This window comes from Sphingobium limneticum, assembly GCF_008710155.1.
Taxonomy (GTDB): domain Bacteria; phylum Pseudomonadota; class Alphaproteobacteria; order Sphingomonadales; family Sphingomonadaceae; genus Sphingobium; species Sphingobium limneticum.
In genome coordinates, this window is the sequence record NZ_VYPZ01000026.1 from 1 (window position 1) to 54,832 (window position 54,832).

The following is a 54,832-nucleotide window of genomic DNA, read 5'->3' on the forward strand; positions in this document are numbered from 1 at the left end:
CCGCTGCTCCACCACCATACGAACCGCCCGCTCGCGGACTTCAGGTGAAAATTTGTTGGTTGTCTTGCTCATAACGGATGCTCCTTCTCACAAGTTGGAGCCTCCTGGAAACCCGGGGCGCTTCAGCGCGCAGTGTTGCTGAGGAGGTGTTGGGCGGCCACCAACCTGATGTGTGGGTCTCCGATCGCTACGCTGGACAGCAGGAACTGGGCAAGGAGCATCAGGTCTGCCTCGCGCATGTCCTGCGCGATGTTCAGTATGCCATCGACTGCGGGGATACCGCCTTCGCCCCCAAAGTCCGCGACCACCTGCGCTGGGCGATCCGCATCGGCAAGCGACGAAGCAGCCTGAAGGACACAACGCTGGCCACCTACGCTGCGAAGGCCGACAATCTGCTGACCCGCCTGGTACAGATGCCTGTCGCGCACCCTGCGGGACGTGTTCTGCTCAAACAAATCAAGGCTTGGCGAAGCAAGTTCTTCATCTTTCTCACCAACCGCAACGTCCCTGCGACCAACAACATATCAGAGCGCGAGATCCGCCCCTCGGTCGTGTTCCGCAAGGTCACCAACGGCTTCCGCTCCGACTGGGGCGCCCAGATCCACGCTGGATATCGATCCGTCACCGGAACCGCTCGTCTCAGCGGAAAATCGGCACTCGTAGCCATCCGCGAACTCGTCGACGGCAGATTCGTGGTCGCCTGATCAGCCCACCAATTGCCGACCCCGTGAGCAATTACCATCGTTCATCCACACAGCACCTGGGGATCGAGTTTGCTGCGCCATCTGCAGGCAAAAGCATATTGCACTGACGAAAACACTGTACGCTCGGTCTGGTAAATCAAGGTCATGTCCTGTCTATCACGGGCGAAAGACAGCATCTCCGTATCTCGTCCTCATATGGCGAGCTACCGAATTCAAATAGCGATACTGCCGCGACGCCGTCGGGCTGTGATAGGCGCCAATCGCCTTCCAGTAATTACCGGTCGAGCGCAGGGCAGACAGGAATATCCACCTTGCAGCCTCCGCATTGAAGCAGGGATCAAAACGCAGCCAATGTCGAACCTGAACAGGTGAGCGCCCAACAAGCGCAGCGATGCGAGGTGTCCACCAACTGTTGATCTGCAGGGGACCGAGATCGTGAGAGCCGTTGCTGTTACGAACCTCAGCGCCGACCCAGCCCGCTTCCTGATCGCGCAGTCCCCAAAGCGTTTTTTCCAGCTAGGGCTGACCAAGCGAGGCTTGAAGAATGCAGGCGGCGATCCGCAATTCCTCCTCATCTGAGGACTTCGAAAATGCGGGGGTGGTGTACAATGCCATACTGATGACAGCAGTGTATAACAGCCTGGGGATGCCGTGTGACTTCATCCGACCCTCCGGATAGCGGTTCCAGGCGTAGTGATCGGATTGGTCGGATCACTGTAAAGCCCAAACACCGGAACTGGGCCATCTTTCTGAAATGCAGAGAGCGCTCTCTCCGAATTGATCTCGGCGGCGGCATTACGACTGACAGAAGTCCGACTGTGCGGCTTGGTCCATCCAATGCGGCTCAGGAAGACCCTACACCCTCTGGCTTGGCGCGACGTACTGAATTCAAATTGATACTCAGGCTGGACGGCACCTGCGAAGCGCTTTCCCTGGATCAGTTGAACGGTAAACTTGCAGCGAAGCATGGGCAGTGACCTTATCGTTCGGGGCCATGGGATGGTTCGGGTCGAGGCGCAGGAGATTGGTTTTCCCGGTCGATGCCGGTTTTCGGCGCACTCCCTTCGGCGTGCGCATGGTCGAGAATGCCTGCGAGAAACTTATCGAGCACCTGCGCGATGCTCCGGGCACCGTCCGCAAGATGCTCAGCCGCGCCACGGGGTGAGCGGTCCCGATAGTGGAGTTGTCGCTCGATCGCCCGATCGCGCCGCTCCGTTCGGTCTCGCTCTTGCTCGGCCCTCAGACTTGCCACATGGCCTTCCCGGCGTTTCGAAAAGGCATCTACGCGATCAGTCTTCAACCGGCCCAACCCTTCCGAAGAAGACGTCTTTTCTCCTGACTGGCGATCGAGTTTGGCAATCAGTTCCTTGACGTTGTTGGTCCAGAGCCTGGCACCGAATGCCGCGCGGGTAATGGCGGTGTAGAAGTTCTGGGCGTTGACCAACGGCGATTCTGCGGGCGCCAGCACGAAAACGCGCGGATAGGTTTTGGACTGTGCGGAATAGACCGTCTCTGCGTAACCATGATCCCAGGTCCGGTGTTCCGACAGATTAACCTGCTGCACGCGCCCATCTCGATCCCAGCGGATCGTCGCTAGCGCGCCATCAAGTTTTTCTGCGGTGCCGCGCTCCGCATTGCGTAGCCCGAGTTCGCGACTGACGAGCCGCCACTGGATACGGTCACCCTCCGCAATATCCCGCTCTTCAGGATTGAACACATTGATGTGGCGGGCCTTCGTCGTCTGCGGATCCCAGCGTATGACGCGCCCCTGATCGTCGACGAGACGCACAACCTGGCGCCCATTGGCCTCCCGGCCTAGTCCAGCGACCCGATAGTCGGCGTGCCGTGCGATACCGAGGTCTGCAATGTCCCGCTCGAAACGCACCACCTGTCCTGCACCGTAGAAGCGGGCCATATGCTTCTGGATATCGGTTGAGCCCGCCGGGGCCAGGATGGAAAACCGGCTGCCCTCGGCGGCCAGCCCATTCTCGTTTTTCAGCGCTTCGCGAATCTTGCTGTTAACGATCAGCCGGGTCGCATTGTCGAGGACCAGGATGTTGGTTCCGGCCCGCGATGCCGGTTTAAGCCGTATCCAGGCGTTGACGACCTGTTCCGCCATCTTTTCATTGTCGTCGACGGTGCTGACGCTATCGAGCTTTGCCAATGCCTCGGCAAAGTTCCCCGTCCGCGCGGCTGTGACGGCAGCCTTGATTGATTTCGTTTCCTGCCGCACGGCGTGCGTCAACTCGACCGTTGGCAAGCCCAGTCTTCGCATCAACCAGAAGGGTTTGCCCTGCTCGATCGCCCCGGTCTGTTTCTCGTCTCCGAGAAAAAGCAGCCGTGCCCCGGTCGTCCTGCTGATCTCCAGCATCCGCTGGGCCTGGCGGTTGCCGAGCTGCCCTGCTTCATCGAGAACCAGCACATGGCGGTCCGTGATCCCCTGCCCGCCGCGCGCGATGAAGCTGGCGACAGTATGGGACGTGATGTTCGCCTTGCTTCCCAGTTCCGCTGCGGCCGATGATGTGGGTGCCAATGCAATCAATGCCGTTCCCGGTTCGGCTGCCTCGGCCAGAACTCTCACCAGCGTCGATTTTCCAGAACCGGCGACACCGTGAATCGCCGTGACCCGATCCCGCGTCAGCGCCGTCTCGACAAGTGCGCGCTGCTGCTGCGTGTTGAGCGACGTCCCGTCGAGCACGGCCAGCAAGCGATCGCTCGAGGCGATGGGACGCGCGTCATCAAGGCCGAGCGCAATATGCTGGGTCAATGCCAGCTCCAGACGCCAGGACTTCCGGCTGGTGCGGCCACGGGTCAACATCTTGTCACCGGTCTGCGCATGGGTCGGCAGCAATTTGCGCAGGACCTCATGTGCTGCGATCCGGGGACGAATATCATCAAGCCGGACTTCACCGACATGGGCAGCAAGACCCCTGCGCAATATGTCGCCTAAATTGTTGACCGCCTCGGATGTCTCCAGTTGCCGCAAGCCGAAAAGAGCCGCACGCGACGCATCGCGTTCCGTGGGCGCCGGATGCTCCCCTTCTCGACCCCGCGCCAGCGCAGCAATCTCCTGCAGCATTTCGAGACGCTTGCCTGTCCGCTGATGCCATTGCGCGCTGAGTTCTTCCTGGCCGATCTTCACCTTCGCTTGCGCGTAGCATAGAAGGAAGCACGCTGGGCTTTCTGTCCCACCAGACCATGCTCGCGCGCATGATCCTCGATCGCCTCGGCGCGCTGCGAAAATTGGTCGATCAGGTCCTTCGGCACGCCTCGTATCTCGAACAATCCGGAACGCGGATCAGCATCGATTTCATAGCCCGCTTCGCGCAAGCCGAAAGCCAGCGCATTGCGATATATCTGACCGGCCACACGCTGTTCGCCATACATGACCCGGCTTTCGAGGCTTGCCATGGGATCGCCATTCTCGCGGTTCGTCATGTTGAGCACGACGAGATGCGTATGCAGATGCGGATCAAGTTCCCGGCTGCCATGCTCGGTAAAGCGAGCAACCAGGATCCGACCCGTTGTTTCATGAACGATCTTCCCTTTATCACGGCGGCGCAACTGCGCCTGCTCCTCCAGATAGGAAATGGCTGCGGTCACCGCGCCCTCATGGGCGGCAAGCACGCGTTCGTCACCGGCAACCAGCCCCATGACCGACACGGGCTTGGGCGCGTTGACCGCAAAATCCCAGCCTGGGTGATGCTGAATTTCGCCATCCGCACGATGCCGCCCGAGTTGTTGATCCCCGACTTTTCCAGCAAGAAGGTCGCGCAACAGCTTCGGATCAACAGCCCCGAAGAGGCCGAGATCGGCTGCAAGCTTCCCACCCCATTCAGACGGTTCATTACCGCCCTTGGTGTAATAATCCCCGACCGTATAGTAGCGGGCAATATTGGCTGGTTTGCCATGGAGGCGTTGTGGCTGGATCATGCTGGCCTCGCGCGCTCACGCGGCCCGTCGTCGCGGCCATGCTGGACAAGATCAGACCGGATTTCTCCCTGCTTGCCGGCAAGGATGGTCCAAAGGGTGCGGGCGGGCGCGGGAAGCTCGGCATTCTCGTCAATGAGCAATATATCTTCCACACGCTGCGGATCGAGGTTTGTTGCTGGAGGCGTAAACAGATCCGACTGCGGTGGCGGCGTCGGGGCGGATCCTGAAGATACCGAAGGCTTCGCTGGCTTGATCTCGCCATGTGTCGCTGGCGGAGATGACTGCGTGGCTTCCCGCTCCATCGCTTCGCGAACACGCGCTTCGGCATGGGCAATGCGAACGAGCATCCCGGCCTTGTCGATCTGAATGGGGGGCGTCGTGCGTTCGAGGAAAGCTGGTCCCAAGGAGGGTACGTCGTTGAAGCGGCTATCGAACCGCACCACAGGCAAATTGCGGCCGAAGCGCAGGAAGCCCATCAGGTTGGGCAGGTTGGTGACTTCGGTCGACATGACCAGTGGCCGCGTCACCTGCATCCGCGACAGATTGACCCCATCGCGCATGTCGTTGACCCCATAGGACATGCCCTCATTGGCCTCGACCTGTTCGACCTGACCGAGGTTGATCGAGACATGCTCGGCCGTATCCGTGTCGTTCGCGCGTAGCGCCACCCAGGTTGAGCAATAGCCAGTGATCGCAGCCGCATCGTCCTTGCCGTAAGTGGCCTTGAGCTGGGGATAGGACTGGAACCCCAATATGCCGCACCCGCCATATTTGCGGGCACGGGCAAGGAAATCCGAGAGCGACGGCAGCTTATGCAGCGTCGGCAGTTCGTCGATCACGCAATAAAGCCGTCGGTCGCGATCGGGCGTCAGGCTCATGATGGCGCTAATTGCGATGTCGAGCCAGACGGTGATGAGCGGGCGTAGCGAGGGAAGCTGGTCGGCCTTCACGGTGATGAAGAGCCAGCTCCCGTCTGCGCCTTTCTCAACCCAGTCGCGGATCGAGAAGCCGTCCTCGGTATCATCGAGATAACCAAAACTGCGCATGACCGATGCAAGTTCGGCCTGGATGCCGGCGGATGTCCTTTCGCCTTCGGTGCTGATGAAGGCGGCGGCATCAGTGCCAGTCACGAAGGCGGCAAGGTCTTTCAGTTTAGAACGCAGCAGACGGTCGAGGAGGACCGAGACATAGGTATGTTTCTGGCGCGCCAGCTTGCGCATGACCGCAACCAGCGTCCCCCGCGCCGCCTTCGCCCAGAAGGGATCGCCATGCTTGTCGGGAATGGTCGATTCCGCGATCTGATCATAATGATAATCGCGTGGCACATCGACCCAGGGCGACCAGCGCGCCGCGCGCTGGTCGAGCGGGTTGAGCAACATGTCAGTGCCCTGCCGATAGAATTTCTCGACGAAGGTACCGGCGGTATCATAGACAATGGCGCGCCGACCCGATTTGCGGATGCCGTCGAGCATGCCGACGATGAGGTTTGTCTTTCCCGTGCCAGGCGCACCGCACAGCAGGATATGCTCAGGCTCATAGGCCTCAGGCACCGGCACATTGCCGATCACCAGAGGTCCCTTGGTCTGTCGCCATAGCGCGCGTTTTACCTGGCGGATCGTGCCGAACCTCGCCCCTCGCAGATATTCATTGGAGCCAAGGCCCCTACCCGTCCGGGTGAAGTAGAACCAGGCCCAGGCGAGCATGACAAGGGTGAACAGGCCAGAGAGCAGTGCGCCATGCAGCAGATAGCCTTCAAATACATGCAAGGTCTTTTTCGCGAGGGTCGAGGCAACCAGCCAGTCCGCCGAGGTCCAGTAGGCCTGGCCGTCAGGGGTGCGAAACTGCACCGGATCATTGGTCCCGGCGGCCGCATGCACCTTGATCGTGGCCTCAGCCAACTTAACCAGAATGAACCGCTCATATTCGGTCGACTTCTCGAACGCATACCAGAGCGTGCCGATGATCCAGATAATGAAACCCGCCAATATGGTCTGGTAGAAGACCTGGGTCGTCATGCGGACATTGTGGACGATCGCCTGTCCGCCGCGCGTCCATGAGCCCAACGTGTCGTTGCGAAAGATGCTCATGGGATATCCTCCCCCCCAAGCAGGCCGCGTTCGGCAAGGATCATTCGGGCCTGCACCATGCCCTGCTCGAGCGCACTGGGAGATTGCTCGCCGACGGACGTCGCAACGATCGACAGGATTTGGATCGAGGTGGCGAGAATCTCATCCTGGGAAGAGAAAACGTAGCGTTTGCGCTCGTCGACCGCCTGCTCAAGCAGCTGACGAATGAACGCCGATAACGACAGGTTCGCACCGAGCGCACGGCGCATCAAGGCGGCATGCAGCGATTCATCGAGGCGGAAATTAAGCTTGGGCAAGCGAACAGTCTCCTTATCCGGAGACCTTCGAAAATATCATGAAGCGATCGCATATTACCGGAATGGCAATATTGGCGCAAGCCGCCCTATGACCAGATTGATCCAGAGATTTAGCGCTGGGAGTAGGTACCGACAGAAAAAGAGGCTGAGCGGACTCGATCAGTTGCTTCTGATAATGATGGACGGCGGCGGCGTTCCGCCCGTCTCCTCGCGGTGTCGACGGATTTCGCCGATCCCCAGTCTGATCTTCCTGGCTACAACGTCCGACATGCGCCGCACCTCACTGGGCGTATCGAGACCAGGGACGCCTTCCAGAAACTCGGTCAGCAAAATGGTGAGCATCTGACCGACTTCTGCTGTCCCGATATAGAGAGTGCCCCCCTTGCCCGCTTCCGGGGCGTGTTGCCTTTGCGCCGACACTTCGCAGATGGCCTTGACCACCGCTTGGCGGAGATCGCTGATATACTCCTCATTCAATTCCGTCATGGCGCGATCCTTTCTTGCCGCGACAAAAAGACCATGAATTTGGCCAGGATTCAACGGGTGGTGACCTGCAGGCTCCACCGCCATCGCATGCCGCGACCAGGAATGACATACGACGCGTATCACGAAATTCCTGAAGGCGTTTCAGTATGATAGGCTTGCCCAAGTAAACCCGGTGTTTTGCGTACGACAGCGCGCCGGTTCAGTGTGAGACACGTAATACAGACTTATCCTAATGTTTTTAGGGCATAATGTTCCCGCAGCACCCGTGCGTAGGGTCCATTACAAAACGGCCTTGCGCCGTGCGTCCCGCCTTACGCAGCGCGCTCGCGCTGCGCTGCCTCGTGCCGGTAGGCGCGGGGCAACCTTTCTGCTGATTTTCGGGGGCCGATATCGGGGTGGTTTGAGGGTAGAGCTCATGAGCTTTTTCTCCCAGAATTTAAAAAAGGAGGCCGGATATAAGGCCCGGTCCCGAGAGCGTGATTACCGTCATCAGGAGATTTAACGCCGGGCTTCGCATGCCAGCATCGCTGCCTCGCCGGCGCGCCGTACACCCCGCCAGTTCCCCAGGAAGCGGCAAGCCGCTCTTGCTTTGGCCCGTCGATATGGCACAGTTGCGTGTGACGGGCAGCCCATCGGGGAAGGACGATGGAAATGCCAAAGATGACCGAAAGGGATCGGCTTGCCGATCTCGAAACACGTCAGCGCAAGCTGACGGAAGATCTGGAAACCGCCCGCCGCGCTCTGCGCGGCAAATATGCGGCCATGGTAAACGACGTGCCGATAGAGAAGCTGACGGAGCGTGAGTTCCGCGAACTTCTGACCCAGGCTATCCGGGTTGGCGGCAGCGCAGCGCTGACGGCCCTGAAAAAGTTGCCGCCAGTGAGCTGACCCGCCGCGAAGCGGCAATCTGATGATAATCGGCATGGGTGGAGCATAAGGAACCCATTCCTGTCGGTATCAGAGCGAAGGACGACATCGGATATCGGCGAGATTTCCCCTGCTCTGACCTTACTGGATCTTGAAGGCAGAGGACGCATTCCCCGCTTTGGCCCTCACCTCATTTGATCGTTACGCTGAACGTTTTCGCGACTACCAGCCTTCCCAAACCGCACCCGAAGGGTGTCCCTGCGACGAGCACGGCGAAGCCGCGCGCAGGAGGCCGGGACCGCGCTGGCGGTTCCGTATCGCCTCCGCGACGGGCCCGCTTGCGGGTCCCTGAGCGGGGGCGAGTGCTGCGCTTGAAAAAAGAAATGAGGATCGGCCCGGTAAACCGGACCGATCCTCTCGGGGCGTCATTGCGCCTCCCATTCCTGATCGCTGAGCCTCAGAAACCGCGCCGGGATACGCTTCTCCCTGACCAGTCGCGCAAGGTGCGATTGCAATCCTGATCCTTCGCACACCAGCGCTTCGACGGGACGTAATCCGACCATCTGCTCGTTGCGTACGAACCCCGCCCGTTTGCCAAGCTTTGCGCTGAGCCGGAATGTTATGAGCGTGACTTTGCGCGACGCTGCCCACGCTGCGGCCATGGCGTCGCACCCCTTGTCTTGCGCGGTCGTCGCCAGCACCATCATCGGATTTCGGGATTTGGCTTCATCGAGCTTGCCCCAGATGAGACGGTCGTCAAACCAGCATTCCGCTCCTCCTGAGAAGATCACAATCGGTCCTTGCGGGTTGTGCGCGTCGGTCCGGCGTTGACGACGGGCGGCGAGGAAATCGGTGGCGGCAATAACCGACGCAGTGCGCTTGCTCGATACCAGCGATCCCTTCGGCGCGGACCATGGCCGTCCGGTTTCGGTGTGGAAGACGTCAGCCGCATGGTCGCGCATGCACCGCAGCGCCTCGGTAGCTTCGTCGAGATATTCAAGTTCGTCGCGTGCCTGCTCGAGTTCGACGCTGTGGATTTCGCTGCCATCGGCGCGACGCAGCAGGTCCTGAATCTGCCGTGTCGCCTTGTCGGCCTGGCCCTCCCACTGGTCGGCGACGTGATGGAAGCTGTTGACGATACCCCACGCCAGGCGCTGCGCGGCCGGCTCCAAGCGCGTGTCCCGTAATGCGTCGAAAAGTGTCGTGACGATCAGTTCGACGGCGAACTGGGCTTCCCTCGGATCGGGCATGTCGGTCGCCATCTCTTCTCCACCACGCCCGATGCGGACACCATCGAGATCGGAGGCGAAGGCCGCGTGGAAGTCGTCGGTGGTAGCCACTGTCTCCTGCGTGATGAATGTAGCAATGTCGGAAGGCATGCGGTCGGCGTGGTTGATCTTCGTCATGAGAACCTCCTTTTGAAGCGAAAGAGGTTCCCCCCTGGGCACGGGCTCCGAGCGTCGGGGTCAAGGATCGCGGAACGCGACCGGCGCAGCCGGCGATGGGGGTCACGATTTTTTGGGGCGGTCACCATGGTCGAGTGAGAAGCGCGGCGCCTGACCCGCCCCAAAAAATGGTGGGGCCCCGTCGTCCTTGAGGCCGACGCGGTCCCGTGCCACCCTTGGAATTCTTGAGAGAGAGAAGAGGCGTTGCGAATCTGGGGCTCGATGCCCCTGATTCGCAAATGGGTGCCTCCTGGCGATGGCCTCGCAGGGAAGTGCCGGCAACGCTTGCCCTGATCGCCGAGGTAGCATCTGTTCCATGAAAAAGGGGACAGCGCGCGTAGCGCTATCCCCGAACGAAATGCGAGCGATGTAATGTCAGGCGGCACGGCGAAGTTGGCTGCGCCGGGGCGGAGTGACATTTTCGACCGGAACCTGATCGGCCTTGCGGAAGGCATGGATCGGAACGCTGGCCTTCCGCAGAGCCTGATAAAGATTGGCCTGAATACCCGATCCCTCACCCAGCAAGGCTTCGACGGGTTTCAGGTCCACAAGCTTGCGATTGCGGGCGAAGGGCGCACCGCGCCCCGACCCCGTCAGCGAATATGTCACAAGTTGCACCTCCCGATTGCCAGCCCAAGAGGCCACGATCGCGTCGAATCCCTTGCGCTGCGCGGTCGTCACCAGCGTCATATGCGGGATGCGTTCGAGGATGGTGTCGAGCCGATCCCAGAGCAATTGCCAGTCATGCCATTCCGCATGGCCTGAGGCGATAACGATCGGTCCACGGGGACGGTACCGCTCCCGTTCGGCCAGTTCCCGGGCACGCAGGAAATCCTGTATCGATACTTGCGTGGCGGTAGCCGCCTTCGAGACACGCGATCCGCGCGCCGGCGACCAGGGGCGACCCGATAGCACGCGGAAAGTTTCGGCGGCATAATCGCGCATGCACTCGATCGCCTCGCGTTGTTCGGTCAGCGACTGGCACAGGAGCTGTTTCTCCTCCAGTTCGCTGTTGAAAACCTCCGAAGGCTCGATCCGCCGGATCAAATCGCGCAGCTCATTGGCCAGCATGTCTTCCTGTCGTTCAAGCTTGCCAGCTACGAAGTGGAAGCTGTTGACCATGCCCCAGGCGATCTCGGGCGCGAGCGCGTCGAGGCGGGTATCGGTCAAGAGATCGAAGATGGTGGCGATCACACCCGCGCAATCGGCCTGCGCGTGGAGCGGTTCGGGCATATCATGCTCGCCCGGCTCGTCGCCCGGCGTGATGATCGAAAGCGGGATGGGATCGCCAAAAGCGCGTTTGAATTCCGGTGTCGCCGTCATCTGTGCAAACAGCGTCGGCAGGTCTGCGAAGTGGCTGATACGCCGCGAATGGTCATGGGTCATGGTACTTCTCCTCATCATGGAAAAGGAAAAAGGGGCGCGAACGCGCAAAGGCGTCCCGCCCCATTATGTCGATCAGTGCATGTTCGCCCGTACGCTGGGCAAAGCGGTTGAGCGCGTCAGGACGGCATCGACGATTTGCGCCGCATGGGGCGCAAAGGGCGTGCCTTCGAGCATGTCATAGATAGCAGCGATGATCTCGCCGCATGTAACGCCGCCAGGTATTTCCGGCGAGCGGACCGCAAGCGTGTTTTGGGATGTCAGCAGATCCCGGATAGCGGGACTGGCCATGATCGCGACGCAGAGCGCCGAGAGATCGGACAGCGGCGCGATGTCATGAAAAGAAGGAAGCGGCATGGACTGTCTCCTCATGCGAAGAAAAGAAAAGGGCCGGGGAAGCCTGACGCCTCCCCGGCCCGGAACGGGTTCCGATCAACGGGAGATCAGAACGGGTCCTCCTCGCCAAACGGCGCGCCCGCACCGGCCAGCTCGCCGTCAGCCCCTGCGGTGCTGTCACCGAAGCCGCCTTCGTCGCGCGAACCGCGATCGTCATAATTGGTGCGGCTGGTCCCCATGCTGCCCCCGAAGTCGGAGCGCATGGTGTCGCGCCGCCATGCGACCATGTAGCCGCCATGATCGGCCGGGAAGAGCGCGATCGGCAGCGGTTCAGGCAGGCTGGGGTCGTCGATATTGCCGGCAAGGAAGACCTCGCCGGTGCGCTTGGACGCAGCCTCCCACAATGCGCCGACCTGAACCCAGCGACGCGCGACGTTGAGCGCCAGGATTTCGTATACCGGAGCCTTCTCATTCTCGCTCATGACCTTGCGCAGCCCGATGCGCGGGAGATCGATCGTGCGGGTGGCGATCGAGCCCGTCAGGCGGCCGTTCTGATTGAAGATTTCACCGATGTTCATCGTCTTGACCTTTCGAATGTCGCTCGAAATCCATTTTCCGGCGACACCCTCCCCGTCCCTTCTCTCCTCTCTGTCCCGCCCTTGCCCCGCGCGCCGCCCGTCGAAGGAACAGCGCTCCCCATCCTTCCCGCGACGCTCGCCCCTCCGCCACCCGCAGCCCTGCGACCGGCCCACAATTCAGCGCAAAACCCCGGCAGGACGGGTCGCCAATACAGCCCTGCCGGGGGCAGCGCAGGTGGATGGCGCGCGAGGCTGAAGGCGCGGTGGGGCTACGGTCGGGCGAATAGCGGTAGCGGTGCGCATGGTGAGATCATGCCGCCATCGCCAGCCAGCGATCCGGCCAGGCCGGCGGCCTTGTCGTCACCCGATAGGCCTGCAAGGGTAGGATCCCGCGGATGACATAATGCGGGATGCCGGTGTCCCGCCGAAGATTGAGGGCGATTTTATAGGCGTGATCGAATGAGCATAAGCGGCGCCGGCAAGGTGACAACCGGGCGGGCAGATCGGACGAGGGCATCATGGCCTCCATGCTGGAATAGGTTCAGGCAGCGATTGACCGGTTTGCATCGACCGCCGCAGCGGCGTTAAGTGCAAGCAGGCTTTGGAGCGTGACGGGTGTGCGATTTGCCCGCCGGGTCCTGGGGCCTCGGGACGGTCTGGCCGGATCGTTGAACCGACAGCCGATACGTGCGGCGCGCTTACCGATGACGGCGGGATCGCGGCCAAGCGCCTGGGCGACATCGACCATCGAAACGCCATGGGTCCAGGCGTTACGGATCGCCCGGTCCTCATGCGCGCTGAATGCGCGCATGAAGCCATGCACCAGCCCCAGGCGGTTGGCATGATAAAGGACAGCGCGCACGCCGCGACCAAGGTCTTTGGCAATGTCCCGTGTCGGTACCTTGCCATAATCCGCTCGCAACCGAGCTTCTTCCCCGGCCGTCCAGACAGGTCCCTGCCGAAACCCGTCGCGGCGGACATGCGTGCCGCGCAAGCCAAGCGCCTCTGCACGCCAGCGGATGGAATGCGGGCTGCGGCCAAGCCGCTCCCGCAGGGGCGTCAGGCTCGTACCAGTCGCATAAGCGTGGCGCAGCAGCTCGTCTTCCTCAATGATCCACGGCCTGCCCCACCCTCTGCCGTAACCCAGTTTGCGAAGGCGTTGGCCAAGGCTGCGACTGTTCCGGGCCGGAAATCCCTCAGAAGCGAGCGCCCTGGCAATGACGACATAGGGCACGCCTGTGGCCGCGAGTGTGAGTGCGCGAGCCATTTCCGCGTCGCTCCAGTCGTCCGGCTGGCAGGCATGGCGCAGACCCAGCGCCGAAGCGCGGGAGATGACGCCACCGAAGGGACGGCCGATGAGGCTGGCAATCTGGGCGACGGGAACACCCTTGGCGTACCCGGCGCGAAGCTGTGCATCTTCCCAACCGCTATAGGGCGGCGATCCGGGCTCGGAGAGTCCGAGCAGTTGCGCACGGGCATAGAGGGCGCTCACAGCGCGGCCGAGGCGGGCAGCCAGTGTCGCGGTTGGTTCGTGCATATAGCAGCGCGCCAGTTCCTCATCCTCCCACGCGATCCAGGATCGCCGCGAGTTTCGGCGGAGGCCAAGATCATAGATACGCGTGGCGATGCTGGCACGCGATCGGCCCAGCACTGTGGCAATCTCCTCTAGCGTGCAGTCATCGGCGAAGGCGGCGCGCAAACGCAGCGTTTCATCGGGGAGCCATGCGTCGGCACGGAAAGCCAGTTCGGCAAGTGGCGCGGTTGTACCCGTTTGCTGGTCAGGGACGAACGGGGTGAGTTCGACGATTTCAGCGTCGAGATCGAAGCTTGTCTCTTTCATGGCACTCTCCGTTCAGACCAGGCCGATAACGGGCGTATCGACGACACGCAGGCGCAACCGGGCAGACAGCCGCGCGATCCGCGTATCGCCGCGCGGCATGGTGTCGGACGCACCGATCGCGGCGAGCAGGTCGAGCCCGGCATCGATATCGTTCGCAGGCAGGGCAAGGTGCCGCACCAGATCGTCCGCCGTGGTGGCGTTGGGCGCTATGCTGCCCAGCGCGCCGACAATCCGTGCAGCGGCGGGGGCGGCGGGATCGAGGAGGAAGGCGTCGAGCGCGCGTTGGCCTCGCATGGTCACCTGGTTCCCTCTGGTCGGCGCGACCTCGCGCAGGGTGTCAAGATCGAGCAGGGTCCGGCTTTCATCGGCATCAAGATCGGCGGCAGCGACTAGATCGGGCGTGCGCCCGATATGGGGGGTGATCGTGGGATCGATCTTCGCCAGCACCGGGATCGCCGCGAGCGCGGGGCCAAAGGCGAAGAATTCGCCGGGCGGAAGCTGGCGCAGCAACGCGGCCTGTTCACTGCCGAACCCCAGAAGGTCGGCAGCACGTGCCACGTCGCGATCAAAGACATTGAGGCCGATCAGATGATTGTGCAGTTCAGAGACCACCGAACTGGCGAGCTTGGCGAGGCGCTGGGTCGCGATTATCGTGCCAATGCCGCGCTTGCGACCCCGCGCGCACATATCCGTCAAGGTGGCGACCCCCAGACGGCGGGTCTCCGCGTCGCGGGCCGAGGCTGCAATATGCGGCGCGAGCAGATGCGCCTCGTCGATACACACCAGCACCGTGTGGGCCCAATGTTCGCGCGGTGTCGAGAGCAGGCCCGCAAAGAAGGCCGCAGCTTTCTCGATGCGATGATCGGGCTCCAGATCGGTAAGGTCGAGATGGAGGGCGATACGATGCTGCCGCGTTCGCAGCGCGAGCGCTGTGAGACCATCATTGGCATATTCGCGTGCGATGACCGTCGTTGCGCCGATATGCGTAGCAAGGTTGGCGAACTCGCCTTCCGGATCGACAATGATGGTGGTGAGATAATCGAACGCTTCTTCGATGATCCGGCGCAGCGTCTGGCTTTTGCCCGCGCCTGAAGATCCCTGGATCAGACAGCGCCCCGCCATCAGTTTACCCAGATCCAGTTCGAGCGGACTGGTCGATGAGCGGCCGAGCGGGACTTTCGTGTCGCGGGTGAAATCAGGATTGGAGATCGTCATGGGATATGCTCCTTTGCCCGGCGGCGCTGAGAGCGGCCGGAGATGCTGGTCGAGGGAAAGGGCTTGAGGTGATAAATGGCCAGCGGGCCTGGCGATCAGGGATGCTTGTGCTGCGATCCGTCGATCGACTGTTCGGAAAGCGTGGCGTCCTTTTCACAGGCCTCGCAAAAAGCTGCGTCGAACACAGCGCCGAGCGCCCAGTCCTGGGCATCATCGTCCCAGCGCGCCCAGGCATCGCGCATTACCTCGGCGCTGCCACATGCAGAACAGCGGATCGTGATCCTGGCAGCGGGGTTTGCGGCATTGACCGATTTCCCCGCGTCGCCCGTTGCCTCCCCCTGCCCGGCCGCGAAGACCGGGAACCGATCGCAAGGCGGTTCATCACGGTCGAAGCTCAGCCAGTTCGCTCCAGCCTTGCGGGCGTCCGACAGCAAAGCCCAGAATTCAGGCGAAAGCCCATCGGGGCGATCGGGCCAGTCATCGATGAAGCCAAGATGGACCCAGAAGCCATATTGGTGGGCCTCGATCGACAAGATCGGATGATCGACGATGATCCGGCCGCTCCTTCGCGGCGCGTGCTGGATCAGCCGGTCGATGGCGTCATTCTCGGCGCGGGGAAGATGCGCTGTCGAACAGGCGCAGACGGGGAAGCGGCGCATGGCCGGTCTCCTTGATTGGGTTGGGACAGGGGTGACAGGCGCGGCGAGCCAACTCGGGCACCCTTTCAATTCGGCAGGAAATCGACCGTGATGGCACCGCGCTCGGCGTGAATGACGATCTTGCGATCGAGCGGGATCAGCCAGCTCAGATTATCCCATGCGCTCATGTTGATGGCTTCGAGGGTGGCAGCGTCCTCCCCAAGGAGGATATGCGTAGCGTGCTGCCGCGCCTCGCGTTCGAAGGATCGCGACTGGGTGTCCCAGCTGTCGCAGTCGCCATCATCAGCCCCACAGAAGATCGTCGCATAGATCATGCGGCTCAGTCTGTCCGGGGTGATTCCACCATCGCGCGTGGCCAGGATGATGGCCTCCTCAGTATCCCAACCGCCATTGCGGCAGACGAGCGCCGGGATTTCGATGGAATGGACGCTGCGTGGCGCGTCCGTGCGACCGGTTTCACAAACCGTCAGCTCGATGACGATCCGGTCGACCAGGCCACAAGCGAAATCGGCGGGGAGACACATGTCGTCGTCATAGCGATGGACGGAGCCTTCCCGGTCGATGCGCAGGGAAATATCCCTGATCACCGGGAGCGTGTCATACCAGGCGTAGCCTTGCAGCGCGTCTTCCGCCTCGACGAGTTGCACATCCTCAATGGGCGGTTTGCCCCGAGCCAGCGCAAGCGACTGCGCGATATCCGGCTCCAGCGCCGGCACGATCAGCATTGCGCCTTCAGGAGCGATCATGCGGCTGCTTCGCCCATGACAGTCGTCGGCGGTCTGCGGCCGCCAGATCGCCAGCCCTGAGCGCGCCTGCGGCAGCGTGACGCCTAGCTCGCACGCCCGCTGCCAGGCGGTAAAGGGCAGCCGATGGTCCGGTCGGGTCGCGATGGCCTTGTACAGGATCTGCTCGGCAGCGTCGCGAAGGGCCTTCAATGCCGCGTTGTCGATAACCTCCTTGCGCGCCGGCAGAACCATATGAATTTCCGGCGCATCCATAATATCGATCCGGACCGTCCAGAGACTGCCATTGTCTTTTTCTTCCCGAACCGTCGGCAAGGCGCATTTGACGCGGTGCCCGTGAAAATTGATGCGTTGGTCGCCTGGCCAATCAGGATCCCGATCATAGACACCGATACGGCAGCCGCAGGCGTTTTCGACAAACATGGCGTCCTTGAGGAAGTCTTCGCGGGGCAGCAGCGCATCGTTCAAGGTGACCGGTAAGGGATAGTGACGGGCTGCATCGGCGACGGCCGCGGACAAGCCTTGGTTCCAGTCGAGCGGCAGTTCGATCGAGATCAGCGTGCCCCAACCGATCACGGCCGGAGCGATGGCAAGCGGCGCGCCGCTTTCCCATGCGTGCGCGGGGATCTGGACTTTCCAGGCTGCGGCGGCAGAGGGGGAGAAGGACTGGATTTCGACCGCGCGGCCGGCAAGGCTGAACATGCCCATGCCGGCCGGGTCTTCGCTGCGGGCAATGTCATCGCCCCAGCCCGAATGGCCCAGCATTAGCAGGGCGGCGGGATCATCGATGCCGCAGCCATCATCGCGGATGTGCAGAAGGTATCGGCCATCCTGTTCGGTCAGATCGACCGCGATGCAGGTGGCACCGGCGCGCCTGGCATTCTGGAACATCTCATGAAGGTAGTCCCGGCTGTCGCCTGAAAAAAGGCGTGAAGCGCGGCGGATCGCGTCCGGGCTGACGGCACTATGGATCGTTGGGGGAAGGGGCATGGCGGTCTCCCTGGTTCCGGACTGGAACCCATCATCCCTTCCCCTCTTCCTCCCCCCCATTTGTCGTCAAAGGGCATGGTGCCCGTTGAGGCCCATGTGCAAGCTGCTGTTGCGGCAGCGGTCCCCGGCTGCGAAGAACGAGGAATGCCTCAGGATATGGATTCGCAACTGACCGCCTTGCTCCGGCGCCTGCCGGACTGGATGCGCCGGGACATCGCCGCCACCGATCCAGCACGGCGCGAACGCGCCGAGGAGGCACTGCACGCCATGCTGCTTGCCCTGATCCAGGGAACAGCAGGGTCGGTATCAGGGCAGGACGGCTGATGGGGGCCTCCAGGAAGGGCAGTCGCGGTTCGGGCAAGATGACGTCCGAAGCGATCGCGGCGCTGGGAGCCGGTCGCCTTGCCCGGCTTGTTCTCGCCCAGGCCGAGCGTGACGCCGTCTTCGCCCGCGCCGTCCGCATGGAACTGGCGGCCAAGCACGATGGCGGCGCGCTGGCCCACGAGATCGACAAGCGACTGAAGACCATCCGGCGTTCGCGCGGGTTCGTCGAATGGGACAAGGCCCCTGCACTCGCGCGCGAACTCGATCAGTTACGCGAAGCGATCATGGGGCCGCTGGCCGAACACTCTCTGAGCCAGGCGATCGATAGCATGCGGCTGTTCCTGAGCCTTGCCGAGCCGGTGTTCGAAAGGTCGGACGACAGCAGCGGGTCGCTTGGAGAGATATTCCGGCAGGGCGGTGAGGATCTTGGCCGACTATGGTGCCAGGCGGACATGTCCGATGTCGAGCTGCTGGCAGGTGACATTCTGATGCTTGTCGAGGGCGACGGTTATGGCGTCTTCGACGATCTGCCGGAAGCGGCTTCTCCAGCCTTGGGGCAGAAGGGCCGCGCAGCCTTGCGCGGGATTCTGCTTGAGCGGCAGGCGGCCAAGACAGGGAATGACCGGCGACAGTTCGACTATAAGGTCGGCTGGCTGCTACCCAAACTCGCCGATCTCGACGGCGATGTGGACGCCTATATTGCAACTGTCGATCCCGATCGTCGCAACCCCGTACTCAATGCGCAGGTGGCCGCCCGATTGATCGCACATGGTCGTGCGGCAGAAGCCCTTGACTGGATCGACGCACCGGTTGAGCGCAGCCATAACGAGCGCGAGCTTGCCGATCTCAAATTACGGGCCTTTGAGGCGCTCGGCCGCAGGGACGATGTACAGGCGCAGCGCAAGGCGATCTTCGACCGCTGGCTCGACGGGCAGGTACTGCGCAACTGGCTCAGGGCTTTGCCCGATTTCGAGGATGTCGCTGCGGAGAGGCAAGCCCTCGATCAGGCCATGGCATATGATCGGGCGACATCGGCGTTGGCGTTCCTGGTTGCCTGGCCCGATCTCAAGCGCGCGGGCAGGCTGACCAGGGAAAGGCTCGAAGATTTGGAAGCCCGGAGCTATGACACTCTGCGTCCTGTCGCTGAGGCATTGGCGCAAGCCGACCCGGGCGGGGCCACCTTGCTCTATCGCCGACTGGTGACTGGCGTGCTCGACCGGGCGAGTTCGAAATACTACCCCTATGCTGCGCGGGACTTTGCAGCCGCGACGGATTTGGCTGACCGTATCGCAGGCGATGTCGATGTCGTACCGCATGATGACTGGCTGGCCGATCTTCGCAAGGTGCATGGACGCAAGATCGGCTTCTGGAATCAGGTCGCGGGGAAATTCGGATAATCGCGGAGAAGCCGGGGCGGCCAGATTGGAAACCTCCCTACCAATGGTGCAGCGGCAGTCCGTCGACGTCACTGCCGTCACAGTCGAAGAGCAGGAACTGGAAGCCGTGCGCGCGGCCGAAGGCGATGAGCCGCAGCAGATCCTGCGGCAATTGCGCACGGCGGTCATCATCAATGGCGCGCGTCGGTACGAACCAGCCATAGACCGAAGCCGCGATGTCGATCGGTCGATCACTGGGCGGCCAGGACGCCCATTTATCGAGGCATGAGGCGGTATGAACCGTCAGATGGGCGGTCGATAGTACACAATAGCGGCCTTGCTCGATCGATCCGGCAGCAAGGGGAGACGGGTTTGCGACGGGCGCAATACGTATGCGATCCTTCGTGCAGCTTTCCGACGGATGACATTCGAAATAGCTTGATATCGCTTCTGTGTCGGACAGGTTATCCGGGTCGCGCGCGTCGTCGATCTCGCTCCAATACTCACGGCAATAAGCAGCGATTTCCACGTCGAGAGCCATCGCATCGATTGCGACGTGGATATTCATTCCATGCCGATGTTCAATCACGGCAGTGTGGACCTCTATCGCCAGATGGTCCTCATGGCTGGTCCCGATCGCGGTTTGGGGGGGTGCGTCATATCCTATAGGTGGAAACGACGTCGATCTGACGTACCGAACGGGCGCAGTTGCGCGAATGACCGGACGGCGCGGATCTGACCAGTCGATCGTGTCGTCAATCCAACGGGGCACGAAATCCCAATCGAACGACAACGGATATTCGCCTTCGACGGTGCGCCATGCAGCCTCGACCGCATCGACCCAGCCTACCACGATCAGACGCAGCGCCGCCGTGCCGAGCGTATCGACGCATTTGCGTAAGGCGAGCGCCAGACTGCTTGCATCGGGAGTGGTCTCTGGCCGATCGCGCAATTCAAGGACGGCTTCCCAAAGACAAGCAGCGGTTTCGAGATGGGATAATGTGTAGCGGGTCATGGAGATGGCTCCAGGGGAAGGTGGCACGGGCCCACGGTTCGGACAGCGGCTGGATCGGCACACCCGTCCCAGGATTCCGGTTCGGAAGTTTTGTCATCGAGATTGATCTCAGAGCATGATCAGGCCGTGCGGACAGTGGCGGTTCGGCTGAGGTCAGGAATGCGCGCATCGTCATAGACGCTGTTTACCGACATCTGCAGCGCCTGTTGCTCCGCAGCAAACCAGGTGGATGCAGGAACGGTGTAAGTCTCGGTGGCATAGTATTCGCCGCCGCTGAAGAAGGCGATGTCGACGATAAATTGCGGCAGGGGAAGGGACGAATGGGCGCGCATGGCGGCATCCTTTCATGACAATGGCCACCCCGGCGCTTGACCGGGATGGCGAGGAAGAAGGTGGAGAAGGCATGAGAGCGGCGGCGCCGGGCCTCAAAGCGCCTGTTCGAGCAGCTTTCTGGCCTTGTTCTCCAGGTCGAGGCGGCTGTCCTGATGCGGCTTCGCGCGCGCCAGCGCTGTTATGCCCTGGACGAAATCATAGATGGATTCAGGCGGCCGGCCTTCCTCGGCCAGCACGGTCTGGATGATCTTTGCGGTCTCGGCCTTGGAAAAGCCGCGTTTGCGAAGGAAGGGTTCGCGCTCTTCCTCCTTGCGCGCGACGATCCGCTCGCGAGCGGCCTTGATGCCGGAGATGAAATGCGACGGCGAGGAGTTTGCGAAATGCTCGAGCGCGGGCGCGGCCTGATGGGCAAAACGGGCGCCGGCGAATTTCGAGTGGCGGATGTTGACCTCCTCGAAATTCTCGACACCCCACAGGCAGCGGTTGGCGCACACACCGCGCAGATAGAAAGTCGCGATCCCGAGCGTTTTGGAGCCGACTTCACTGTTCCAGGCGTAGAACCCGCGAAAATAAAGGTCGGGATCGCCATTAGGGAGCTTGCCGGCCTCGATAGGGTGCGTGTCGTCCACGAGGAACAGGAAAATGTCCCGGTCCGATGCGTAGAGCGTGGTCGTCTCCCTGGTGATATCGACATGCGAGTTATAGGTCATGCCGGCCCAGTCGATCGTTCCGGGCACCTTCCAGCGCGTGTCGCCGACGCCATCGCCGGCAAAGGCCATCACCGCCTGGACCAGTTCCCAGTCGAAGATCCTGCCATATTCCGACCCGGTAGCCGCCCGCAATTCGGTGCGACCATTCTCGGTCTGGAGCAGTTTGACCTGCTCGCCCCGGTGGTTGATCAACCCATGCTGCAGGTTGATGCCGGCAAGCGCGGCAGGAAGCTGGCGCAGATAGGAAGCCGGAGCACCGACGAGACTTGCCACCTGGCCAAAGGACCAGTTGGTGGGTGCAAGCGGTCGATCATCGCCAGGCGCCACCAGCATCAGCCGTTCTGGATTGTCGCTTTTCGCCTCGACCCGGATCGACCGGCTTTCAACGATACGCGTGGTCGCACGGTCCGCGCGGCCGCGCACGGCATCATAGAGACTGGTCAGCGAGAGATATTTCTCGTCGTCGGGACGGGAGAACCACTCGGACGATACGCGGCTGCTCATGCGTCCGCGCGAGACATCGATCCGATAGGGCGCCGTGACGCGGGGGCTTTCGTTCATGGGGGCAAGGGTCGCCATGGGAATCGTCTCCTTGAGATGCAGAGCGACAGGTGCTTCACCGCCCCTGTCACATCCCCGCCCCTCCCTTCCCTTTCGCGCACCGCGATATCGGGTTCACGAGACCCGACCGGCGGCGGCAGGTACGACGGCGGCTTGTATGTTTTACAAACTGGCGTATATGTTCAACGAAAGGAGGCCATGATGGCGACGAAGCACGAAGAGCATCTGTCCCAGCGACATGGAGCGGTCGTGGCCGCTGCCAAGGCGGCGGGTTTGCTGTCGGGCACGAACAGCGCGGTCGGCGCCCGTGTCCCGCGTGAACTCATCGATCGCGCCAAGATGCGCAGCGGCATCGCCTCGACCACCGATCTTGTCGAATATGCGCTCGCCAAAGTGGCGCTTGAGGATGATTTCGGAGCCAGGCTAGTGCGCCGAAAGGGCACGATCCCTGCGGATATTGCGCTTGGGATTTGATCGCAAGGCCTCGTTGCGCCGGATCAGGCCGCAGCGATCTGGTGCCAGGCTGTCGCGACGACCCGAAGAGGCATTGCCGCTTGTTCACAAGGCAGCTGTCATAGGCCGCGAGCTTCTGCTCGACACGTGCGTCTATATTGATGTGCTTCAGGGCAAGACACCGGATGAAGTAGACTGTTTGCTGGAAAACAGGATCGTCAATCATTCCTGCGTGGCGCTTGCCGAGATGACCCACCTGATGGGCGCGCTCGATCCGGCCGACAAACGCACCGCGTCGGTCCTCAAGACGCTGGGACGGACAATCGACGATATCCCGGAGCATCGCCTCAGCGCGCCCTCCTCCCGCATGTTCGGAGAGGCCGGTATGCTGGCAGGCATGGTCACGAGGCTTTCTGGCCAACCCCATTCGATCGCCCTGCTCAACGACGCCCTGCTGTTTCTGCAGGCGGCGGCGACCGGCTGTGACCTGCTGACAGGCAACCGGCGCGACTTCGATTTTTTCGATCAGATCATTCCCGGGACGGGCGTCATCCTGTATTGAACCGTCACATAGGCGCGGGAAACCGACCATGCTCGCGACCGGCAGGATCGGTCAGGCAACATGCCAGCAGCACCAGCGTTCAGCGGCCTGCCGTGGACTGAGCAGGCCGTGATTGCCGGCACACCATGTACGGAAGGAAGGATCGAGCGCGAGCCCCTGATCGGCGAGCCGGTCGATGACGTCCTGCATGAAGCGATCAACTGGAGCGATGGCGGCCCCGGCTCGAGCATGAGCGACCGCAGCCTGAAGCTGCGTTACCATTTTCTCGGCTTCATCGATCGAAATATCCTCGACGGCGCGCATGCCGCCGCGCGGTCCGCAGATGGCCAAAGTTATGATTGCTGTGCCGGACGGAATTCGGCCCAGAGCGTCGATATGGACATGTCGGGCCATGCCAATCTCCTATGATGTGAGGCGCGAGAATGTCAGAATAGGCTCAACTGTCGCGGCATCGATCGCTGCGATGCCCGTGGTTCGTGCGATGGCGAAACGGCGCCTTGTGATGGTGATGTCGCGGCGGTGACGGTGGTCGCGCGTTGGGCGGTCTCAGCCACGGGTTCGCGACGTTGACGAAGGGTGAGCCGAGCGGTCCATCCCCCCAATATATGCGCTGGGGTGAACCAATGGTCCTGTATCTCGCCCGACAAGGCGTTGCCGACCATGAGATGGGCTGGAATATGAAGCAGTGAGAGTTGAACATAGGCCATGTGGATCGCACGCGGATCAACATCGATCGCCGTCACATGAAGGTGCCGCTGATAGTTATGCCCGATATCGCGCATGGTCTGGGCAAGCGCGATCACCATAGGAAATGGCGCTCAGGAAGCCCTTAGCCATTCGTAGAGAAGATGATCGTCAGGACCATATTGCGAACCGATGGCGATCCGGATCAGCCGGCCGTCGCAGGCGAAGGCGGAGGCCCTGGGAAAGGACAGGTAGGAACGACCTTCGAGGATCAGGTCGCCCGAGCGCACTTCGGTGATGTCGCGGGTCGTTCCAAGAAGTCGATGACCAGACGGTGCGTCCAGAAGCTTCAGCCGATCACCGGCTTTTACACGCTTCTTGAATGCCGCTAATGACAGGACCGTATCGACGGGATTGCGGATACCCTGACGTTTTGCCAATGCCGCCCAATAGGCCTGGCCGATGCGCGCCTCGCTGTAGAAACTGCATGACCAGAAATCCTGCAACGGATTGGTCCGCGTGAACCCGAACCGTTCCATCTGATCGCGCACCTCGACGATGAAGGCATCCTGCGCTTCACGGCCGGTGAGGTCGTCCGGGGTATCGAGGATTTCCGCGATGACCTTGCGTCCGCCTGCAAATGTCTCGGTGCGGATCGCAAAGCTGGTGCCGGTAAAATGCTGGGCGAGTTGGCGATCGATCCGGGAGGCGAGCGATGGCAACGCTTCGCCGGCGCGGTAGAGATCGCCTTCATAATGGAAGTTGCCGCGTTCGTCATGGTCGGTCTGACTATACAGGCGCGCGGACGCGCCCGGCGCGTTAGCGTCAGTCATGATGTCATCCTTATGGGTCAATCAAATTCAGGGGGTGGGGTGCGTCAGGCCGACGGCACTTCCATTGAGGGAGGCACGCTGCGGTCTGCTTCAGTTCGGGCGAGAACCCAGTCGAGATAGCCAAGACGCGTATCGCCATTGGCGACCTCGGTCTGCCAATCAGCCGAGGGATAGTGTGGATAGTCGATCCATGGATCAGGCGGTTCCATCGGTGGCGTCACTGCAGATCGGACCAACCGGCGCGCCAGTTCTTCCTGGGTGCTGGCGAATTCGACATGATCGGCAAATATCGCGCACCATCCTCCACCAAAACTGTCGCGACGTGGGCGCGAACAGCCATAGCTCCAGTCGAACCCGACAGGCGCGGTCTGCAAGCTATCCTGGCAACAGCGTCGGATGAGTTCAGCAATCGGACCAGGCTGGAAGTCGGTCGTGCCATAAATGGCGACGATGCAATCGGCTGCGCCCGCAATCTCGATCTCGGCTCCGAAATCTGGGAAGTCCGAATCATCGAAGATTTCAAGCAAGCCGTTGAACGGATTGGCGAGATCGGTCGGGCATGAAGGCGGCGAGGAATTCAGCGCTCGGTTCCCCCGGCGCAAAATCACCCAACAGGTCGGACGCGTGCTGCCACACCTCCTCGATCAGCGCGCCTTCACCGGCCGTGCAGGTGAACGCGAAGGACGCTTGAACATAATGGTCAGCCATGGATCGGCTCCATCATTGCTCCATCAATCGGTTCTTCATCGATGAGCACCAGCGGCGGCGGGTTCTGGCGGGCAAGCTGGTAGTCAGTTTCGATTGCGGCGATGCCTCCCAATTCCCGAATGCGTTCGATCGAGAAGAGCTGCTGGTCATCTTCAGTCGTCAGATAGTGTCGCGGTTCGCCATGGCCCCAGTAAATGACGCGGACAGAGGGGAAGCTTCCGGCATATCCGCCTGACCATCGGACATAATGAAGGCCAAGACGTCGACAGCTTTCTTCGATTCTCCCGAAGCATCCATTGGCCACTTCATGATCCATCAAGGTGAGAGGGTCATTTACGGGAATATTGGCCGGATCAAAGGGCGTTCCGTCCCAATCGACAGCCGCATTGTCGTTGCCGATCGCCTGAACGAGAACGGGGTATTGCGAACGAGGAAGCACACCCCCTATCATGATATGCGCGGATACACGGTCGGCCATGACATGCCTTTCGTAGTTACTGGACTCCAGTCGGTCTCTCCATCCTCACCCCCTCCCCTTTGCCGGACCGTATGACCGTCACTCATTCCCGTCTTGCATGAGCTGTAGATTCCCGCTTAGCTAAAGCGCAGTTCCAGTCCGGCGATAACCGGCATCCTCCATTCGTTTCTCAACCAGGAGTCCTTTCGTGGCCGATACCGAGCAGCCTGATTTCACCGCAATGACGGTGCAGTTACTGAGCGCCTATTTCTCCAACAATCAGGTTCCGTCCGGCGACATCGCCAGCATCATCGAAGCGACCCGCGGCGCGCTCGAACGGAAGGCCGACGTGGAAGCGCCAGCGGCACCCGAGTATGTTCCTGCTGTATCGATCCGCAAGAGCCTTGGCTCACGCGAACACATCATCAGCATGCTCGATGGAAAGCCGTACAAGACCCTCAAGCGGCATCTGGCGGTCAATGGAATGACACCCGCCGAATATCGCGAGCGCTATAATCTTCCCAAGGATTATCCCATGGTCGCGCCTGCCTATTCGGAACAGCGGCGCACCGTCGCGCAAAAGCTCGGCCTTGGACGGCGGTTTGGCGCGAAAGCACAGGATGCGGTTCCGGTAGTGGAAGCATCACCCGTGGTAGAGGCGGCGCCAGTTGTCGAAGCGACACCGGTTGTCGAAGCCACACCGGCAGTTTCGACGGAAGCTAAGTCCAAGCGCGGCCGCGGCAAGGCGGCCGCTGCCAAACCAAGCGAACAGGCCGAAATCGTATCGTCCGAACCTAAGTCAGAACCTTCGACCGTGCCTGCAAAAGCGGAGACCGCGACAATAAAGCCTGCCAGGAAGAAGCTGGGCGTACAAACGACACCGCGAACTGCGAAGGCCCCAACAGCGGCCCTGAAAGAGCCGTTGGAACCCGCAGTAGCAGAGCCCACAAAGGCTAAACCTGCCAAGCCAGCCACCGGGAAAGAGACAGCTGGAAAGGCTGCGCCGCCAAAGGCTGCGGCATCCACGAAGCAGAAAGGCGCAGGGCGGCAGGTATCCGCTGTGAAACAGAAGAAAGCGCCTGTTCCGGCACCGACATCTACGGAATAATGGTCACCGACGAGATATGGGTTTATCCAACCCATATCTCGTCTGTCCGCTGACCTTACGAGCATCATCGGTAGCGCGATGTGGCGCATCGCGGCGAAGACTAGCTCCGCTCCGCCATAATCCTGGCAAGGATGTCGCCCGCACGGTCAGGAGGCAGGAAAATCCTGGTCTTGAAGGCGACGACCTCACTGAACGCTCCGCAAGCCTTCAACCAGGTCCGGTCTTGGGGTCGATAGTCTCGTATTTCGAGGCGAGCACTGTCGTTGACATGAACCCGGGCAAGTTTGGCCGGGCCAAGACCTGGGATCGATACTCCGCCCACCGAACGCGCACCATCGATGATTTCGTCGGGACCAAGAACTGTCGCGCCATCGAGGCCGAACTCCCTTTGGATCCGTTCCACGGCCGCTGGATGGATGATGCGCCCCAGGATTGAACCGCCCGCGCCATCGTCGATCCGCCAGACGCGCACGTCATCTTCCGGCAATTTATGCCATATGGGCAGCAGCAACCCGGTTGCCATGGTGATCGTTTCGACCATAAGATTTTCCGTCGCTTCAGCCACTTCCCCCTCCCAAAAGACCTGGAAAGCATCGGGTTCGATCTCGCTCCAATGGCTGGCTTTTAGGGCCGCTCTATCCATGCGGAGCTGACCCCTGGGACGAATGAGATAGCAGCGTTCGATCCATTTGCCATCGTCGTCCTGTCCCGGCCATGTCGGCATGCACAGTGCGACCCGGCCGGACCGGGTATTGCGGAGCCAGGCAATATTGTCCGTGTTCTTGCAGACAAGCTGCAACGCAGCCCAGTTGGTGATCGGAGGCCGCCGGTGCAGTTCGAGACGCAAAAGCCGTGTTTCGGCGCCGATTACAGGATCGGTGCGCAGCAGACTGTCGGAAAGCAGAACCACTTTCTCGGCGCGGATGGTTTCAATGCCCAGGTCAAGCGTGCCGGCAGCGCGCGCCGCTTCGACGCGGTCCTCGACCAACCCCAGAAACTCCTCGAATATGCTGTTCTGGGTCGCGATCCGCAGTGCCAATATGCGGTTGAGCCAGCGGTGAATGGACGGCAGACGTTCCAGAAGTTCCCCGCCCTCGTCGCAAAGCTCAAGGCCCGTCATCTCCTGGAAGTCAGCGAGCGAGACGCTGCGGAGTTTGCCCTCATAGAGGAGATGGAACCATTGAACGAGCGCATCGCGGGCATAGTCGGATTCCAGATTGTCGGAAGGATCGAACAGGTTTTGCGATCCGGTCTGGCGTTGCCCTCTGGTCAGTGCGCCCAATGCTTCCAGACCGCGGATGATGGTGCTGAGGAAGCGCCGCTCCCCCCGGCAATCGGTGGTGAGTGGGCGATAGACGGGCGGCGTCAGCTGGTTCGTCCGGTGGCTACGACCAAAGCCCTGCACCGCCGAGAGGATACGGAACCCAAGTTCCAGCAGAAAATGCGCGCGGCGCCTGTACGCGCTGGCACAGGTCCGATCGGAATGCATGGATCGTCCGGTACTCCCGGCCAGGGAAAAGGCGGCGATGGGCTTGCGGCCATCCTGAAACGCCTGAACCTCGAACAGATTGGCCCGAGCGCTGCGCCTCTCGACCTTTTGTCGCCCGGTGATGTCGGGCACGATACGCCGCGAGCGCCCCGTAATCTCGGCGACCTGGTCGGTTCCGAAATGCGCGATAAGTGCATCGAGCGCGGTCGGAATCGCGGGCAGTGCGCACAGCTCCTCGATCAATTCGTCGCGTGCGGCTATCGCCTGCCGACAAAGCACCGGATTGCCTTGCGCATCGGTCATTGGTTCGGCGCGCATCGCGCCATCGTCGGCACGAAAGACCCGCATCTGGCGCACAGGAAAGCCATTCTTCATATAGTCGATCAAGGTTTCCTTTGGAGAAACCTCAACGTCCATCGTCGCCCGTTCCTGGGCGGAGAGTTCGGATAGACGCCGATCCATGATGGCCTCGCCCGTGCTGGCGAGTTGCACCAGCACTACATTGTCCGACGCCAGCTCCTGCTCGATCGCGTTGATGAGCGAGGGCATTTTCATGCTGACCAGGAGACTGGAAAAGAAGCGCAATTTCGCGGATTCAAAGGCGCTGAGGGCTGATCCCCGCGCCCGGGCGTTCTGGGTCTTGCCCGACATTCTATCGACTATGCCGATCTCGGCCAGCACATCGCGCAATCCGCGATGAATAATGCTCCAGCTATCGGCATAAGCATCGTAGATCGAAATCTGATCTGGCGTCAGCGCATGTTCCAACGGCTCATATTCGACGCCCGCAAAGCTCAACGCCCGGGCGGTGTAGAGACCCATCGCTTTGAGATCGCGGCAAACGACCTCAAGGGCTGCGATCCCCCCCTCTTCCATCGCCTTCATGAACATGTCGCGCGTGGCAAAGGCAGTGCCCGGTCCCCAGAGCCCCAGGCGAACAGCATAGGAGAGATTTTCCGGCCTGGCCGCGCCGGTCGCGGACATGTAGAGAATGCGAGCGCGCGGAAGCGCATTTTGCAATCGAACGCCGGCAAGCCCCTGTTCCGAGCCTTGCGCTTTGCCAAAATCCGTCTCAGTCCCGCCTGCGTGCGCCATCGCATGAGACTCGTCGAAGACGATCATGCCGACGAAATCCTCGCCAGTCCAGTCCAGTAGTTGTTGCAGGCGGGAGGCTGTATCGTGGCGCGCGGAGCGCAAGGCGGCGTAAGTGAGGAAGATAATGCCGCTTTCCATCGTGATCGACGTACCCAGGGGAAAGTTTGAAATCGGCTGAATATCGATGGCAAGCCCGCCCAGCGCCGTCCAGTCGCGGCGGGCGTCCTCGATGAGGTCGGCCATGGAAATCCAGATCGCGCGGCGATTGGCCCGGTTCCATTGATCAAGGATGATGCCCGCCGCCTCGCGACCCTTGCCCACACCAGTACCGTCAGCGATGAAAAAGCCGGTCCGATAGGCTTTGCCTTCCCTGTCCTCGATCAGGCGATCGCCGGCGAGGTTAGATGAAAAGCGGCCGACAAGATCGCGCGCATGCGCTTCACCGGCATAAATGACGGTTTCAAGCTGCGCCTCTGACAGCGCCTTGGCCGCGCGGTCCTGGAGCAGGGGTTGATAGCGCGGCACCGGCAGGGACACCGAGGCCATGGCAATGGATTCGACAAGAACATCGGGATGCCTGGAGGCAGCATCGATGGAGATCCGTGCGGGCCGCCAGGCAGAATAGATGCCCACGGTCTCGCCGGGAGCAAGCGGCTCCTCCCGAACCACATATGTGATTGGCCGTGCGTCCTTTGCCACCGCTGCAACGCGCGACGGCGGCGCAAGCCTTTGCCCGCTCATATGCCCAAAGAGGCTTCCTCGCGCGACATTAGTGGCTGGTCGGGAAGGCAAAAGACCAACGGCTGGCGGAGGAAGGAGAGGTGGAGGCTGCAGGGGATCGAGCCGATCAGGGATGGCGAGGACAAGGTCCAGTGCTGCCTCGATGTTGCAGGCGACGTGACGCTTTGGCACGCCGATCCATCCCTTGTCGAAGATCAGCAGACGCACATCGATCCCCGTTCCATGTTTGGCATAGGGGCTACCCGATATGGCGATTTCGATGCGGGGCGGCACAAGCTCCGCGACTACATTGTAGCCAAGCGCGGCCGAACCTTCTGGCGAGAAGCTTGTCGGCATGATGGCGACGCATCGCCCACCTTGTGCGAGAGATGCAAGCGCGCCGCGCAGGTGGCGCGCGCCGGCATGGCGATCGATCCCGCGGCCAACGCTCCGACTGAAGGGAGGATTGATCAGCACCAGCGTGGGAATCTGCTCGGTGGTCAGCATATCTTGAATATGTTCGGCATCATGGCACGTCACGATCTCGCCCAAGCTTCGCGACAGCAGGTCGGCGCGGGCGGGATCATGCTCGTTAAGCAGCAACCGCGAGCCTGCGCGTGCGCCATGGACTGCCAGCAGGCCGGTGCCGGCCGAGGGTTCGAGCAGGATATCGTCCGAGCGACAGCGTGCCCCCATGGCTGCGAGCCAGGCGAGGCTGAGGGGCGTGCTGAACTGCTGGAGCTCGACCTGCTTTTCCGAGCGGTAGGTCTGCGTTGGCAATCCGCGCTCAAATTGCCGCAGTCGTTTGAAGATGTCGGCAGGTGTTCCTGCCAGAAGCGCGCATTGCGGATCGGCGAGGTGCAGGATCTGCGCGGTTTCCAGCGCATCATATGCATCGCGCATCGACCATGCACCGCCGGCATCATCTTCGCCGAACGCCTGGGTCATCATGCGCTTGAGGGACTGGCGATTGACCATGCCGCCATTGCGCAGGCGGTGGGCGAGGGACTGGGCAACCTCGAACAGGCGTTCGGGCGCGTCGTGGGTTTGCGACAAAGCGAGTTGGGGCAAGGTCATGGGCACCTCATGCGAGAATAGGACAATCCGGCTCTCCCCTTCCCGCTCTTCTTCATTCCGGCCCCTGACTGTGCAGGAAGGATAGATCAGACCCGGTGACGGGGGATCGGCTCGAGGCTATGGAAGAGCATGGCTATTCCACTCGACTATCTCGGCGAACTCGATCGGCTGCTGCTTGATCAAGGCGAGGATTGCATGCTGCTGTCGCAGCTGGACGGTTTCCTCACAGGGATACTTGTCAGTCCCGACCTGCTTGCACCAAGCCAATGGCTGAAGATGATCTGGGTCGGCGAAGACGGCACGGGCATGCTCCAGTTTAGTGAAATGGGCGGTTTCCAGCATTTCACAGACCTCATCATGCACCATTATCATGTCATCTTGGCCTGCCTGGGTCAGCCGGGCAGCTTCGAACCGGTGCTGGAGATCGACACACGGTCGGACGAAACATTGTGGGAGATGTGGATCGAGGGTTTCGGACAGGCGATGGATCTTGCCCCTTCGGGCTGGCAGCGTGTCCTCAATGACGATGATCCCGGTTGCCGCGCCGCGATCGAGGGTATCCGCGAGCTTCGTGCGTTTGCCGATGGGACGAAAAAGCTGACTCTCACTGCGGAAGACCAGTGGGATCGGGAAGCACCTGACCTGATCCCGATTTGGGTCGAGATGCTGCACCAATGGCGGATTGAAAATGACCCCTACCGACCGGTCACCATCAAGCGCGAAAAGACGGGGCGTAACGAACCATGTCCCTGCGGGTCGGGCGCCAAATACAAGAAGTGCTGCGGTTTGAACTAAATGATCGCGGACAACTGCGGGCGCGGCATGACCGTCAGCTGGGTCTTCCTCTGCGCGCTTCCAAACCCGTCAACCCGATGAAGTTAAACGGCGATCGACATCCGCCCGGCTGAAATCGTCTCCGACAAAAGCAGCAGACACGTTCGCTTTTTCACATGCCGACCGCAATCATCCGGGCATGCCCTCATCGCCATAAAGAAAGTCCTGGGAATTTGCCGCATCGGGGCCAGTTGTCGTCTTGGCTGTGGAAGCCAAGCGCACCTCATCCAGCAAAACGCGGCGGCTGGCCCTGTCAGCAGGCATATTGACCGGAACAAGACGGACAGCAGCGTGCCCCTCACGGGTCAGGATGATTTCTTCCCCTGCTTCCGAGCGGCGAACAAGGTCGATGAGTTGGCCTGCCGCATCAAATATGGAAATATGCATAGACCATTATTCCTGGCGTTTGAGAACAGCGGCTCATTTTAGACGGTTGTACAGTTCCATCCAAGGCCGAAGCCGGGGGCGGGGACGACGCCCTGCCCCCGGCTGTGTTAGGCGGCTTGCGCGAAGCTTTGGTCGCCTTCGTTGCCACCTTCCTTGTTCACCATGTCCGCCAGGTCGTGCTCGCCATTGTCGGGCGAGGTCGGCTCTTCGCCGGTTTCCAGGGCAGCGAACCGCATTTCGTCGGGTAGCCAGACGAGCGCCCGTTCCTGGATTTCGGGCTCGATGATGACCTCGCCACCAAAGAGCCGCTCGGCCGACGCGGCCAGATCGTGCTTCTTCGACCCGGAATAGCGTACCCGCAACTCCAGTCCGCCAATCTCTTCGAACAAGGCAAGGATGCCAGGCTTGGTCAGCTTGTCGAAATAGGTGAGCGCCGTCGGCCGCCACCAGGCCGCGACATCGATCCCGAGCTTGCGCCCCAGATGATCGAGAAAGCCTGCCTCGCGTCGTCCGGCAGGAACGGCATGAAGCGTGCGCGCGATCGCCCATCCGAGCCAGGCCGCACGTGCATCATCGGGCAGCGCACAGAAGGCATCATAACGATCTGGAACGGCCTGGTGGTGGAGCCAGCTCCGATCGAGCGCCCCGTCAAGCTTCGTCCAGGCACCCGCCGCCGCTGTTTCCGGCTTGAAGTCGGGCAAGAGACGGGAAGGCACCGAGGCCCGCAGATCGCTCGGCATGTCGAAGGACGCCAGGCGGGATTCACGATCAACCATGATGAAGGTGCCCAGATCTAACGCGAATGCGGGATCACTGGCGACGTGGACCGCAAGAAGCTCAGTCTTCATCATCGCCAGCATTTCGCGAAGGCGCTGGCTCATCACCGGGCGAGCGTCATCGGCGGTATTGTTCTCCTGCGTTTCAACGCTGGCATTATCGTCGCCCTCTTCGCCGTCATCATCGGCCTCGCCGCTCTCTTCATCAGACACCGGCGCGACATAGAGTTGATGATGGATTTGCGGCGTGCCGTCTTGGCCGAGCACCACATAGCCCAGAGCGTTCGCTTTCTGCTCAGGATCGATCACAACCTCGCGCTCAATGATTGCCGTGAGTTCCGCCTGGAGGGCAGCATAGCGCTGTTCCTCATCCTCTTCCGGCTCATAGGCCTCGTTTTCGGCAAGCAGTTCGATCTCGGCAATCTCCTCCTCAATCTCCCGTTTACGCGCTTCCTGCTCCTGCGTGAGCGGTTCGGCGACGCCGGTCAGCGGTTGCAGCGCATAAGTTTCCATATAGGGGATTCGCGCGCCGGTGACGATGCGCACTTCCCCCAGGCCTTCGCGCTCACGCAGTGCCTCGGCCTGCGCGGCGAGTTTCGTCTCCGCCAGATCATCGAGAATATGGGTGTCGATCCAGCGCTCGTCGGCTGCAGTGGAGAACAGGTCCGCGTCCTCGACACGGCCACCTGCCGCGATATAGGAATCCCGCCCGACCAGCAGGGCCTTGGGATCGGTTGCGCGATAGCTGTAGCCATTGAGCGCCCGCCGGATTTCATTCACATTGTCGCGGGAATAGCTGTTGCGTAAAGACTCCCAGATCGCCGTCTGACGGGCGGTGTCGGCGGTCGTCGCATATGCCTTGGCTACATCGAGCGTGATCTCGTCAGCCTCGAGCGCATCGAAGATCGGCTGAGCGAGGTTCGCGAGACGCAGGCGCCCGACGACAAAGCGTTCCTCGATGCCGAAGCGCTTGGCGATATCCGCCGTGCTGCGGCCCTCGACCTCGATCAGATCGCGAAATGCGAGGCAATCTTCGGCAGGCGACATCTGTAGCCGGTCGTAATTTTCAGCAAGGCTGATTTCGCGGCCGTCCTTCGCTTTGGCAAGAACAAAGACAGGGACCTCATAGTCGGCAGGCAGCGTTCCCTTCTCGATCAGCCGATGGATTGCATCGAGGCGTCGACCACCGGCCGTGATGCGATAATGACCTTTCTTACGGGAGACCGGCACGCCAACGAGATTCTGGATGAGGCCATGTCCGGAGATGCTGGCTTCGAGTTCAGCGTCAGCGCGCGGATCGGTCCGCTTGCGCACATTGACGGGCGACTTAGTGAGATGGGTTGCCGGGACGAGGATGGATGGCTTGGTCATGCAACAAACTCCGCAAAAGCCGCGGTTCGCACATCGAACCGCGCATTCGCTTCCCTCCCCCTCTCCTTTCGTTTGCACCGGTTTGGGGCGTGACGGCACGGTGCCGTGCCGCTAGACACGGCAGCTGCATAATTTCAGGAGGACGTTTTATGAACAATTCCGAGCTGGCTGAAGCGCTCAGCGCCGATCATGGACTGACCAAGGGTGACGCACGCAAACTCGTCGACGCCCTGTTTGGGGTCATCGCCGACGCGGCGGCCAAAGGCGACGAGATTTCGCTGAACGGCTTCGGCAAGTTCAAGGTGAAGGACGTTGCAGCGCGCGAGGGCCGCAATCCGGCCACCGGCGAAACCATCGCCATCAAGGCGTCGAAGAAGCTGACGTTCACGCCCGCAAAGGCGATCAAGGACCGTCTCAACGGCTGACCTATATCGCTGCTCTGCTGCCAACAGGTGCAGGGCAGCGGAGCCTGTTATCAGGCAGCGCGTGACTGCCCGTCCAGCACATCCGCCCAATCATTATTGGGCGGCGGCGGCCACGCGCTGATGATCTCAAGGCCAGGACGCTCATAGGCAAGGCGCGCACTTTTGTTCGCTTTCCATCCAGCCTCATCCCGGTCGAACAGCAGAACGAGGCGTTCGAGACTGTTGGGTAGCAGGATATGTCCGGCCCGTTCTGTCCCGAGGATCGCCCATACCGGGATCTTGTGCAGTTGCATCGCCGCCAGCGCGGTCTCGATGCCTTCGGCGAGGCCGAGCACCGAAGCGGGAGGCATGAGTTGTACCGCGCCGCGCCCCGGACGTCCGAGCATCATGCGGGGATCGGCAAGATCCTTTGCTTTGGTGGCGGTTGCGGGATCAAGGAAGGTGCGGTGAATGGCGACGAGCCGTCGTCTCTCCCGCACGGCGGCAATCATGGCGGGCCGGAACAGCGCGCGGCTGCCTCGTCCCAGCGGCGTGCGTAGATTATAGCGCAGATCATGCCAGGGCGGGGTGAGCAGGCGCCCAGACAGGTAGCTTTGCGCAGGCGTGTCCACGAGGGATGCGGATGCGTTCCATATGCGTAGGGCTGGCGCTGAACCCGCGCGAGGCGAGGGCACGTTGCGCGACAAATCGGAAATGTGCCGGTCCGCAAAAGGCAGGCGTAAATGCCGGATTGCTCGCAGGACGTCTCTCCTGTCGCAACCGGCAAAACATTTGAAGAGCAATGCGCGCTCGCCAACGCGGATCGACAGGCTGGGATTATGGTCATCATGGGCCGGACACAGGCATAGGCCTCGATCTTTCTGCCATGTTCCGCCTAGCTTTCGGCAAAGGGCTTCGCCTTCAAATTCAAGTTCAAGATATTTCATCGTTGTCAGCCGCCCTGGCGAATTATCTTTCATGTCTCGTCGAGGGCCTGCGAAAGTATCAAAAGCGCCGACGCCAGTTCGCGCTGGACCTCAGCAACTTCGAGACTCAGCCTGCGGGCTATCGCCGGGTAGGCAGAACCCTCGACGCAATGGGCAAGGAAAACGGCGCGCGTTTGCTGCGGCAAATCCGCAATCGCGTTGCGCAACTTCATCATTCGCATGGCACCGCAGGACGCGAAGGCTTGCTGCTCCACCCATATCCATCCACTGACCCACACGCCTTCAGGCGTCTCCTCGATATAGGCCTCGTCTTCGTCGACGCGCAGGACCGGCGCGCCTTCCAGTCTGGTCATGGCGACTGCGACTGCTGGATGCGCCCCCACGTCCAATAGCGCTGCAATGGCATCGAGACGCCGCAGCAGATGCGTGCGGCGCCGACGGCGTGACGGCGGCCAGCCTCCGGTCACAAGATATGTTTTGATGTCTTGCAGCAGAGCACGGACTTCTAAATATTGCATGGCAACCGGATCCCTCTGGGTTCTTCCGCTCGCCTTGCCCCCTCCCTCCTTCGCGAGGCTCGCTCGCTGCAGGGCAGCGCAGGGTCGACGGTCTTGTGTCCAGAGACCATGGGAAGGGTTCGTGAAGCGCCAAGCCTATCTCCAGCTATGATCCTCTGGCGTCGCTGTCGTAGCGTGACCGGTTCGGATTGCTTGCAAAACAATCTGTTAAACCGGATGCAGAACGATTATGTGTTCGAAAGGTTTTTGTTTGAAACAGAATGGCTGCAACCGGATACTGACGGCAAAATAAACGCGAATGATATGGTTGGAGAGGACGCCGCTTCCGGTTGCCATGAACTGGCGAAGGGACACGCCCTTGAACGAGGAAGACTATTCGGACCGGCTTGAACGGCTCAGCACGCGCAAGGGCGACTGCCTGCGAGAAGCCGCCAAAGGCTTATCCTCCAAAGAAATCGCGCGGGTTCTGAACTTGTCCCCTCATACGGTGGACAATCATATTCTGGAAACCCGGCAGATACTTGGGAACGTGTCCCGATGGAAAGCAGCCCAGCTTTTCGTGGACTGGGAGGCTGGCAAGGGGGGGCAGATTATACCCCCCTATCCGATGACTATTCCGGGCGGCGCCAATTGCGAGTCAAATGCGTCCATCGAAACCAAGGCGGACGCACAGCCGACACACGAGGAATTCAAGGATCTGTTCGCAGAAGGACAACGCCCATATGGCGTTCGCAAACAGCCCTCCTCCTTGCTCGACATTGTGCCGCTCCGCGTAGCCGGGAGGCAACGCAATGACCTGAATGGACCCTCCACCCTGATCGCCTTCGCGATCCTCACTCCCATGATGCTCTTTGCCGTAGGGGCCGGAATATCCCTCCTGTTGGTACTCAACGACCTCGTGGCAAAATAGAGCGGCAATTCCTCAAATCCATCACCATAGCCTGCCCGGATGGGCGGGAAGGAGAAACCATGCGTGCTCAACGCCAATCCGTCGCCAAACATGTTGCCGAGCGTTTGTTCGCTGCCGAAGAGGCCATCGACATCGCAGCTGCGCGTATCGCCGAACTCAACGCGGCGTTGCCGCTTGCGCGGCTGGATGCCCGCCTCTCGGCCATGATCGGCCAGGACGCCATCCAAAGCTCCGCCTCGGCCATGCTGCTTGTTGCAGAAACGCGCGAGAAGATCGTCACCACCCACGCCAATCTCAAACATGCCAGTGACGCAATGGGATTACCGGAGACCAGCTATGGCGACCTTCTCAAGGTGGCAAGGGCTGGGTCGCCCGCCCAGGGACAGCATCTCCGAGCGGTGTGATGCTTTCGTCGAGAGAGTTTGACGGATCGGGACATTTGTCGTTCCTCTACGTCATGACGCGACAAGCCCTGTTTCTGGCTCTTCTGCTTTTGAGCAGCGCCTATGCCTTCATAAAGGGCGGCCAACCCGAACGTATCGGTGCGGCCACGCTTTTATGCGGCGCAAGCCTGACTGTGTTTGTCGCGTCGCCTTTCGGGATCCGGTTTCAGGGGGTCGAAGCCGGCATCCTGATCATCGATTTGCTGATATTGGGCATTTTCCTATGGCTTTCAATTCGGAGCACCCGCTTTTGGCCGATCTGGATCGCCGGGATGTTGGGTGCCGAAGTCGTCATTCATGTAGCGCTGATGGTTGCACCAGCTGTGGTTCCCCGTGCCTACATGCAGGCGCTGGCGGTATGGAGTTGGTTCGCCCAACTGGGCCTGATCATCGCCACCTGGCGGCACCAGATGCGATTGACGCATCTGGGTGTCGACGCGCCCTGGAAGAACTGATCGGCCTTACCTGCCCTGATCGCGCGCAGGAATTTTCGGAACGCCTCCTTGCGAGATTTGGCTCTCTTGGCGAGGCTGTCTCAGCGCGTTCGACCGCCAGGATCGAATTGCTGGATGGCTCGATCCAGGTCGAGCAAACCTTCCTCAGCTTCAGGCGTGCGATGACACGGATGCTGAGGGCCTCACTCATGCAGCGGCCCATATTATCCAGCGATCAGTCGGTGCTCGATTATTTGAGGGCGCAAATGGCCTATGACCCGATCGAGCGGTTTCGGGTTCTGTTTCTTAATGCGGGCAACGAGTTGATTGCAGACGAGGTGATGGGCGTCGGAACGGTATCGGCAGTTCAGGCCTGGCCCCGCGAAATACTGAAACGCTGCCTGGATCTGGAGGCAACAGCGATTCTCCTCGTCCATAATCATCCCTCCGGTTGCCCAACGCCGTCGAGAGCCGATCGCGACCTCACAGACAAGATCGCGTACGCCGCGCGCTGTTTCAATATCGTGCTTCACGATCATCTGATCGTTGCCCGCAACGGGACGATCAGCTTCCGAGGGGCCGGTTACCTTTAGGTCTCCGGTCTCCAGATATCCCTGTTTTGCCACGGAGCGAGAGCATCCGTGAAAAGGAGGTCGATGCGATGACTTCTGTTCCGAATGAGCAAAATCCAGATGGCCGCACCATTGTGGCCGATGATGTCCGCGCGGCGGCCTGTCGGCAGCTCATTGCTCTGGATGGGAAGCTGGAAAAGCTGGTGGGCCGCGCACTACTGTCACGCGCTTATTGGCCATCGCTGCTAGTGATCTATCTTGCGGAACTCGAAGGAAAGACCCTCTATCAAACCGGGCTGTCGATTGCGGATGGAGAGCCCGCAGTGAATGCGCATCGCAGGACTGGCAAACTTGTTGAAATGGGAATCCTTACTCGGGAACGCGACCCCGGCGATTTTCGGCGAAACAATCTCGCAATGGTACCTCAGATACGCCGCCTGCTCGACGAAGCGATCGACGCTTTGTTCTTACTGCCGGGAATGGCTGGCGATCACGAATCGTTGCAACGGTTTGCAACGAACTTGATACGCGATAATGGAATACGGTACTGTGCCTACAACGGTACCATTGCCGGAGGACCTGTCATGAACATCGTTCGAGGGAAGATCATCGCGGGTGGGCGCGTTCGCTCCCAGCTGATATGAGGCGTACGCTTGGTCTGCAAAACGGCGATACTGTGCTGATCGAGATAAATGATGAGGCGATCCGGATACGGCCAGCCCGATCTGCCCTCCGTCGAATTCAGGATCGGCTGCGCGCCTTTGCCCCGAGTGAGGGATTGGTATCCGAGGAACTGATCGCCGAACGGCGAGCCGAGGCGTCGAGTGACTGATAGGATTTATGTGCTGGATGCGTCGGCGCTTCTCTCCTTGCTATTTCAGGAGCCGGGTGCCGCTTATGTGGAAGCGCGGCTTCCTCGTGCCTTGGTTTCAGCGGTGAATTATCATGAAGTGCTGGCGAAATTGATCGACCGCGGCGTCGAGCCGAACGAGGCGAGCGCGATGCTGGCGGAACTGGATATCGACATCATCGCTGTCGATCGGGAACAGGCGAATATTGGCGGAGCTTTCCGCGCTGTTACCCGCAGCGCTGGCTTGTCGCTTGGAGATCGCTCGTGCCTGGCTTTGGCGCAAATCCGTGGCGGCGTTGCTGTTACAGTCAATCAGGCCTGGGCCATGCTGGACATCCCAATTCAGGTCGAACATGCGCGATGATTGATAAGTATGATATGAGAACGAATTGATGAAGACGGATATCAATCATATCCCTGCCAACAAGCAGCGCGAACTCGACCATGTCGTCGAAATGCTTTTCCAGGGCTTCCGCGAAGCGACACAGGATGCCAAGGGCAGGAAAAAGTCTGCTCGCATTCTCAAGGTCATCCTTTTTGGCTCCTATGCGCGAGGCGACTGGGTTGATGCACCACTGGATGCGAATCAATTCAAATCCGATTACGACATATTGGTGATCGTCAATCAGAAGGAACTTGCAGATCGGGCCGCTTATTGGGCCGAGACCGAGCAGCGCCTCGTCGATGCCTATCTTGTCGAAAGAAGCATTCGGACGCCCGTCAATTTCATCGTGCACTCACTCCAGGAGGTAAACGACGCGCTGGCCCATGGACGCGTCCTGTTCTCGGAGATCGTCAAGGACGGTGCAATCCTTTATCAATCAGACGATCGATTGCTGGCGTCGGCAAAGCCCAAGACGCCAGAGCAGGCTTATCTCGCAGCAAAAGAATATTTCGAAGAAATGTTTCCTGCTGGCATGAGGCGTTTTAAAGGCGCTCAATTCTATACCTCTGAAGGCTATCTTCGCGACGCAGCTTACGATCTCCAGCAGGCCACGGAACGGTTGTACCAATGTGTTCTGCTGACCCTGACTTTCTATACGCCATACGACCATAATATCATCTTTCTACGATCCCTGGCCGAAGGCCTCGACAGGAAGCTTTTCGATGTCTGGCCGCGCGGTACAAAGGCCGAACGTTCCTTGTTTCAGAAGCTCAAGGAAGCCTATCGCAAAGCGCAATATTCCAAGCACTTCAAGATTTCGCTCGAGGAACTTACCTGGTTGCAGGCGCACATCCAGACGCTAGGGGAGTGCGTGCATGAAATCTGCACCAATCATATCGCCGAATTGAAAGCTGCTGCTGACCGGCTGGAGAGTTAGCCGATGGAGCAATTTCGCCCTGCAAAGGCTTGATCCGCCCTTCCTCCCTCGATAACATCGGCCTTACGGGCTGGAGTGCTGGCAGCCACCCGCAGGATTATCCTGTCAGGTATTTCGACGTTCGACATACGGGTCGGACGGCCTACCTCCAAATTCTGGAGCGTAAGGTTCACCTCACACAGCTTCTCCCTCGCCATGCGCGTGGGCCAGCACTGCCGTATCGTGAGGAACCGTGTTTTCATGCCGCCAAAAGAAATCGACCGTCCGCGTGAACTGACGGAGAATGAAACACAGGAAGGAACCGGCTTGGAATTTGTCGATGTTCGGCAAATCTATGAAGTCGAGGCGCCGCGGCTCCGCCGCTATTTCCAGGCCCGTTTGCGTTCTTCGAGCGATGACGCCGGCGACTTGGTACAGGAATCCTTTATCCGGCTTCTTGGATGCATGGCGAAGACCAGCTTGCCAAGACCGGCGGCCTATTTGCAGCGGATCGCGCGCAACCTGCTGCTGGATCGATACAAGCGGCTGGAGACGCGCCTTGCCGCTTGCCATGTGCCGATCGGCGAACAGCATGAACCTGCGGTCGCGCCGGATCAGGCGACTCGCATTGAAGTCGAAGACATGATGCGTGCTTATCGGCGTGCGCTCGGCGAGCTGCCCGACAGGACGCGAGACGTGTTTCTGCTGCACCGGGTCGACGAACTGACCTACAAGGAGATTGCCGGCAGGCTAGGCATTTCCATCCCGACCGTGCAATATCATGTCGCCCGCGCGCTTGCACATATCGATGCAGCTTTGGAACAGGAATGATGGACGATACCCAGCCGCCACGTCTTCATGGCCAGCTAAGAGAAGAAGCCGCAGACTGGTTCGCCATCATGCGCAATCCCGAGGAAGCGGACGTCAGGCGCAAGGAATTCGAAGCCTGGCTGGCCCGCGGCGCGTTGCATCGCGCCGCCTATAGCCGGATCGCCGAGACATATAGCGTCGGTAAATATCTGAAGGAGGACGAGGCAGGCGGCGGGCATGACGTGGCAGAAGCCGTTCCCGCGCCCTCGGTATCCGTCGATCAGCCCGCGACGCGATGGGGCCGGAAACGAAAGGCGCTGCTGGTTGCAGGCGTAGTTGTCGTGATGGCCTTCGGCGCGCATTGGGCGTTGGGTTCACCCGTGCTCGATGGTGCCGGAATGGCGCAGGCCCCTTCCGACGCATCGCGGGCATCCATGCCCGCACCATTGCGGCTTGCGACATCTTCGGGTGAAATCCGCACTTTCCAGCTCGACGATGGCTCGGTGGTTGCCCTGGATACAGATAGTCTTGTACTCGTGCGGTATGACGCATCCCGCCGCGATCTGCAGCTCATACGTGGACGCGGGCGTTTCACGGTTGCGCATGAAAACAGGCCGTTCACCGTACACGCCGGTCAAAGGACGGTTGTCGCGCGCGGCACGATTTTCGATGTCGCGATCAGTCCCGAGAAATTCGTTCGGGTGAGCCTCATGCGCGGTGCCGTTGACGTCGAGGGCGAGGCCCTTGGCAAAAGCCAAACAGCGATCAGACTTTCACCGGGGCAGCAAGTGGCATTGCCGGCCAAACCCATGAGCGCACCGCAAATCGAAAAAGCTGCAACAGACGATGCACGCTGGCCCGACGGCTTGCGGGACTATACCAACATCAGGCTCGGAGATTTGTTTGAAGAGGCCAATCGCTATGCGACGATTCCCATTATCGCCGCGACGCCGGAGGTGAGCGCAATTCGGGTGTCCGGTACGTTCCGCATCACCGACACGCCCCGCCTCGCCCGTAATCTGGCCGATCTGCTTGCGCTGGCGGTGATCACCGGCCCAGCCTCGATTTCCCTTGCCCGCGATTGTCCTGCCAATTCCCAGGGAAATTGCCGCCCGCCATCATAATCAACTCGTCTTCGTCGTCGTAGCTACCATGGAACCGGAAAACAGGCCGGCATGATGGGGGCAAATGATGATGAAGATCGCAATGTGGGCATTCAGTTCAGCGATGGCGATCGTGGCAGCCACCGCCCCGATACCGACCATTGCAGCGTTGAATCAGGGAGAGGAATTCCATCTCGATCGGCAGGATCTGGCGGATGCCTTGGCTTTGGTGGGCCGCTCGACCAATTATGAGATCATCTTCCAGCCTCGCTCGGTCAAAGGACGGCAGGCCCCTCCTTTGCGCGGCACCTACACGGCGATCGAGGCGGTCGAAGCCCTGATCAAAGGGACGGGCCTTGAAGCTGTCGATCAAGATGGAGCTATTCTTATCCGGGAGCGATTTTCTGAAACCACAAGTGAGAAAACCGAGGGTCGCGAAATCGGCATTATAGTGACGGGCACGCGCATTCGTGGCGGTCCATCAACTTCACCGGTTACGACTATCGGTCGCCAGGAGGCCCTGGCAGCCGGCCAGACCGATCTTGGCCAGATCATCCGCGATTTGCCGCAGAATTTCGCCGGTGGTCAAAATCCGACCCTATCCGCAGCCGGCCAAGGAGGGTTCACAAATGTATCCGGTTCATCGGCACTGAACTTGCGCGGCCTCGGACCGGATGCCTCGCTGACTTTGATAAACGGCCATCGCGTCGCCTTCGATGCCATCAGCCAGGGAATCGACATTTCATCGATCCCGCTGGCCGCGATCGAGCGGATAGACGTCGTAGCCGATGGCGCATCGGCGTTATACGGCTCGGATGCCGTCGCAGGTGTCGCCAACATAACCTTGCGACGGGACATCGACGGTGTCGTCACGTCTGCTAGGCTGGGAGCGGCGACCGATGGCGGGTCCGTCACGCAGCAGTATAACATCGTTGCAGGTTCATCGTGGCGCACCGGTGGCTTCATGGTAGCGGCAGATTATCAGGATTCTAGCCAGATCACCGCGCGTCAGCGATCCTACACCGGCAACGTCGCTCCCGACGCAACGCTGATACCCGCGCAAGACCAGATCAGTCTGGTGATGGCGGGGCATCAGGCGATCAGTGATGCGATTGGCTTCGAACTCGATGGTCATTACATGCACCGCTCCACGTCACGATGCCTGATCGCGGTCGTTGCGTCGAGCTGCTACGCGCAGGGCAGCGTCGTGGAATCGACCGCTGATAGCTGGTCATTATCCCCGGCGCTGAAAGTCGAACTGTCGGCGGATTGGAATGCCCGCCTGTCGGGAACCTACAGCAAAAGCGATACGGAAATAGTCACCAGCGTATTTTCTGCCGGCACGGAAACCTACCGCGCGCTACCCAACTACAGCAACGAATTGAAGGCGATCGAACTTGGCGCTGAAGGACCGCTCTTCTCATTGCCTGGCGGCGAAGCGAGGCTGGCGGTTGGAGCGGGCTATCGATCCAACACACTCACAATCGATTCACGTGCCGTTGTCGGCGGCATTGAGGCAGCGACCGAAGCCCTCAGCGAAACGCGGGACGTGGCTTTTGGCTATGGTGAATTATTCCTGCCCTTGGTGGCGCCCGCCAATGGCATCAGCCTCATCCGCAAGTTGAATTTGATCGGTGCCCTGCGGTATGAAGATCATGATAATATCGATCGCGTAACCACACCGAAGCTGGGCCTGCTCTATTCGCCATTCGAAAGCGTCGAATTCAAAGGGAGTTGGGGCAAGTCGTTCAAGGCTCCCAATCTGTATCAGACCGGTCAGCTGACCAACGCACAGCTCGTTCCAAGCACACGATATAATCCAGCCCCTCCGACAAATCTCCCGGTCCTCTACCTGTTTGGAGGCAATCGGGACCTCGAACCCGAACGCGCAACGACCTGGACGACCTCAGTGGCGATTACGCCGACATTTATGGACGGGTTCAAGGCTGAGATAGGGTATTTCAATATTCGTTATCGCAATCGCATAGCCTCACCCGTCGCTTCATCAGGGAGGGCCTTCCAGCCAGTCTACAGCGACTTCATACAGGCCAACCCCAGCGCATCGGACGTCCTGTCCGCGATCGACGGGATAACGGGCGTGTTTACGAACCTGACGACCGGCACTTTTGACCCCGCTGCGGTTTCAGCGATATTTCGGAATTACCTTCAGAACATCTCCGTGCAAAGACTGGAAGGTGTCGACTTCTCGGCAAGCTACCGCCGGGATCTCGGCCCCTATGGGCAATTGTCGTTGAAGGGATCGGCGAGTTATCTCGACAGTATCCGGGAGATCGCACCCGGCCTGCCATTGGTGGAGCAGGCGGGGATCATCTTCACCCTGCCGCACTGGCGTGGCCGGCTGGGTGCAAACTGGCAGCGGGACAATGTCAATCTGTCCGCCACAGGCACATATATCGGCAAAACCAAAGATAATCGCCTTTCACCCACCGTGAAGGTGGATTCCTTCACTACGCTGGATACGGTCGCCACGATCCGCAGCGGTGCCCAGCGCGGGCTATTCGCCGATGTAGAATGGCAGGTCGGAATCCAGAACCTCTTCAATGCCAGGCCGCCAAGAATTCGGGCCACTTATGCCGCTGAAGTGCAGGCGGATTCGACAAACCACTCGCTTTACGGCCGGTTCGTCAATTTCACTTTGACGAAGAAATGGTGATATGCGCCATTATCTCATTATTGTGCATCTGCTGACGGCGTCGGCTTTAGGAGGCATTGGCCAACCCGCTCTGGCGGCCGACGGTTGCGAAACGCTTCTACAGACGGATGCGATCAGCGGTGTTCCGGGCCCGGCAACCCCTGAGGCGTTAGCCAGGCTGAGGGATATTGGGCCTGCGCCCCGTCCTGATCGCACACGCCCATTGTTCACATTCTCTCCCGACCATCGCGCGGTTGCTTTTCTAGTGCATCGCGCCGATCCGGGAGAGAACCGCTATTGCACAGGCTTGGTGCTCCTCCCTCTCGCGCCAGCGGCTCGGCCGAGGCTGCTGGATATCGGCACCGAACTGATCCGGGACGAACCGGCGAGATATGGCTGGGCGGCATTCCCTATTGGCTCCCCCGCACCAGTGACGCCGCGCTGGGCGCCTGACGGACGGTGGATTGCCTATCTCAAGCGCGCAGGAGGCAGAACACAGGTCTGGCGAGCAAAGGTCACCGGTGGCGATGCGAGGCAGATAACCCGCGCTCCAGTGGATATAGATGATTTCCGTATATCGTCTGACGGGCGCGCCATAATCTATGCGGCGCGCCCTGGCCTCATCACAATGAATGCCACTATCGATCAGGAGGGACTGTCGGGATGGCGCTATGACGAGCGAGCATTTCCTGTCCGCGGCGCTCGGCCGCAAACACCAAACCCGGAGCGCCATTATGTCACGATCGAGATAAGCAGTGGTATCGAGCGCCCTGCTTCTCCTGGCGAGATCAGCATCTTTATGCCGTCCGCCTCCGCCGCCGCCGATAAGATCGGTTATTCGTTAGGGCCTTCGAGTTGGAGCGCCTATGCGGAACCAGTCAACAGGTCGGTATATCCACCAGATTACCGAGTGGTCGTTGAAATGGGCACGGGCCGTCGCCTAGTCTGCCCGGCAGACCTGTGCCGAACGGACAGATCGGTTTCTTTTTGGTGGTCGGGTGACGGCAAACAGCTTCGCTTTGCGCGCAAGGAAGGCTGGGCGAACAGCCTGACGGCAATTTACGAATGGCGACCGGGCAGTCGCACGGTGCGGCGTCTATATCTGACGAGCGACGATCTGGTTGAATGCCAGCCATTGGGCAATGACCTTCTCTGTTTGCGCGAGCAATCACTCGCGCCGAGACATTTTGTGATGCTGGGGCTGGATCGCACGAAAGAGCAGAAGATTTTCGATCCAAATCCAGAGTTTGCGTCGCTGATCCTGGGGGCAGCCGAGCGTCTGAATTGGCGGAACGGCTTTGGCGTCCCCTTTTATGGTGATCTGGTTTATCCGGTCGGCTTCAAGACCGGACAACGATATCCGCTTGTCATTGTTCAGTATCGAACCAGGGGATTCCTGCGCGGCGGGATCGGCGACGAAGTTCCGATCCAGGCATTTGCCAATCGGGGATATTTCGTGCTGGTCGTCGACAATCTGACTTATGAGGATATCGTCGGCAAACAGAAGTCAGCCGGTGCTCTAACGGCGGCATTCAATCGTGATTTTGCAGGACGCCGAAACATAGTCTCGGCGATCGAGGCCGCGACGCGATCTTTGATCGACCGTGGGTTCGTCGATCCGAAACGGATCGGCATCACTGGCTTGAGCGATGGATGCACAACGGTGCAGTTCGCAGCCATTCACAGTATGCTTTTCTCCGCTGGTTCGGTGTCGGGGTGCGGATGGGAACCCGTGCAGGATGCGTTTTTGGGGCCAATCGTTGCACAAAGCTATCATGATGGAGGATGGCCTCGCCTGGCGGACATGGATACCAACTTCTGGTCTCAAATATCGGTGATGGCACAACCAGGACGCGTACGGTTCCCGATGCTGTTTCAGGCCGCAGACAACGAATATTTAGCGATGGTCGCAAGCCATACGGCTCTGACGCAGGCAAATATTCCAAGTGAACTCTATATCTTTCCGGATGAGGATCACATCAAATGGCAACCAGCCCACCGACTTGCGGTATATCGCCGCAATCTTGCCTGGTTCGATTTTTGGTTGAACGATCAAAGACCCACGGACACCGAAGGTCACAGTGATGTGCTTCGCTGGGAGGAGATGCGCAAAAAATACATTCGACATTGAAGTCTTGGAACGAAACAAGCGTTTCTGAGGGTCAAGTCCGTCAACATCTTATCGCGCAGACCAAGAATTGGTCCATGCTTCGGTATCCAGCAGCGCCATCACCCGAGGGCAATCAAGCAACTCAAACTTTGCATTCGGTGCCATTACGCGTTCGACGGCCGCCCGATCAAGCAACCCGTGGCGGGCGAGATTTCCTTCCAGAAGGCGTTCGCTTATTGCGGCACGGTGACGAGCGATAAATCTCGCGACAAAGCCATCCGGGCTGCCCTTTCCGGATCGACCAGAGACAGGGGCAGGCAAGACGTCAGCAAATGCGCGCCGAGCAACAGCGCGGTCGATGCCTCCTTCGCACGCCCACCACGAGGGAACGCCCAGGCAGAATTCGATGACCGGTTGGGATAATAGCGGACTGATCATCGGTACCGCCAAGGCCTTATCTCGATGCTCAATGTGATGCAGAGCACGCAAGATCATCGCTACATGACCCTTTTTCCCCAGCGGTACCGTGGCCGGGGAATTCCGCCAGGGATGTTCTGGCAGAAGGCCGCGCTCGCTCTCCACAAATTCCCGACTGAGATAGTCTCCCGCACCGTTCCACTGAAGCCCTGTCGTCCTTGGGGAAATTCTAACAGCTTCGGCTACCACCTCCCAAATATTCGCGCCGGTGATACGGCAAATATCGCGCGCGGTGGAGACCAAATCCAACGACCATCCCTCAGTCCTTAGCCGATCAAGCAAAGGTCGAACCGAATGCGTAAGATAGAAAACATTGTCTCCTCCAGCACCCACGAAAAATGCGGCAGCTTGAGAAGTTGCGGCCGCGGCTCTCACTCTCTTGTTATAGGTCTGTTCGTGCGCTTTCCCTGAAGGGATGGGAAAGCCTGCAGCAACTGATTTATCCAGATCGATATCGTCGTTTGAATAGAAGTCTTCGATAAGTTCGGCATCAATGGCCCCACTGACATACCGGGCGTATGACCTCTCGTCGCCAACCGGATCGTCAGTAGCCAAGGTCAAACACGTAACCTTGGCGCTGCTTCTAGCCAGGCAAGCAGTCACAATGGATGAGTCCAGTCCTCCCGATAGACCAACCAGCGTGCGCGGAAAACAGGACGCCCACGCGCTTATGCAAGCCTGGACAACGCGCCCCAGCCCTTCGCTACGTTTCTTCCGATCGTCATCTCCGTCATAAGCGGTATAGTTCCAAGGACTCCAGTTTTCTGCCCTGTTTATCTCGCGTCCCTCTAGGATCAGCGAACATCCACCCAAAAGCTGCGATACACCGGAAAGTGCTGTTTCTTCTGGTGGCAACTGGTGCCAATAGAGCGTCCTTCCCACTCCATTCCAATTGACTGAAGGCGTGAACAGCCCCGTGTCGATCAAGAGAGAGATGTCCGACGTGAGCGCAGCGATCCCGCTCAATGATAGATAGTAGCAAGGCATTCCGCCGGATGGGTCGCGTAGTATCGTTACACGATTAGAAATTGAAATTGCCGCAACATAGCTGCCCCAATAGTGTTCGATCAGAGATTGGACCGGATCAGGCGCAAATCGAGCGGCATCATCAGACTTTAGCTCGCAAACCTGCTCAGGATATCCGTGACGGCGAAACAGCTTGCCTATGATCACGCCATTCCCTTGGGGTAAGAGTAGAACATCGAGTAGTTGATCCGAGAACAGAATAATTCGGCCATGCCGCCAGACGAGAGGTAGCTGGGTTAGAGTCGCGATGTGCTGGATATGCTCTTGGTGCCCTTCATCTTCAGCAAGAATGAGCAGGAGGTAGCGGTGCTTCATCACGCCACCATTATCGGCAAGAACATTCTCGCACGGTCCGGCTTTTCGTTGAGTATCGTGCTTCCTTTCTGTACCCAGCAATGGGCTGCGAAGGGATCTGCCTGAACGCCGATCACCAACATTGTCGGCAACCCCTGCCTGCGGCAAGTGACCGCGAGTGCCAGCGATCGCGACAGGCAACGGTCATGGCTACCAACGATCAGATCGGCATATTCGAATGAGCGGGCGATTTGCGCCAGCTTCACATTGTGTAACTCCGAAGACCCTTTATCCACATGATCGGCCAATTCGCCAAGTTGTTCGATCATCCGGGCAAAGGGCCAACGCTTGGCTCGCCTCAACCACAATAAACGAGACCATATTGCCCCGATGACGGATGTGAGCGGCGGGTGCGCGTGACCAACATCGATTTGCGTGGTTGGTGGAGTGACTTTTGCGGAAATCGTCAGTTCGGGGTCAGGTCGCTGAGGCAGCGTAACGAAAATGCCTTCATTTATCAGCTTCTGGAGGTGATCGAGATCGTCATCAGCAGGCTGCGCACCAGATGCCCAACGCGAAAAGCTTTCATGGAAATGTGGCGGCAATGAAAAATAGCGACCGATCGCAAGGTCCAGCAGGATCACGCGATCCACCGATATGCAAAAGCTCAAGCCAGGCCGAAGACCGAAATACATGACCTATTTCCTCCGAACAGCGAAAAGCACGCGGGCTGGTATGGCCCGCGTGCCCGGCATTTCAGTCGTCCGAGAGTCCAGGGACGAGCTGCTGACCGCCGATCCCGTCGCTGTTGTCGAAACCGGGTCCCTTGGTTTCTTCCGCGACGGAGCCGAGGTCGATCAGCTCGGATCCAACATGTTCTTCGCGATTCATAATAGCCTCCATTCTGAAATCAGCTGCACCATTGCAGCCAGATTGATTTTATGATGAAGAATGGAGAATGACCGAACTTATAAGGTATCGGGCATGTAGCTATTGCGTACTTGCGCGCATTTCCGCTATTTTTATGTCAATGCGGGAGCATAGCTTGCTGATTTTATTGTTCATCCTAGCGGCCAAAGTGAATCGGATATCTTTTCAGCACGACGCATCCGCCGGCGGTGATAGGCACGTAGAACCGAAAAACGGTTCAGACCTGAACCACAATTGATCGCCGCCGTAATCTGCTGCAACTCCATATCAAGATTGTCCATAACAAGATGCTCCCGGAGTCGTATGGCTTGAAGACGATCGTTGGCGGCGTGGAGGGAGCGGGCATGTTCACGATTAATGGCTTGATCAGCCAGCGCTCTGAACAATCCTGTGGCGGCTCGCGCGACTTTCTCCCCGCCAACAATATCCTGCATAACCAATGACTTCGGTGTCAAAAGCTCGGTCGGCATCTGCACCTTGATAAGGTGACGCACGAGATGGTCGTGCCAGCTGTAGAGATCCCGGACCGCGGCAGGCGTTGCGATCGGAACCCTAAATCCACCACCGGTGCCGATTTCGAGAAGATGTTCACCCACAAGACGCTGCGCTGCGTCTCTGATCGGCGATATGGATACACCATATTCGATCGCGACAGCGCGTTCGATAATCGTCCCTCCAGGCGAGAACCGTCCCGACAGAATATCGGTCTTCAAAAGGAGATAGGCGCGATCCGCCGCGACTGGTTCGGGAGACATGTCTGCCCCACCAGAGCCTAGCGGCTCCCTCCCAGCAAGGATCGCTGGGTGATCCGCGTAAGGATAGCAGACTGATGCCGTGCTACGACCTCAAGCATCTCACGCTCAAGATCCCAAAGATCGTCATGCATCAAAAGTTCTCTGGGTATCGGCATATCATGCTCCACGGCCAGTAAAGGAATGAACAAATGCAGTGTCGTCATGCGCAGCGCGTGCGCGCAGCGGATATGATCCTCAATCATCGAAGTTTCGACGCCTGCTTCGATTTCGCGGACCCAGCGTTCACTGCGCCCGATACCGCGCGCCATGTGCCGTTGCGTGATACGGTCCCGGCGGCGGCGGCGTTCGATGAGCTTTCCGGAAAGCTCCTTGATCAACGACAGGGCCTCACTACCCGTCATTTTCGGACTTTGAAGCGTCATCTGCAGGTCTCCCCGGCAGCGGCTCAAAACTCCAACCACATCGCTGTAACGGTTTTTGTTGTAAATTAATCCGTTGGTCAACGGATATTGGTATCGTGAGCGAGAGTAAGTTTGCATCGCAGATCAGTAATACTGTCATCTGCGATAGTGTTTTATGACCTATCTCGCTGAACGCTTAATCTTGTCGAGCATGACGTGATAGCTTCTCAATATGTGAACATCTTCAGCGTCCCGCATATGCAGGAGGGCCGCTAGAAAAATTTTCCAGACTTGGGGTGATGAATAGATGACACCCGCAGTTTCGATCTCGGCTGCGATCGAGTGCACGAGATCCGATAAGATGCGGGATGTTCCGACATGACGGATTTTACGACCTCCCAACTGGTGCAGTTCGGGATCGAGCAACGCGTTTGCCATTTCCCCCCCTGGGCAAAGATGCAGCAGGTGGACGGCGACGAACAGGGTCGAACCATAGGACAACAGATCCCCGACCAAATGACATAGCCGGCAATGATCATCCAGGAAAAGTTGCATTCCTGCGTCGGACAGTTGGAGCTTATATGCTCTGGATGCCTGATGCGCCATTATCGCCCTCCATCTGACTTGGCAAAAAACATGCTTGTCTTGTCCATTCCCATGCATGCCGGTTGATTCGGCTAAAGTAGAACCCGAACGGCCATGGGAACAAAGCAGGAAACCGGAAATGTAATTCCGGTTTCCGGCAGTGTGGCTCCGATCATCGGCACTTCATTACCTCAAACCGGAACGGCAGTTCCTCCTGCCTTGCGACCCGGCTGGTCCTGCTGTCACTCAGGCCGGGTTGAAACGACAAGGCCGTCAAAGCTTGGCGCGGGACCAGATCATCAAGTGGTTCTCAAGGCCAGAAGCTCGACTACTACTCAGGAGACTTGCGCCCATGGACAGAACGCTATCGGTAGGTGTCGGCTTGCTCGTCGGCTTTGCGGGAACGATTATGTTCTCGACCCCCAGCATTGCGCAAGAGGCGACTGCGGTTACTTCTCCTGTGGCTTTGGGAGAAGCCGCAAAGATTGCGCAAGCGCAGCTTCACCAGACCTTCACCAATCTGCGCTTCGAAGAATTTGGTCCCGCGCCCGTCGAGGGCCCCATCTATCAGGCGACCGCTGGCGGCCGGATCATCTATTATGCGCCGCAAAGTGAGCATCTTTTGTTCGCCACGGTCTACGACCGCAACGGCGTCAACCTGACCGCGCTGGCGCAGGAACAGGGTGCCACGCGCCGTGTCAAAGCCATCGACCCTGCCAAGGCATTGGCGATCGGCCCTGCAGATGCGCCCACGGTCATCGAATTCACCGACCCCGACTGTCCCTACTGCCAGGCGCTCGATCGCTTCTGGAGCGCCAAGGCAGCAGAGGGCAAGCGGGTAAGGCGTCTTATCTTCTTCGTGAGCGGCATCCACCCGACCGCGGCCGCCAAGGCCGAGCATATCCTATGCTCGGCAGATCGCGAGGCAGCCTTCCGGGCGGCCTATTCCGGCCAGACACCGCCTGTCCTGCGTCAGTGCGCGGAGGGCCGTGCCAAGGTTGCGGAGGATGCCGAGCTGGTCGCCAAAGTGGGCGTTTCAGGAACGCCGACGCTGATCGCGGATGGCAAGCGCATCTCGGGCTTTCAGCAGGCCGAACTCGAAGCGTTCCTCGATCGGCACGCAAAACCTGCGCTTACAAAGGCACCGTCCGATGCGCGGCGCTGAACGAGCGCGCGCCATCGCGACTACACACAATCTCTTGGCGGAGGGCATCCGGCCTGGCCCCAACTGGCCTGCGCGGATGAACCAGGATGCCGGCGGCGGCGGGCTCATGGAGCCGTCCACCGACGCCCCGGCCGACACCGATCTTCCTTCGATGCCGGCAGGCTTTGGTTGGACGGCTCTTTTTTGGAGCAATGCTATGATGCACAAATTTGGCAACAAGGTCCTGGCGGTGGCCAATGTCGGCCTCCCTTTAGGCGCGATGGCCCTGGTCGGTGGCCCGGTTCATGCCTTCTCGGCGCCCGCCCAGGGCGATCTTGGTTACGACATATACGATATCGTCGTGAACCAGGGCGTGAAAGGTCCGATGGGATTTGTGGGCGGCGTCGCCGCCTTCCTGTTCGGCGTCTCGCGCCTTTTCTCGAATATCATGATCGGCATCCCGACCATCGTCGCGGCCGTCTGCCTCATCAAGGCGGACTCCATTCTCCAGACCTTCGGGATGGTCATCTGAGACGCGAAGGTGGGGCAGGCACCTGGCTGACCAGGCGCTTCCCCCACCGGCAACAGGCTGGGGACCGATGGTCGGTTCCTGGAGAATGATACCTTCGAAGGTATCATGAAGCCAAGAGGAGAAGGGCAGATGGACGAACGCCTTCCGCAATATCTGCATCGGCCCGTCCAGATCCTTTGGTTTGGATCTGACGAGTTTCTGCTCGCGACCTCGAGCATTTTCGTGGCCGCGATCGTGGGCGGACTTGTCGGCTGGGCGCTCATCGCTGCCCTTCTCCTTTTCATTCCGTGGAAGCGGACCAAGCCCAGGGGCTATCTCCCCCATCTCGCCTGGCGCTGGGGTCTTGTTTCCTTTCCTTATTATCCGGGTCCTACCCAGACCCGCTTCTTCGAGTGAGCGCCATGGGCATGTTCGGGCACAAAAAGACAAAGGAGGATCCGCTGCTGGGCAAACCGGCGAGCTACGGCATCCATCGCTACCTGCAGGGCTCGGCCAACCTGTTCGAGGAGAACCGCCTGCTCAAGGTCGCCATTGCGGGCATGTTCGGCGTCACCGCCGTGCTGGGCGTGGTCATCTACACGACCAACCAGAATGCCCGGACCGTGATCGTCCCGTTCGGAGCCACCGGCGATCTTCACGTTTCAGGCAATACACCGTCCGAAGCCTATATCGTCGCCATGACGCGCAACATCGTCGCGCTGTCGGGTACCTGGTCGGCTTATTCGGCCGACCGGCAGTTCGAGGAGTTGTTGGGGCTCGTCCACCCCTCCGCCTATGGCGCGATGCGCGACAGTCTCAATGCCATACTCGACGAACTGGCGAACAACCCGACGCTGTCGATCGCCACCTATGTCCGCAACGATCAGCCGGTCCGCTGGACCGCCCATGAGATCGTCGTCCCGGTCGAGAAGGTCCGTGTCATCGGCGGCGTAATCCGCAAATTCCGGGGCATTTTACGCATCGGCTACGGCATCGAAAATGGCCGTTTCTGGCTGACGCGTCTTTCCGAGGAGCAGTTCGATGTCGAAACACGCTAATCAGCGCATGGGAGCATGCGCCGCCGTTTCCGGGTGTTGAGTTGCACTGAGAAGTGACCCGGGAGGGTTATAAGTTTTCACTGAGAATTGACCCATGTTTTCCTCGCCCCTGGCTGACAGTCAGGAGGCATCGGAGTGATCGACATGGACCTACTCAGTGT

General features: G+C 59.9%; 56 protein-coding genes and 2 pseudogenes. 27 read left to right on the plus strand and 31 right to left on the minus strand.

What is annotated here, in order from left to right:
- Positions 1-125: 125 nt before the first annotated feature.
- Positions 126-704 (plus strand): annotated as a pseudogene (locus F4U94_RS19650) (IS66 family transposase); the annotation flags it as partial.
- A gap of 979 nt (positions 705-1,683) precedes the next feature.
- On the opposite strand, the pseudogene mobF reads toward F4U94_RS19650, so the two are convergent.
- The 4 genes and pseudogenes from mobF to F4U94_RS19675 all read right to left on the minus strand — a co-directional run bounded on the left by mobF (position 1,684) and on the right by F4U94_RS19675 (position 7,506).
- A pseudogene (gene mobF / locus F4U94_RS19660) lies at positions 1,684-4,637 on the minus strand (MobF family relaxase).
- Complete coding sequence (locus F4U94_RS19665) at positions 4,634-6,724, minus strand: type IV secretion system DNA-binding domain-containing protein (protein ID WP_120252752.1); 2,091 nt, start codon at positions 6,722-6,724, stop codon at positions 4,634-4,636. The pseudogene mobF and the gene F4U94_RS19665 overlap by 4 nt, the downstream one beginning before the upstream one ends.
- Positions 6,721-7,020, minus strand: coding sequence for a toxin-antitoxin system HicB family antitoxin (locus F4U94_RS19670; RefSeq protein WP_120252751.1), 300 nt, complete (start codon positions 7,018-7,020; stop codon positions 6,721-6,723). The genes F4U94_RS19665 and F4U94_RS19670 overlap by 4 nt, the downstream gene beginning before the upstream one ends.
- A 159-nt stretch (positions 7,021-7,179) precedes the next feature.
- Complete coding sequence (locus F4U94_RS19675) at positions 7,180-7,506, minus strand: hypothetical protein (RefSeq protein ID WP_145986284.1); 327 nt, start codon at positions 7,504-7,506, stop codon at positions 7,180-7,182.
- Between the two features lie 651 nt (positions 7,507-8,157).
- On the opposite strand from F4U94_RS19675, the gene F4U94_RS19680 reads away from it, so the two are divergent.
- On the plus strand, positions 8,158-8,394 hold the full coding sequence (locus F4U94_RS19680; RefSeq protein WP_246171661.1) for a hypothetical protein: 237 nt from the start codon (positions 8,158-8,160) through the stop codon (positions 8,392-8,394).
- A 404-nt stretch (positions 8,395-8,798) separates the two neighbouring features.
- Here the strand turns inward: F4U94_RS19680 and F4U94_RS19685 are convergent, their stop codons facing one another.
- From F4U94_RS19685 to F4U94_RS19725, 9 genes are all read right to left on the minus strand, one after another.
- Positions 8,799-9,779: an SLOG family protein gene (locus tag F4U94_RS19685; RefSeq protein ID WP_120252748.1), complete on the minus strand. Its 981-nt coding sequence runs from the start codon at positions 9,777-9,779 to the stop codon at positions 8,799-8,801.
- Between the two features lie 414 nt (positions 9,780-10,193).
- Positions 10,194-11,204 (minus strand): DUF2493 domain-containing protein, encoded by a 1,011-nt coding sequence (locus F4U94_RS19690; RefSeq protein ID WP_120252747.1) that lies wholly within the window; start codon positions 11,202-11,204, stop codon positions 10,194-10,196.
- A 72-nt stretch (positions 11,205-11,276) separates the two neighbouring features.
- Positions 11,277-11,558 (minus strand): hypothetical protein, encoded by a 282-nt coding sequence (locus F4U94_RS19695; RefSeq protein ID WP_120252746.1) that lies wholly within the window; start codon positions 11,556-11,558, stop codon positions 11,277-11,279.
- A gap of 86 nt (positions 11,559-11,644) precedes the next feature.
- Positions 11,645-12,115 carry a DUF736 domain-containing protein gene (locus F4U94_RS19700; protein WP_088189812.1) on the minus strand — a complete coding sequence of 157 codons (471 nt, stop codon included), beginning with the start codon at positions 12,113-12,115 and terminating at the stop codon, positions 11,645-11,647.
- Between the two features lie 310 nt (positions 12,116-12,425).
- On the minus strand, positions 12,426-12,635 hold the full coding sequence (locus F4U94_RS19705) for a hypothetical protein (protein WP_232016562.1): 210 nt from the start codon (positions 12,633-12,635) through the stop codon (positions 12,426-12,428).
- Positions 12,636-12,656: 21 nt separating this feature from the next.
- On the minus strand, positions 12,657-13,955 hold the full coding sequence (locus tag F4U94_RS19710) for a hypothetical protein (protein WP_120252744.1): 1,299 nt from the start codon (positions 13,953-13,955) through the stop codon (positions 12,657-12,659).
- 12 nt (positions 13,956-13,967) lie between these two features.
- Positions 13,968-15,170: an ATP-binding protein gene (locus F4U94_RS19715; protein WP_150412160.1), complete on the minus strand. Its 1,203-nt coding sequence runs from the start codon at positions 15,168-15,170 to the stop codon at positions 13,968-13,970.
- A gap of 95 nt (positions 15,171-15,265) precedes the next feature.
- Positions 15,266-15,829, minus strand: coding sequence for a DUF5983 family protein (locus F4U94_RS19720; protein ID WP_120252743.1), 564 nt, complete (start codon positions 15,827-15,829; stop codon positions 15,266-15,268).
- A gap of 65 nt (positions 15,830-15,894) precedes the next feature.
- Positions 15,895-17,337 carry an ATP-binding protein gene (locus F4U94_RS19725; RefSeq protein WP_249042091.1) on the minus strand — a complete coding sequence of 481 codons (1,443 nt, stop codon included), beginning with the start codon at positions 17,335-17,337 and terminating at the stop codon, positions 15,895-15,897.
- Positions 17,338-17,718: 381 nt separating this feature from the next.
- Here F4U94_RS19725 and F4U94_RS19730 point away from each other — a divergent pair, with 381 nt between their 5' ends.
- Complete coding sequence (locus F4U94_RS19730; RefSeq protein ID WP_232016558.1) at positions 17,719-17,886, plus strand: hypothetical protein; 168 nt, start codon at positions 17,719-17,721, stop codon at positions 17,884-17,886.
- Positions 17,886-19,283, plus strand: a complete 1,398-nt coding sequence (locus F4U94_RS19735; RefSeq protein ID WP_150412163.1) for a DUF6880 family protein — start codon at positions 17,886-17,888, stop codon at positions 19,281-19,283. Before F4U94_RS19730 ends, F4U94_RS19735 begins: the two co-directional genes overlap by 1 nt.
- Positions 19,284-19,320: 37 nt before the next feature.
- Here the strand turns inward: F4U94_RS19735 and F4U94_RS19740 are convergent, their stop codons facing one another.
- The 3 genes from F4U94_RS19740 to F4U94_RS19750 all read right to left on the minus strand — a co-directional run bounded on the left by F4U94_RS19740 (position 19,321) and on the right by F4U94_RS19750 (position 21,899).
- The gene (locus tag F4U94_RS19740; RefSeq protein WP_120252739.1) at positions 19,321-20,277 is read right to left on the minus strand and encodes a DUF5983 family protein; all 957 of its coding nucleotides are present in this window, start codon (positions 20,275-20,277) and stop codon (positions 19,321-19,323) included.
- A 119-nt stretch (positions 20,278-20,396) separates the two neighbouring features.
- Positions 20,397-20,609 (minus strand): hypothetical protein, encoded by a 213-nt coding sequence (locus tag F4U94_RS19745; RefSeq protein WP_037480211.1) that lies wholly within the window; start codon positions 20,607-20,609, stop codon positions 20,397-20,399.
- Positions 20,610-20,702: 93 nt separating this feature from the next.
- On the minus strand, positions 20,703-21,899 hold the full coding sequence (locus F4U94_RS19750) for a DUF932 domain-containing protein (RefSeq protein WP_120252738.1): 1,197 nt from the start codon (positions 21,897-21,899) through the stop codon (positions 20,703-20,705).
- A 180-nt stretch (positions 21,900-22,079) separates the two neighbouring features.
- On the opposite strand from F4U94_RS19750, the gene F4U94_RS19755 reads away from it, so the two are divergent.
- The 3 genes from F4U94_RS19755 (at position 22,080) to F4U94_RS24800 (ending at position 23,304) form a co-directional block, all read left to right on the plus strand.
- Positions 22,080-22,355, plus strand: coding sequence for a hypothetical protein (locus F4U94_RS19755; RefSeq protein ID WP_232016557.1), 276 nt, complete (start codon positions 22,080-22,082; stop codon positions 22,353-22,355).
- Positions 22,345-22,896 carry a type II toxin-antitoxin system VapC family toxin gene (locus F4U94_RS19760; RefSeq protein ID WP_170267509.1) on the plus strand — a complete coding sequence of 184 codons (552 nt, stop codon included), beginning with the start codon at positions 22,345-22,347 and terminating at the stop codon, positions 22,894-22,896. Before F4U94_RS19755 ends, F4U94_RS19760 begins: the two co-directional genes overlap by 11 nt.
- Before the next feature lie 108 nt (positions 22,897-23,004).
- Complete coding sequence (locus tag F4U94_RS24800; protein WP_150412166.1) at positions 23,005-23,304, plus strand: hypothetical protein; 300 nt, start codon at positions 23,005-23,007, stop codon at positions 23,302-23,304.
- A 17-nt stretch (positions 23,305-23,321) separates the two neighbouring features.
- Here the strand turns inward: F4U94_RS24800 and F4U94_RS25100 are convergent, their stop codons facing one another.
- Genes F4U94_RS25100 through F4U94_RS19785 form a run of 5 tightly spaced genes read right to left on the minus strand, consistent with a single transcriptional unit; the run spans position 23,322 to position 25,599 of the window.
- Complete coding sequence (locus F4U94_RS25100) at positions 23,322-23,702, minus strand: hypothetical protein (protein ID WP_232016555.1); 381 nt, start codon at positions 23,700-23,702, stop codon at positions 23,322-23,324.
- A 12-nt stretch (positions 23,703-23,714) separates the two neighbouring features.
- A complete protein-coding gene (locus F4U94_RS19775) occupies positions 23,715-24,413 on the minus strand; it encodes a hypothetical protein (protein ID WP_120253497.1) in 699 nt (232 codons plus the stop codon).
- Between the two features lie 44 nt (positions 24,414-24,457).
- Entirely contained in the window at positions 24,458-24,940 is a 483-nt protein-coding gene (locus F4U94_RS19780) for a hypothetical protein (RefSeq protein WP_246171662.1), read from the minus strand.
- Positions 24,933-25,121: a hypothetical protein gene (locus F4U94_RS25105; RefSeq protein WP_232016551.1), complete on the minus strand. Its 189-nt coding sequence runs from the start codon at positions 25,119-25,121 to the stop codon at positions 24,933-24,935. The genes F4U94_RS19780 and F4U94_RS25105 overlap by 8 nt, the downstream gene beginning before the upstream one ends.
- A complete protein-coding gene (locus F4U94_RS19785; RefSeq protein ID WP_120252735.1) occupies positions 25,114-25,599 on the minus strand; it encodes a hypothetical protein in 486 nt (161 codons plus the stop codon). The genes F4U94_RS25105 and F4U94_RS19785 overlap by 8 nt, the downstream gene beginning before the upstream one ends.
- Positions 25,600-25,786: 187 nt before the next feature.
- Here F4U94_RS19785 and F4U94_RS19790 point away from each other — a divergent pair, with 187 nt between their 5' ends.
- The gene (locus tag F4U94_RS19790) at positions 25,787-26,686 is read left to right on the plus strand and encodes a Ros/MucR family transcriptional regulator (protein ID WP_120252734.1); all 900 of its coding nucleotides are present in this window, start codon (positions 25,787-25,789) and stop codon (positions 26,684-26,686) included.
- A 100-nt stretch (positions 26,687-26,786) separates the two neighbouring features.
- Here the strand turns inward: F4U94_RS19790 and F4U94_RS19795 are convergent, their stop codons facing one another.
- Entirely contained in the window at positions 26,787-31,067 is a 4,281-nt protein-coding gene (locus tag F4U94_RS19795) for a strawberry notch-like NTP hydrolase domain-containing protein (protein ID WP_120252733.1), read from the minus strand.
- A 129-nt stretch (positions 31,068-31,196) separates the two neighbouring features.
- On the opposite strand from F4U94_RS19795, the gene F4U94_RS19800 reads away from it, so the two are divergent.
- Positions 31,197-31,862, plus strand: coding sequence for a UPF0149 family protein (locus F4U94_RS19800; RefSeq protein ID WP_120252732.1), 666 nt, complete (start codon positions 31,197-31,199; stop codon positions 31,860-31,862).
- 168 nt (positions 31,863-32,030) lie between these two features.
- Here the strand turns inward: F4U94_RS19800 and F4U94_RS19805 are convergent, their stop codons facing one another.
- Together F4U94_RS19805 and F4U94_RS19810 are read right to left on the minus strand one after the other, a co-directional pair.
- The gene (locus F4U94_RS19805) at positions 32,031-32,288 is read right to left on the minus strand and encodes a type II toxin-antitoxin system Phd/YefM family antitoxin (RefSeq protein WP_120252731.1); all 258 of its coding nucleotides are present in this window, start codon (positions 32,286-32,288) and stop codon (positions 32,031-32,033) included.
- A 107-nt stretch (positions 32,289-32,395) separates the two neighbouring features.
- A complete protein-coding gene (locus tag F4U94_RS19810; protein WP_120252730.1) occupies positions 32,396-34,435 on the minus strand; it encodes a ParB/RepB/Spo0J family partition protein in 2,040 nt (679 codons plus the stop codon).
- A gap of 149 nt (positions 34,436-34,584) precedes the next feature.
- Here F4U94_RS19810 and F4U94_RS19815 point away from each other — a divergent pair, with 149 nt between their 5' ends.
- Positions 34,585-34,860, plus strand: a complete 276-nt coding sequence (locus F4U94_RS19815) for an HU family DNA-binding protein (protein ID WP_120252729.1) — start codon at positions 34,585-34,587, stop codon at positions 34,858-34,860.
- 50 nt (positions 34,861-34,910) lie between these two features.
- On the opposite strand, the gene F4U94_RS25605 is transcribed toward F4U94_RS19815, so the two are convergent.
- The gene (locus tag F4U94_RS25605; protein WP_120252728.1) at positions 34,911-35,819 is read right to left on the minus strand and encodes a DUF7146 domain-containing protein; all 909 of its coding nucleotides are present in this window, start codon (positions 35,817-35,819) and stop codon (positions 34,911-34,913) included.
- Entirely contained in the window at positions 35,816-36,139 is a 324-nt protein-coding gene (locus F4U94_RS19825) for a sigma factor-like helix-turn-helix DNA-binding protein (protein ID WP_211363317.1), read from the minus strand. Before F4U94_RS19825 ends, F4U94_RS25605 begins: the two co-directional genes overlap by 4 nt.
- 523 nt (positions 36,140-36,662) lie before the next feature.
- On the opposite strand from F4U94_RS19825, the gene F4U94_RS19830 reads away from it, so the two are divergent.
- The 12 genes from F4U94_RS19830 (at position 36,663) to F4U94_RS19880 (ending at position 47,511) form a co-directional block, all read left to right on the plus strand.
- Positions 36,663-37,214 (plus strand): helix-turn-helix domain-containing protein, encoded by a 552-nt coding sequence (locus tag F4U94_RS19830; RefSeq protein ID WP_161600417.1) that lies wholly within the window; start codon positions 36,663-36,665, stop codon positions 37,212-37,214.
- A 59-nt stretch (positions 37,215-37,273) separates the two neighbouring features.
- Entirely contained in the window at positions 37,274-37,618 is a 345-nt protein-coding gene (locus tag F4U94_RS19835; protein ID WP_019052721.1) for a hypothetical protein, read from the plus strand.
- Positions 37,619-37,671: 53 nt separating this feature from the next.
- A complete protein-coding gene (locus F4U94_RS19840) occupies positions 37,672-38,112 on the plus strand; it encodes a hypothetical protein (RefSeq protein WP_120252724.1) in 441 nt (146 codons plus the stop codon).
- Complete coding sequence (locus F4U94_RS19845) at positions 38,016-38,684, plus strand: JAB domain-containing protein (RefSeq protein ID WP_120252723.1); 669 nt, start codon at positions 38,016-38,018, stop codon at positions 38,682-38,684. Before F4U94_RS19840 ends, F4U94_RS19845 begins: the two co-directional genes overlap by 97 nt.
- Before the next feature lie 68 nt (positions 38,685-38,752).
- Positions 38,753-39,307, plus strand: coding sequence for a hypothetical protein (locus tag F4U94_RS24805; protein ID WP_211363318.1), 555 nt, complete (start codon positions 38,753-38,755; stop codon positions 39,305-39,307).
- Complete coding sequence (locus tag F4U94_RS25610; protein ID WP_211363319.1) at positions 39,304-39,495, plus strand: AbrB/MazE/SpoVT family DNA-binding domain-containing protein; 192 nt, start codon at positions 39,304-39,306, stop codon at positions 39,493-39,495. Before F4U94_RS24805 ends, F4U94_RS25610 begins: the two co-directional genes overlap by 4 nt.
- 10 nt (positions 39,496-39,505) lie before the next feature.
- Positions 39,506-39,877 (plus strand): type II toxin-antitoxin system VapC family toxin, encoded by a 372-nt coding sequence (locus F4U94_RS19855; protein WP_232016546.1) that lies wholly within the window; start codon positions 39,506-39,508, stop codon positions 39,875-39,877.
- A 28-nt stretch (positions 39,878-39,905) separates the two neighbouring features.
- Positions 39,906-40,835 carry a nucleotidyltransferase and HEPN domain-containing protein gene (locus F4U94_RS19860; RefSeq protein ID WP_120252722.1) on the plus strand — a complete coding sequence of 310 codons (930 nt, stop codon included), beginning with the start codon at positions 39,906-39,908 and terminating at the stop codon, positions 40,833-40,835.
- 75 nt (positions 40,836-40,910) lie between these two features.
- A complete protein-coding gene (locus tag F4U94_RS19865) occupies positions 40,911-41,645 on the plus strand; it encodes an RNA polymerase sigma factor (RefSeq protein WP_246171663.1) in 735 nt (244 codons plus the stop codon).
- Entirely contained in the window at positions 41,642-42,748 is a 1,107-nt protein-coding gene (locus F4U94_RS19870) for a FecR family protein (RefSeq protein ID WP_120252721.1), read from the plus strand. The genes F4U94_RS19865 and F4U94_RS19870 overlap by 4 nt, the downstream gene beginning before the upstream one ends.
- Positions 42,749-42,812: 64 nt before the next feature.
- Positions 42,813-45,401 carry a TonB-dependent receptor gene (locus tag F4U94_RS19875; RefSeq protein WP_088189782.1) on the plus strand — a complete coding sequence of 863 codons (2,589 nt, stop codon included), beginning with the start codon at positions 42,813-42,815 and terminating at the stop codon, positions 45,399-45,401.
- A gap of 1 nt (position 45,402) precedes the next feature.
- Complete coding sequence (locus tag F4U94_RS19880) at positions 45,403-47,511, plus strand: Atxe2 family lasso peptide isopeptidase (RefSeq protein WP_120252720.1); 2,109 nt, start codon at positions 45,403-45,405, stop codon at positions 47,509-47,511.
- A 48-nt stretch (positions 47,512-47,559) separates the two neighbouring features.
- Here the strand turns inward: F4U94_RS19880 and F4U94_RS19885 are convergent, their stop codons facing one another.
- A complete protein-coding gene (locus F4U94_RS19885) occupies positions 47,560-49,308 on the minus strand; it encodes an asparagine synthase-related protein (RefSeq protein ID WP_120252719.1) in 1,749 nt (582 codons plus the stop codon).
- A complete protein-coding gene (locus tag F4U94_RS19890; protein ID WP_088189779.1) occupies positions 49,308-49,982 on the minus strand; it encodes a lasso peptide biosynthesis B2 protein in 675 nt (224 codons plus the stop codon). The genes F4U94_RS19885 and F4U94_RS19890 overlap by 1 nt, the downstream gene beginning before the upstream one ends.
- Here F4U94_RS19890 and F4U94_RS25115 point away from each other — a divergent pair.
- Positions 49,981-50,232 carry a hypothetical protein gene (locus tag F4U94_RS25115; RefSeq protein ID WP_246171664.1) on the plus strand — a complete coding sequence of 84 codons (252 nt, stop codon included), beginning with the start codon at positions 49,981-49,983 and terminating at the stop codon, positions 50,230-50,232. The genes F4U94_RS19890 and F4U94_RS25115 overlap by 2 nt on opposite strands.
- Before the next feature lie 116 nt (positions 50,233-50,348).
- Here the strand turns inward: F4U94_RS25115 and F4U94_RS19900 are convergent, their stop codons facing one another.
- The 3 genes from F4U94_RS19900 to F4U94_RS19910 all read right to left on the minus strand — a co-directional run bounded on the left by F4U94_RS19900 (position 50,349) and on the right by F4U94_RS19910 (position 51,979).
- Complete coding sequence (locus F4U94_RS19900; protein WP_120252717.1) at positions 50,349-50,972, minus strand: GntR family transcriptional regulator; 624 nt, start codon at positions 50,970-50,972, stop codon at positions 50,349-50,351.
- A gap of 17 nt (positions 50,973-50,989) precedes the next feature.
- A complete protein-coding gene (locus F4U94_RS19905) occupies positions 50,990-51,475 on the minus strand; it encodes a transcriptional regulator (protein ID WP_140419419.1) in 486 nt (161 codons plus the stop codon).
- Between the two features lie 78 nt (positions 51,476-51,553).
- A complete protein-coding gene (locus tag F4U94_RS19910; RefSeq protein ID WP_088189776.1) occupies positions 51,554-51,979 on the minus strand; it encodes a hypothetical protein in 426 nt (141 codons plus the stop codon).
- A 388-nt stretch (positions 51,980-52,367) separates the two neighbouring features.
- Between F4U94_RS19910 and F4U94_RS19915 the strand changes: the two genes are divergently transcribed.
- The 4 genes from F4U94_RS19915 to F4U94_RS19930 all read left to right on the plus strand — a co-directional run bounded on the left by F4U94_RS19915 (position 52,368) and on the right by F4U94_RS19930 (position 54,671).
- The gene (locus tag F4U94_RS19915) at positions 52,368-53,123 is read left to right on the plus strand and encodes a DsbC family protein (RefSeq protein WP_425505082.1); all 756 of its coding nucleotides are present in this window, start codon (positions 52,368-52,370) and stop codon (positions 53,121-53,123) included.
- A gap of 196 nt (positions 53,124-53,319) precedes the next feature.
- Positions 53,320-53,634, plus strand: a complete 315-nt coding sequence (locus tag F4U94_RS25120) for a hypothetical protein (protein WP_026149605.1) — start codon at positions 53,320-53,322, stop codon at positions 53,632-53,634.
- Positions 53,635-53,763: 129 nt separating this feature from the next.
- The gene (locus tag F4U94_RS19925) at positions 53,764-54,030 is read left to right on the plus strand and encodes a type IV conjugative transfer system protein TraL (RefSeq protein ID WP_043153801.1); all 267 of its coding nucleotides are present in this window, start codon (positions 53,764-53,766) and stop codon (positions 54,028-54,030) included.
- An 11-nt stretch (positions 54,031-54,041) separates the two neighbouring features.
- Entirely contained in the window at positions 54,042-54,671 is a 630-nt protein-coding gene (locus F4U94_RS19930; RefSeq protein ID WP_425505081.1) for a TraE/TraK family type IV conjugative transfer system protein, read from the plus strand.
- Positions 54,672-54,832: the final 161 nt, after the last annotated feature.

Bases quoted from the DNA above. Each gene is read 5' to 3' on its own strand.
- F4U94_RS19665 (WP_120252752.1), bottom strand. From the start codon at position 6,724: ATGAGCATCTTTCGCAACGACACGTTGGGCTCATGGACGCGCGGCGGA.
- F4U94_RS19675 (WP_145986284.1), bottom strand. From the start codon at position 7,506: ATGACGGAATTGAATGAGGAGTATATCAGCGATCTCCGCCAAGCGGTG.
- F4U94_RS19680 (WP_246171661.1), top strand. From the start codon at position 8,158: ATGCCAAAGATGACCGAAAGGGATCGGCTTGCCGATCTCGAAACACGT.
- F4U94_RS19685 (WP_120252748.1), bottom strand. From the start codon at position 9,779: ATGACGAAGATCAACCACGCCGACCGCATGCCTTCCGACATTGCTACA.
- F4U94_RS19690 (WP_120252747.1), bottom strand. From the start codon at position 11,204: ATGACCCATGACCATTCGCGGCGTATCAGCCACTTCGCAGACCTGCCG.
- F4U94_RS19695 (WP_120252746.1), bottom strand. From the start codon at position 11,558: ATGCCGCTTCCTTCTTTTCATGACATCGCGCCGCTGTCCGATCTCTCG.
- F4U94_RS19700 (WP_088189812.1), bottom strand. From the start codon at position 12,115: ATGAACATCGGTGAAATCTTCAATCAGAACGGCCGCCTGACGGGCTCG.
- F4U94_RS19705 (WP_232016562.1), bottom strand. From the start codon at position 12,635: ATGATGCCCTCGTCCGATCTGCCCGCCCGGTTGTCACCTTGCCGGCGC.
- F4U94_RS19710 (WP_120252744.1), bottom strand. From the start codon at position 13,955: ATGAAAGAGACAAGCTTCGATCTCGACGCTGAAATCGTCGAACTCACC.
- F4U94_RS19715 (WP_150412160.1), bottom strand. From the start codon at position 15,170: ATGACGATCTCCAATCCTGATTTCACCCGCGACACGAAAGTCCCGCTC.
- F4U94_RS19720 (WP_120252743.1), bottom strand. From the start codon at position 15,829: ATGCGCCGCTTCCCCGTCTGCGCCTGTTCGACAGCGCATCTTCCCCGC.
- F4U94_RS19725 (WP_249042091.1), bottom strand. From the start codon at position 17,337: ATGCTGGGCCATTCGGGCTGGGGCGATGACATTGCCCGCAGCGAAGAC.
- F4U94_RS19730 (WP_232016558.1), top strand. From the start codon at position 17,719: ATGGATTCGCAACTGACCGCCTTGCTCCGGCGCCTGCCGGACTGGATG.
- F4U94_RS19735 (WP_150412163.1), top strand. From the start codon at position 17,886: ATGGGGGCCTCCAGGAAGGGCAGTCGCGGTTCGGGCAAGATGACGTCC.
- F4U94_RS19740 (WP_120252739.1), bottom strand. From the start codon at position 20,277: ATGACCCGCTACACATTATCCCATCTCGAAACCGCTGCTTGTCTTTGG.
- F4U94_RS19745 (WP_037480211.1), bottom strand. From the start codon at position 20,609: ATGCGCGCCCATTCGTCCCTTCCCCTGCCGCAATTTATCGTCGACATC.
- F4U94_RS19750 (WP_120252738.1), bottom strand. From the start codon at position 21,899: ATGGCGACCCTTGCCCCCATGAACGAAAGCCCCCGCGTCACGGCGCCC.
- F4U94_RS19755 (WP_232016557.1), top strand. From the start codon at position 22,080: ATGATGGCGACGAAGCACGAAGAGCATCTGTCCCAGCGACATGGAGCG.
- F4U94_RS25100 (WP_232016555.1), bottom strand. From the start codon at position 23,702: ATGGTGATCGCGCTTGCCCAGACCATGCGCGATATCGGGCATAACTAT.
- F4U94_RS19775 (WP_120253497.1), bottom strand. From the start codon at position 24,413: ATGACTGACGCTAACGCGCCGGGCGCGTCCGCGCGCCTGTATAGTCAG.
- F4U94_RS25105 (WP_232016551.1), bottom strand. From the start codon at position 25,121: ATGGCTGACCATTATGTTCAAGCGTCCTTCGCGTTCACCTGCACGGCC.
- F4U94_RS19785 (WP_120252735.1), bottom strand. From the start codon at position 25,599: ATGGCCGACCGTGTATCCGCGCATATCATGATAGGGGGTGTGCTTCCT.
- F4U94_RS19795 (WP_120252733.1), bottom strand. From the start codon at position 31,067: ATGACCTTGCCCCAACTCGCTTTGTCGCAAACCCACGACGCGCCCGAA.
- F4U94_RS19800 (WP_120252732.1), top strand. From the start codon at position 31,197: ATGGCTATTCCACTCGACTATCTCGGCGAACTCGATCGGCTGCTGCTT.
- F4U94_RS19805 (WP_120252731.1), bottom strand. From the start codon at position 32,288: ATGCATATTTCCATATTTGATGCGGCAGGCCAACTCATCGACCTTGTT.
- F4U94_RS19810 (WP_120252730.1), bottom strand. From the start codon at position 34,435: ATGACCAAGCCATCCATCCTCGTCCCGGCAACCCATCTCACTAAGTCG.
- F4U94_RS19815 (WP_120252729.1), top strand. From the start codon at position 34,585: ATGAACAATTCCGAGCTGGCTGAAGCGCTCAGCGCCGATCATGGACTG.
- F4U94_RS25605 (WP_120252728.1), bottom strand. From the start codon at position 35,819: ATGAAAGATAATTCGCCAGGGCGGCTGACAACGATGAAATATCTTGAA.
- F4U94_RS19825 (WP_211363317.1), bottom strand. From the start codon at position 36,139: ATGACCAGACTGGAAGGCGCGCCGGTCCTGCGCGTCGACGAAGACGAG.
- F4U94_RS19835 (WP_019052721.1), top strand. From the start codon at position 37,274: ATGCGTGCTCAACGCCAATCCGTCGCCAAACATGTTGCCGAGCGTTTG.
- F4U94_RS19840 (WP_120252724.1), top strand. From the start codon at position 37,672: ATGACGCGACAAGCCCTGTTTCTGGCTCTTCTGCTTTTGAGCAGCGCC.
- F4U94_RS19845 (WP_120252723.1), top strand. From the start codon at position 38,016: ATGGAGTTGGTTCGCCCAACTGGGCCTGATCATCGCCACCTGGCGGCA.
- F4U94_RS24805 (WP_211363318.1), top strand. From the start codon at position 38,753: ATGACTTCTGTTCCGAATGAGCAAAATCCAGATGGCCGCACCATTGTG.
- F4U94_RS25610 (WP_211363319.1), top strand. From the start codon at position 39,304: ATGAGGCGTACGCTTGGTCTGCAAAACGGCGATACTGTGCTGATCGAG.
- F4U94_RS19860 (WP_120252722.1), top strand. From the start codon at position 39,906: ATGAAGACGGATATCAATCATATCCCTGCCAACAAGCAGCGCGAACTC.
- F4U94_RS19870 (WP_120252721.1), top strand. From the start codon at position 41,642: ATGATGGACGATACCCAGCCGCCACGTCTTCATGGCCAGCTAAGAGAA.
- F4U94_RS19875 (WP_088189782.1), top strand. From the start codon at position 42,813: ATGATGATGAAGATCGCAATGTGGGCATTCAGTTCAGCGATGGCGATC.
- F4U94_RS19880 (WP_120252720.1), top strand. From the start codon at position 45,403: ATGCGCCATTATCTCATTATTGTGCATCTGCTGACGGCGTCGGCTTTA.
- F4U94_RS19885 (WP_120252719.1), bottom strand. From the start codon at position 49,308: ATGAAGCACCGCTACCTCCTGCTCATTCTTGCTGAAGATGAAGGGCAC.
- F4U94_RS25115 (WP_246171664.1), top strand. From the start codon at position 49,981: ATGACCTATTTCCTCCGAACAGCGAAAAGCACGCGGGCTGGTATGGCC.
- F4U94_RS19890 (WP_088189779.1), bottom strand. From the start codon at position 49,982: ATGTATTTCGGTCTTCGGCCTGGCTTGAGCTTTTGCATATCGGTGGAT.
- F4U94_RS19900 (WP_120252717.1), bottom strand. From the start codon at position 50,972: ATGTCTCCCGAACCAGTCGCGGCGGATCGCGCCTATCTCCTTTTGAAG.
- F4U94_RS19910 (WP_088189776.1), bottom strand. From the start codon at position 51,979: ATGGCGCATCAGGCATCCAGAGCATATAAGCTCCAACTGTCCGACGCA.
- F4U94_RS19915 (WP_425505082.1), top strand. From the start codon at position 52,368: ATGTTCTCGACCCCCAGCATTGCGCAAGAGGCGACTGCGGTTACTTCT.
- F4U94_RS25120 (WP_026149605.1), top strand. From the start codon at position 53,320: ATGATGCACAAATTTGGCAACAAGGTCCTGGCGGTGGCCAATGTCGGC.
- F4U94_RS19925 (WP_043153801.1), top strand. From the start codon at position 53,764: ATGGACGAACGCCTTCCGCAATATCTGCATCGGCCCGTCCAGATCCTT.
- F4U94_RS19930 (WP_425505081.1), top strand. From the start codon at position 54,042: ATGTTCGGGCACAAAAAGACAAAGGAGGATCCGCTGCTGGGCAAACCG.